The organism is Phenylobacterium sp. VNQ135, assembly GCF_049445735.1.
Lineage (GTDB): Bacteria > Pseudomonadota > Alphaproteobacteria > Caulobacterales > Caulobacteraceae > Phenylobacterium.
Genome location: NZ_JBMSDS010000005.1, coordinates 165,394 through 219,167, shown reverse-complemented (window position 1 = coordinate 219,167; position 53,774 = coordinate 165,394). Strand labels below are relative to the sequence as shown.

General features: G+C 68.4%; 61 protein-coding genes (2 of these 61 only partly in view). 32 read left to right on the top strand and 29 right to left on the bottom strand.

Features of this window, described 5'->3' with window-relative positions; all coding sequences use genetic code 11:
• From ACO2Q0_RS18780 to ACO2Q0_RS18770, 3 genes are all read left to right on the top strand, one after another.
• Positions 1-212: the final stretch of a cation transporter gene (locus ACO2Q0_RS18780; RefSeq protein ID WP_423353045.1), read on the top strand. The gene continues 661 nt to the left of window position 1, outside the view; only the last 212 of its 873 coding nucleotides appear in the window; its start codon lies off the left edge, out of view; its stop codon occupies positions 210-212.
• A 64-nt stretch (positions 213-276) separates the two neighbouring features.
• A complete protein-coding gene (locus ACO2Q0_RS18775) occupies positions 277-2,493 on the top strand; it encodes a tetratricopeptide repeat protein (RefSeq protein WP_423353044.1) in 2,217 nt (738 codons plus the stop codon).
• Complete coding sequence (locus ACO2Q0_RS18770) at positions 2,490-3,053, top strand: MAPEG family protein (protein ID WP_423353043.1); 564 nt, start codon at positions 2,490-2,492, stop codon at positions 3,051-3,053. Before ACO2Q0_RS18775 ends, ACO2Q0_RS18770 begins: the two co-directional genes overlap by 4 nt.
• 114 nt (positions 3,054-3,167) lie before the next feature.
• Here the strand turns inward: ACO2Q0_RS18770 and ACO2Q0_RS18765 are convergent, their stop codons facing one another.
• The 10 genes from ACO2Q0_RS18765 to ACO2Q0_RS18720 form a co-directional block, all read right to left on the bottom strand.
• Positions 3,168-3,563, bottom strand: coding sequence for a copper-binding protein (locus ACO2Q0_RS18765; protein WP_423353042.1), 396 nt, complete (start codon positions 3,561-3,563; stop codon positions 3,168-3,170).
• The gene (locus ACO2Q0_RS18760) at positions 3,560-6,712 is read right to left on the bottom strand and encodes an efflux RND transporter permease subunit (RefSeq protein WP_423353041.1); all 3,153 of its coding nucleotides are present in this window, start codon (positions 6,710-6,712) and stop codon (positions 3,560-3,562) included. The genes ACO2Q0_RS18765 and ACO2Q0_RS18760 overlap by 4 nt, the downstream gene beginning before the upstream one ends.
• Positions 6,709-8,181 (bottom strand): efflux RND transporter periplasmic adaptor subunit, encoded by a 1,473-nt coding sequence (locus tag ACO2Q0_RS18755; protein WP_423353040.1) that lies wholly within the window; start codon positions 8,179-8,181, stop codon positions 6,709-6,711. Before ACO2Q0_RS18755 ends, ACO2Q0_RS18760 begins: the two co-directional genes overlap by 4 nt.
• Positions 8,178-9,428, bottom strand: a complete 1,251-nt coding sequence (locus ACO2Q0_RS18750; protein ID WP_423353039.1) for a TolC family protein — start codon at positions 9,426-9,428, stop codon at positions 8,178-8,180. Before ACO2Q0_RS18750 ends, ACO2Q0_RS18755 begins: the two co-directional genes overlap by 4 nt.
• A gap of 98 nt (positions 9,429-9,526) precedes the next feature.
• Complete coding sequence (locus ACO2Q0_RS18745; RefSeq protein ID WP_374470376.1) at positions 9,527-9,811, bottom strand: hypothetical protein; 285 nt, start codon at positions 9,809-9,811, stop codon at positions 9,527-9,529.
• Between the two features lie 128 nt (positions 9,812-9,939).
• Positions 9,940-10,320 carry a hypothetical protein gene (locus ACO2Q0_RS18740; RefSeq protein WP_374470375.1) on the bottom strand — a complete coding sequence of 127 codons (381 nt, stop codon included), beginning with the start codon at positions 10,318-10,320 and terminating at the stop codon, positions 9,940-9,942.
• Positions 10,321-10,592: 272 nt separating this feature from the next.
• Positions 10,593-11,006, bottom strand: a complete 414-nt coding sequence (gene arsC, locus ACO2Q0_RS18735; protein WP_423353038.1) for an arsenate reductase (glutaredoxin) — start codon at positions 11,004-11,006, stop codon at positions 10,593-10,595.
• Between the two features lie 5 nt (positions 11,007-11,011).
• Positions 11,012-12,082 carry an ACR3 family arsenite efflux transporter gene (arsB, locus tag ACO2Q0_RS18730; protein ID WP_374470373.1) on the bottom strand — a complete coding sequence of 357 codons (1,071 nt, stop codon included), beginning with the start codon at positions 12,080-12,082 and terminating at the stop codon, positions 11,012-11,014.
• A gap of 41 nt (positions 12,083-12,123) precedes the next feature.
• Complete coding sequence (locus ACO2Q0_RS18725; protein ID WP_374470372.1) at positions 12,124-12,642, bottom strand: arsenate reductase ArsC; 519 nt, start codon at positions 12,640-12,642, stop codon at positions 12,124-12,126.
• A 10-nt stretch (positions 12,643-12,652) separates the two neighbouring features.
• Complete coding sequence (locus ACO2Q0_RS18720; protein WP_257817660.1) at positions 12,653-13,006, bottom strand: ArsR/SmtB family transcription factor; 354 nt, start codon at positions 13,004-13,006, stop codon at positions 12,653-12,655.
• A 62-nt stretch (positions 13,007-13,068) separates the two neighbouring features.
• On the opposite strand from ACO2Q0_RS18720, the gene arsH reads away from it, so the two are divergent.
• Both arsH and ACO2Q0_RS18710 read left to right on the top strand, forming a co-directional pair.
• Positions 13,069-13,800 (top strand): arsenical resistance protein ArsH, encoded by a 732-nt coding sequence (gene arsH, locus ACO2Q0_RS18715; protein ID WP_374470371.1) that lies wholly within the window; start codon positions 13,069-13,071, stop codon positions 13,798-13,800.
• A 49-nt stretch (positions 13,801-13,849) separates the two neighbouring features.
• On the top strand, positions 13,850-14,422 hold the full coding sequence (locus tag ACO2Q0_RS18710; RefSeq protein WP_374470370.1) for an SOS response-associated peptidase: 573 nt from the start codon (positions 13,850-13,852) through the stop codon (positions 14,420-14,422).
• A gap of 240 nt (positions 14,423-14,662) precedes the next feature.
• On the opposite strand, the gene ACO2Q0_RS18705 is transcribed toward ACO2Q0_RS18710, so the two are convergent.
• The 3 genes from ACO2Q0_RS18705 to ACO2Q0_RS18695 form a co-directional block, all read right to left on the bottom strand.
• A complete protein-coding gene (locus ACO2Q0_RS18705) occupies positions 14,663-16,165 on the bottom strand; it encodes a calcium-binding protein (RefSeq protein ID WP_423353037.1) in 1,503 nt (500 codons plus the stop codon).
• A 115-nt stretch (positions 16,166-16,280) separates the two neighbouring features.
• Positions 16,281-16,715 carry a Cu(I)-responsive transcriptional regulator gene (gene cueR, locus ACO2Q0_RS18700; protein WP_423353036.1) on the bottom strand — a complete coding sequence of 145 codons (435 nt, stop codon included), beginning with the start codon at positions 16,713-16,715 and terminating at the stop codon, positions 16,281-16,283.
• On the bottom strand, positions 16,712-19,195 hold the full coding sequence (locus ACO2Q0_RS18695) for a heavy metal translocating P-type ATPase (RefSeq protein WP_423353035.1): 2,484 nt from the start codon (positions 19,193-19,195) through the stop codon (positions 16,712-16,714). Before ACO2Q0_RS18695 ends, cueR begins: the two co-directional genes overlap by 4 nt.
• 289 nt (positions 19,196-19,484) lie before the next feature.
• Here ACO2Q0_RS18695 and ACO2Q0_RS18690 point away from each other — a divergent pair, with 289 nt between their 5' ends.
• From ACO2Q0_RS18690 to ACO2Q0_RS18645, 10 genes are all read left to right on the top strand, one after another.
• Entirely contained in the window at positions 19,485-19,886 is a 402-nt protein-coding gene (locus ACO2Q0_RS18690; RefSeq protein WP_423353034.1) for a four-helix bundle copper-binding protein, read from the top strand.
• A 20-nt stretch (positions 19,887-19,906) separates the two neighbouring features.
• Positions 19,907-20,281 carry a DUF305 domain-containing protein gene (locus tag ACO2Q0_RS18685; protein WP_423353033.1) on the top strand — a complete coding sequence of 125 codons (375 nt, stop codon included), beginning with the start codon at positions 19,907-19,909 and terminating at the stop codon, positions 20,279-20,281.
• A gap of 246 nt (positions 20,282-20,527) precedes the next feature.
• On the top strand, positions 20,528-20,749 hold the full coding sequence (locus ACO2Q0_RS18680; protein ID WP_423353032.1) for a DUF2933 domain-containing protein: 222 nt from the start codon (positions 20,528-20,530) through the stop codon (positions 20,747-20,749).
• Entirely contained in the window at positions 20,706-21,287 is a 582-nt protein-coding gene (locus tag ACO2Q0_RS18675; protein WP_423353031.1) for a hypothetical protein, read from the top strand. Before ACO2Q0_RS18680 ends, ACO2Q0_RS18675 begins: the two co-directional genes overlap by 44 nt.
• Entirely contained in the window at positions 21,277-22,551 is a 1,275-nt protein-coding gene (locus ACO2Q0_RS18670; protein WP_423353030.1) for a hypothetical protein, read from the top strand. Before ACO2Q0_RS18675 ends, ACO2Q0_RS18670 begins: the two co-directional genes overlap by 11 nt.
• A gap of 82 nt (positions 22,552-22,633) precedes the next feature.
• Positions 22,634-24,001 carry an MBL fold metallo-hydrolase RNA specificity domain-containing protein gene (locus tag ACO2Q0_RS18665; protein ID WP_423353029.1) on the top strand — a complete coding sequence of 456 codons (1,368 nt, stop codon included), beginning with the start codon at positions 22,634-22,636 and terminating at the stop codon, positions 23,999-24,001.
• The gene (locus ACO2Q0_RS18660) at positions 23,953-25,521 is read left to right on the top strand and encodes a thymidine phosphorylase family protein (RefSeq protein ID WP_423353028.1); all 1,569 of its coding nucleotides are present in this window, start codon (positions 23,953-23,955) and stop codon (positions 25,519-25,521) included. Before ACO2Q0_RS18665 ends, ACO2Q0_RS18660 begins: the two co-directional genes overlap by 49 nt.
• Before the next feature lie 2 nt (positions 25,522-25,523).
• Positions 25,524-26,411 carry a ribose-phosphate diphosphokinase gene (locus tag ACO2Q0_RS18655; RefSeq protein WP_423353027.1) on the top strand — a complete coding sequence of 296 codons (888 nt, stop codon included), beginning with the start codon at positions 25,524-25,526 and terminating at the stop codon, positions 26,409-26,411.
• Positions 26,404-26,856 (top strand): MgtC/SapB family protein, encoded by a 453-nt coding sequence (locus ACO2Q0_RS18650; RefSeq protein ID WP_423353026.1) that lies wholly within the window; start codon positions 26,404-26,406, stop codon positions 26,854-26,856. Before ACO2Q0_RS18655 ends, ACO2Q0_RS18650 begins: the two co-directional genes overlap by 8 nt.
• A 62-nt stretch (positions 26,857-26,918) precedes the next feature.
• The gene (locus ACO2Q0_RS18645) at positions 26,919-27,488 is read left to right on the top strand and encodes an SRPBCC family protein (protein WP_423353025.1); all 570 of its coding nucleotides are present in this window, start codon (positions 26,919-26,921) and stop codon (positions 27,486-27,488) included.
• A 270-nt stretch (positions 27,489-27,758) separates the two neighbouring features.
• Here the strand turns inward: ACO2Q0_RS18645 and ACO2Q0_RS18640 are convergent, their stop codons facing one another.
• The gene (locus ACO2Q0_RS18640) at positions 27,759-30,110 is read right to left on the bottom strand and encodes a heavy metal translocating P-type ATPase (RefSeq protein WP_423353024.1); all 2,352 of its coding nucleotides are present in this window, start codon (positions 30,108-30,110) and stop codon (positions 27,759-27,761) included.
• A 91-nt stretch (positions 30,111-30,201) separates the two neighbouring features.
• Between ACO2Q0_RS18640 and ACO2Q0_RS18635 the strand changes: the two genes are divergently transcribed.
• The 3 genes from ACO2Q0_RS18635 (at position 30,202) to ACO2Q0_RS18625 (ending at position 31,386) form a co-directional block, all read left to right on the top strand.
• On the top strand, positions 30,202-30,477 hold the full coding sequence (locus tag ACO2Q0_RS18635; RefSeq protein WP_423353023.1) for a metal-sensitive transcriptional regulator: 276 nt from the start codon (positions 30,202-30,204) through the stop codon (positions 30,475-30,477).
• Between the two features lie 134 nt (positions 30,478-30,611).
• A complete protein-coding gene (locus ACO2Q0_RS18630; RefSeq protein ID WP_423353022.1) occupies positions 30,612-30,917 on the top strand; it encodes a hypothetical protein in 306 nt (101 codons plus the stop codon).
• A 94-nt stretch (positions 30,918-31,011) separates the two neighbouring features.
• Positions 31,012-31,386 carry a hypothetical protein gene (locus ACO2Q0_RS18625; RefSeq protein ID WP_423353021.1) on the top strand — a complete coding sequence of 125 codons (375 nt, stop codon included), beginning with the start codon at positions 31,012-31,014 and terminating at the stop codon, positions 31,384-31,386.
• A gap of 379 nt (positions 31,387-31,765) precedes the next feature.
• Here ACO2Q0_RS18625 and ACO2Q0_RS18620 read toward each other — a convergent pair whose 3' ends face one another.
• The 5 genes from ACO2Q0_RS18620 to ACO2Q0_RS18600 form a co-directional block, all read right to left on the bottom strand.
• The gene (locus ACO2Q0_RS18620) at positions 31,766-32,473 is read right to left on the bottom strand and encodes a cytochrome c3 family protein (RefSeq protein WP_423353020.1); all 708 of its coding nucleotides are present in this window, start codon (positions 32,471-32,473) and stop codon (positions 31,766-31,768) included.
• Positions 32,470-33,198 carry a hypothetical protein gene (locus tag ACO2Q0_RS18615; protein WP_423353019.1) on the bottom strand — a complete coding sequence of 243 codons (729 nt, stop codon included), beginning with the start codon at positions 33,196-33,198 and terminating at the stop codon, positions 32,470-32,472. The genes ACO2Q0_RS18620 and ACO2Q0_RS18615 overlap by 4 nt, the downstream gene beginning before the upstream one ends.
• Positions 33,185-34,921, bottom strand: a complete 1,737-nt coding sequence (locus ACO2Q0_RS18610; protein WP_423353018.1) for a 2Fe-2S iron-sulfur cluster-binding protein — start codon at positions 34,919-34,921, stop codon at positions 33,185-33,187. The genes ACO2Q0_RS18615 and ACO2Q0_RS18610 overlap by 14 nt, the downstream gene beginning before the upstream one ends.
• A 284-nt stretch (positions 34,922-35,205) precedes the next feature.
• Positions 35,206-35,535 carry a four-helix bundle copper-binding protein gene (locus tag ACO2Q0_RS18605; protein ID WP_423353017.1) on the bottom strand — a complete coding sequence of 110 codons (330 nt, stop codon included), beginning with the start codon at positions 35,533-35,535 and terminating at the stop codon, positions 35,206-35,208.
• 331 nt (positions 35,536-35,866) lie between these two features.
• Positions 35,867-36,094: a hydroxylase gene (locus tag ACO2Q0_RS18600; RefSeq protein WP_423353016.1), complete on the bottom strand. Its 228-nt coding sequence runs from the start codon at positions 36,092-36,094 to the stop codon at positions 35,867-35,869.
• A 650-nt stretch (positions 36,095-36,744) separates the two neighbouring features.
• On the opposite strand from ACO2Q0_RS18600, the gene ACO2Q0_RS18595 reads away from it, so the two are divergent.
• The 8 genes from ACO2Q0_RS18595 to ACO2Q0_RS18560 all read left to right on the top strand — a co-directional run bounded on the left by ACO2Q0_RS18595 (position 36,745) and on the right by ACO2Q0_RS18560 (position 42,554).
• Positions 36,745-37,188, top strand: coding sequence for a periplasmic heavy metal sensor (locus ACO2Q0_RS18595; RefSeq protein ID WP_423353015.1), 444 nt, complete (start codon positions 36,745-36,747; stop codon positions 37,186-37,188).
• Entirely contained in the window at positions 37,185-37,754 is a 570-nt protein-coding gene (locus ACO2Q0_RS18590) for an RNA polymerase sigma factor (protein ID WP_423353014.1), read from the top strand. The genes ACO2Q0_RS18595 and ACO2Q0_RS18590 overlap by 4 nt, the downstream gene beginning before the upstream one ends.
• Before the next feature lie 122 nt (positions 37,755-37,876).
• Positions 37,877-39,739: a copper resistance system multicopper oxidase gene (locus ACO2Q0_RS18585; RefSeq protein ID WP_423353013.1), complete on the top strand. Its 1,863-nt coding sequence runs from the start codon at positions 37,877-37,879 to the stop codon at positions 39,737-39,739.
• Entirely contained in the window at positions 39,736-40,872 is a 1,137-nt protein-coding gene (locus ACO2Q0_RS18580) for a copper resistance protein B (RefSeq protein ID WP_423353012.1), read from the top strand. The genes ACO2Q0_RS18585 and ACO2Q0_RS18580 overlap by 4 nt, the downstream gene beginning before the upstream one ends.
• An 82-nt stretch (positions 40,873-40,954) precedes the next feature.
• Positions 40,955-41,422 carry a DUF305 domain-containing protein gene (locus tag ACO2Q0_RS18575; protein ID WP_293463539.1) on the top strand — a complete coding sequence of 156 codons (468 nt, stop codon included), beginning with the start codon at positions 40,955-40,957 and terminating at the stop codon, positions 41,420-41,422.
• Positions 41,423-41,496: 74 nt separating this feature from the next.
• Positions 41,497-41,745, top strand: coding sequence for a heavy-metal-associated domain-containing protein (locus tag ACO2Q0_RS18570; RefSeq protein ID WP_423353011.1), 249 nt, complete (start codon positions 41,497-41,499; stop codon positions 41,743-41,745).
• Between the two features lie 120 nt (positions 41,746-41,865).
• Positions 41,866-42,054: a hypothetical protein gene (locus tag ACO2Q0_RS18565; protein ID WP_293463535.1), complete on the top strand. Its 189-nt coding sequence runs from the start codon at positions 41,866-41,868 to the stop codon at positions 42,052-42,054.
• A gap of 53 nt (positions 42,055-42,107) precedes the next feature.
• Positions 42,108-42,554: a DUF411 domain-containing protein gene (locus ACO2Q0_RS18560; protein WP_293463534.1), complete on the top strand. Its 447-nt coding sequence runs from the start codon at positions 42,108-42,110 to the stop codon at positions 42,552-42,554.
• A 4-nt stretch (positions 42,555-42,558) separates the two neighbouring features.
• On the opposite strand, the gene copD is transcribed toward ACO2Q0_RS18560, so the two are convergent.
• From copD to ACO2Q0_RS18530, 6 genes are all read right to left on the bottom strand, one after another.
• Positions 42,559-43,488, bottom strand: a complete 930-nt coding sequence (copD, locus tag ACO2Q0_RS18555) for a copper homeostasis membrane protein CopD (protein WP_423353010.1) — start codon at positions 43,486-43,488, stop codon at positions 42,559-42,561.
• Positions 43,489-43,490: 2 nt separating this feature from the next.
• Positions 43,491-43,853, bottom strand: coding sequence for a copper homeostasis periplasmic binding protein CopC (gene copC, locus ACO2Q0_RS18550; RefSeq protein ID WP_293421750.1), 363 nt, complete (start codon positions 43,851-43,853; stop codon positions 43,491-43,493).
• A 105-nt stretch (positions 43,854-43,958) separates the two neighbouring features.
• Positions 43,959-44,594, bottom strand: a complete 636-nt coding sequence (locus ACO2Q0_RS18545) for a DUF305 domain-containing protein (RefSeq protein ID WP_423353009.1) — start codon at positions 44,592-44,594, stop codon at positions 43,959-43,961.
• A 385-nt stretch (positions 44,595-44,979) separates the two neighbouring features.
• Positions 44,980-45,192 (bottom strand): hypothetical protein, encoded by a 213-nt coding sequence (locus ACO2Q0_RS18540; RefSeq protein ID WP_374470354.1) that lies wholly within the window; start codon positions 45,190-45,192, stop codon positions 44,980-44,982.
• A gap of 16 nt (positions 45,193-45,208) precedes the next feature.
• Positions 45,209-45,682 (bottom strand): helicase, encoded by a 474-nt coding sequence (locus ACO2Q0_RS18535; RefSeq protein WP_409631020.1) that lies wholly within the window; start codon positions 45,680-45,682, stop codon positions 45,209-45,211.
• A gap of 41 nt (positions 45,683-45,723) precedes the next feature.
• On the bottom strand, positions 45,724-46,248 hold the full coding sequence (locus ACO2Q0_RS18530; RefSeq protein WP_423353008.1) for a helicase: 525 nt from the start codon (positions 46,246-46,248) through the stop codon (positions 45,724-45,726).
• Between the two features lie 96 nt (positions 46,249-46,344).
• Between ACO2Q0_RS18530 and ACO2Q0_RS18525 the strand changes: the two genes are divergently transcribed.
• Both ACO2Q0_RS18525 and ACO2Q0_RS18520 read left to right on the top strand, forming a co-directional pair.
• Positions 46,345-46,584: a helix-turn-helix domain-containing protein gene (locus ACO2Q0_RS18525; RefSeq protein WP_367133058.1), complete on the top strand. Its 240-nt coding sequence runs from the start codon at positions 46,345-46,347 to the stop codon at positions 46,582-46,584.
• Positions 46,585-46,767: 183 nt separating this feature from the next.
• On the top strand, positions 46,768-47,040 hold the full coding sequence (locus ACO2Q0_RS18520; protein WP_423353007.1) for a helix-turn-helix transcriptional regulator: 273 nt from the start codon (positions 46,768-46,770) through the stop codon (positions 47,038-47,040).
• A gap of 200 nt (positions 47,041-47,240) precedes the next feature.
• Here ACO2Q0_RS18520 and ACO2Q0_RS18515 read toward each other — a convergent pair whose 3' ends face one another.
• Positions 47,241-47,489: a GDCCVxC domain-containing (seleno)protein gene (locus tag ACO2Q0_RS18515; RefSeq protein WP_293383824.1), complete on the bottom strand. Its 249-nt coding sequence runs from the start codon at positions 47,487-47,489 to the stop codon at positions 47,241-47,243.
• A complete protein-coding gene (locus tag ACO2Q0_RS18510; RefSeq protein ID WP_257835825.1) occupies positions 47,486-47,803 on the bottom strand; it encodes an MFS transporter permease in 318 nt (105 codons plus the stop codon). Before ACO2Q0_RS18510 ends, ACO2Q0_RS18515 begins: the two co-directional genes overlap by 4 nt.
• A gap of 144 nt (positions 47,804-47,947) precedes the next feature.
• Between ACO2Q0_RS18510 and ACO2Q0_RS18505 the strand changes: the two genes are divergently transcribed.
• Positions 47,948-48,373 carry a MerR family transcriptional regulator gene (locus ACO2Q0_RS18505; protein WP_423353006.1) on the top strand — a complete coding sequence of 142 codons (426 nt, stop codon included), beginning with the start codon at positions 47,948-47,950 and terminating at the stop codon, positions 48,371-48,373.
• A gap of 235 nt (positions 48,374-48,608) precedes the next feature.
• Complete coding sequence (locus ACO2Q0_RS18500; RefSeq protein ID WP_423353005.1) at positions 48,609-50,501, top strand: ParB/RepB/Spo0J family partition protein; 1,893 nt, start codon at positions 48,609-48,611, stop codon at positions 50,499-50,501.
• Positions 50,502-50,637: 136 nt separating this feature from the next.
• Here the strand turns inward: ACO2Q0_RS18500 and ACO2Q0_RS18495 are convergent, their stop codons facing one another.
• A complete protein-coding gene (locus ACO2Q0_RS18495) occupies positions 50,638-51,243 on the bottom strand; it encodes an RES family NAD+ phosphorylase (protein WP_423353004.1) in 606 nt (201 codons plus the stop codon).
• The gene (locus ACO2Q0_RS18490) at positions 51,244-52,248 is read right to left on the bottom strand and encodes a DnaB-like helicase N-terminal domain-containing protein (RefSeq protein WP_423353003.1); all 1,005 of its coding nucleotides are present in this window, start codon (positions 52,246-52,248) and stop codon (positions 51,244-51,246) included.
• A gap of 423 nt (positions 52,249-52,671) precedes the next feature.
• Between ACO2Q0_RS18490 and ACO2Q0_RS18485 the strand changes: the two genes are divergently transcribed.
• Complete coding sequence (locus ACO2Q0_RS18485; RefSeq protein ID WP_257835818.1) at positions 52,672-52,983, top strand: DUF736 domain-containing protein; 312 nt, start codon at positions 52,672-52,674, stop codon at positions 52,981-52,983.
• Positions 52,984-53,054: 71 nt separating this feature from the next.
• On the top strand, positions 53,055-53,774 hold the 5' portion of the coding sequence (locus tag ACO2Q0_RS18480) for an ArdC family protein (protein ID WP_423353002.1). It continues 192 nt past the right edge of the window; only the first 720 of its 912 coding nucleotides appear in the window; its start codon is at positions 53,055-53,057; its stop codon lies off the right edge, out of view.

Sequence of the window (53,774 nt, the reverse complement as noted above, 5' to 3'; positions counted from 1 at the left end):
ATGTCCGCGCCGTCTGGCTCTTCTCTCGTAACGACGCCCTGGGGAACCTCGCCGTGGTGATCGCCGCAGGCCTGGTGTTCTGGACCAAGACCGCTTGGCCTGATCTCGTCGTGGCCGTGATCATCTCGGGGCTCTTCCTCCAATCTGCGTGGTCGATCATTCGCGATGCCAGGGCCGATTTGAGGGAGGCGCGGTCGCTGAGCGCGGCTTGATCACCGCATGAGACGGTTTCCGCCTCCGCCGCCGCGCCTCACGCCTGCGGGGCCACCTCAGGCGATGGCCGACCTGCAGCAGGCGGTGGCGCACGTGAACGCAGGCCGATGGCCTGAGGCAGAGAAGCACGCCCGAAAGGTTCTCGCGGCAAGGCCCTCGGATCCCTCAGCGCTAAACGTCCTGGGCACGATCGCCTTGAACAGCGGGCGGTCAGACGACGCCATCGCATGGTTTGAAAAGGCGGCCAGTGGGCAGCCGAAGAACCCGTTCATTCAGTTCAATCTCGGTGAAGCCCATCGACGGCTGCAGGCTTACGAGATCGCGGCGACGTTCTTCCAACGGGCCGCAGCTCTCAAGCCAGACTTCGCAGAGGCGTTTGCTGCGGCCGGCGACGCTTATCGTCTGATCGGACGACGGTCCGACGCGGAGCGTTGCTACCGCTCTGCACTGAAACGAGCGCCCGCACTGCCGACCGCCCTCAATGGGCTAGGTCTCTTGTGCCTGCAGAGCGGCGACGCCGCGGGAGCTGCGGAAGGCTTCGATAGGGGTAGAAAGGCGACGCCGGCGGGGCACCCCCTGCGTGCGATTTTGCTGGCGAACCTCGGCCTCGCGCGCCTGCAACTCGGTCACGGCATGGAAGGGCTGGCGTTGCTCGCCCAGGCCGTGGAGGCCGCGCCCGGCGACGCCGAGGCCTGGCGGCGCCTTGCTGGCGCACTCCGCCACACTCGGTTAGCGCCCCCGACGCCGGCATTCAGAGAGATCTTGCTGCAGCTGTTCGACCGGCCGGACGTCAACCCCCGCAATCTGGCGACTGCCGCCATAGCAGTGTTGCGGCAGCAGCCAGAGATTGATCGTCTCCTCGAAAGTATCGCCGGGGCGCCCGGTCAGCTCGCAGAGACATTGGAGCGCGAGGCGACGACAGCCTCCCAGCTGATCCAGGATCACCTATTCCAAACCTTGCTGGCCACCGCCCCCGTGCCCGACGTGGCCATCGAACTCGTGCTCGTCCAACTGCGCGCCGATCTCCTGAGGCTCACGGAGGGGGCGGCCGAACGCCTTGAGGAAGAGCTCAGCATTGCGATCGGTCTCGCCCGGCAGGCGTTCCTCAACGAGTACGTCCTATTCGCCGCGCCGGCCGAGCAGACTCGCGTGGCCAGCCTGATCACGGACCTCGACCGCGAGGACCTCGGACAGCGGGCGGGCGATCTCACCAAGATCGCGATCGTCGCCGCCTATCGTCCGCTCGCCGCAACCCCGCTCGCTGCGCGGCTCCGGGGCGCCGCCCTGCCGGTTCTCGCCGACCTCCTTCGCGAGCAGCTCAGTGAGCCGGATGAGGAAGCCGAGCTGCGCGCCCGAATGCCCGTCCTCAAGCCTCCCACAGACGCCGTCTCGCGGGCCGTCCAGCAACAGTACGAGCAGAACCCTTACCCGCGCTGGACGCGCTGCAGCCTCGGCGAGCCGCTGCCCTTCCGAAGGGCTGTCCAGAACGCCCTGCCTGACCTGCCGGCTGGCGACATCCCCGATCTCGCCCGCCCAAGGGTGTTGATCGCCGGCTGCGGCACCGGGCTGGAGACCATGCGGGTCGCGACGACCTATCGCGGGGCCTCCATCCTGGCGATTGACCTCAGCGCCGCCAGTCTCGGCTACGCCATGCGCAAGGCTCGGGAGTACAGGCTCACGGATGTGGAACACCTGCAGGCGGACATCCTGGACCTAGCCGCCTTGGAGGAACGTTTTGACCTCATCGACAGCTTCGGCGTGCTCCATCACATGGAGGATCCGGCGCAGGGGCTGCGTAATCTTGCCGGGCTGCTGAGCTCATCTGGGCTCCTCTTCGTCGGCCTCTACAGCGAAATCGGTCGACGTGCGGTCGTCGAAGCGCGCGCCCACATTGCGCGCGCCGGATATCGCGACGACGCGGATGGCATCCGGGCGCTCCGCCGTTCCCTGATGCTCGATGGTGCGCCACCCGCGCTGCAGGCCGTAATGAGCCCCGCGTCCGACTTCTGGACCCTTTCGGACTGTCGTGACCTCCTGTTCCACGTGAACGAGCAGCGTTTCACCCTGCCTCAGATCGGGGCGATGTTCGAGGTGGCGGGTCTCGAATTCCTCGGCGTCCAGTTCGGCCATACCGCCGACCGGACGCGATATTTGGCGCAGAACCGCCGCTCGGGCGCCTTGCGTGATCTTCGCGCCTTGCATCGCCATGAGCTCGACCACCCCGAGATCTTCGGGGACACCTATCGGCTTTGGGCCCGCGCGAAGAGGTCACCGCAATGACCAAGCCGCCCACGCCGCCAAGGGTTGATCTCCCGAAGGAACAGCGCACCGTTAAACTTGGAGCGCTCCTGGCCGTCGCCGTCTGCGGATCAACCCTGGCGCTCGCCTGCCTGGCGCTCCCCCGACTCCTCGCTTTTCCGCAGGACCTCGCCGAGCGCCTCGCGTTTGCGCTGAGAGCCGACCTGCTGATCGCGCTGTGGGTCGTTCTGGCCGTGCGGATGGTGGCGAAGGTGCGGTTCACCTCCGCCGAGGACAACGCCGGTTCCGCGTACAGCCGGCCGAGCGTCCGCCTCGCCGTCCCAGCAGCCTTTCTGCAGAACACCCTAGAGCAGGCCTTCATTGCGGTGGTTGGCCATCTGGCGCTCGCCACAACCTCCGGCGAGGCGCCGCTCGCCTATATTGCGTGTGCCGTAGCGCTCTTCTGCCTCGGCCGCCTGACCTTCTTGCGCGGCTACCCGCAAGGCGCCGGTGGACGCGCCTTTGGCGTCGCCACGACTGCAATTCCGAGCGTGGGGGCCTATGCCTGGACCCTGATCGAGATTGCCCGAGACCTGTTGTGACGGCGCAATCCGCGAACCAAGGCAGACCCTGGGCCATCGCAGCCGCAGATCGGGATGGCTCACGCCCAGGTGCGCTGAGCGCGAGCCCTCCCCCGTGGTCCGACAGCGCGGCGCCTACTGCTTCTGGATCGCGGTGACTTCGCCGCCGCCGTTCTCGAGCTTCAAGTCGAAGGCGACCTTGTCGCCGGCCTTGAGCCCTTGAGTGAGGGCGGGGGCGGCCTTGAAGGCCATGGTCATGGCCGGCCAGTTGGCCTCCGGGATCGGCCCGTGGTCGATGGTGATAGCGCCGCCCGCCGCATCCACGGCAGTGACAGTGCCGGTCGCCTTGGCGGTCTTGGCCGGCTCGGCCGAAGCCATGTTCATGCCGGACATGCTGTCGGTGGCGGCGGGCGCCGCGGCAGGTTCGGCGGGGGCCGTCGGGGCCTCCGCCTGCGTCTCGGTCTTCTGACCGCAGGCGGCCAGAGCGAGGAGGGCGCTGACGACGCCGGCGGTGAGATAGGCGCGCTTCATGGGTAGTCTCCTTTAGGGGTTAAAGCTGAGGGATCCGTGCGCCGTCGCCGCAGCAGGAGGTACCCTGCCGGGATGACGAGCATAGAAAGTAAGGGGGCGGTGAGCATGCCGCCGATCATGGGCGCGGCGATCCGGCTCATGACCTCCGAACCGGCGCCATGGCCGATCAGGATGGGGAAGAGGCCCGCCAGGATGACGGCTACGGTCATCGCTTTCGGTCGCACCCGAAGCAGCGCGCCTTCGCGCACCGCCTCGGCGACTTGGCTGGGCCTGGGATCGGGACCGCGTTCCTGAAGGGCGTGTTTCAGGTAGATCAGCATCACCACCCCGAACTCGGCGGAGACGCCGGCCAGGGCGATGAAGCCCACCCCCGTCGCCACCGACTGGTGATAGCCGAGCAGATAAAGCGCCCAGATCCCGCCGGTCAGCGCGAACGGCAGGGTGGCCATGATCAGCGCCGCTTCGTCCAAGCGGCCGAAGGTCACGTAGAGCAGCAGGAAGATGATCGCCAATGTCGCCGGCACGACGATCTTCAGCCGATCGGCCGCCCGCTGCAGGTACTCGAACTGGCCCGAGTAGGCGACGCTGACCCCCGGCGTGAGCTTCACGTCACGGGCGACCGCCCTCTGCAGGTCGCCGACCACCGAGGCGAGGTCGCGTCCACGCACGTCCACATAGACCCAGGTTGAGGGGCGGCCGTTCTCCGTCTTCAGCATCGGCGGGCCGTCGGCGATCTGCACACGGGCGACGGTTCCGAGCGTGATCTGCTGCCCGGCCGGCGTGACGATCGGCAGCGAACGTAGGCCTTCCAGGCTGTCACGCAGCTCGCGCGGGTAGCGCACGCTGATCGGATAGCGGGCGAGGCCTTCCACCGTCTCGCCGACGGTCTCGCCGCCGATCGCGCCAGACACGATGGCCTGCACGTCGCTGATGTTGAGCCCGAAGCGCGCGGCGGCGGCGCGGTCGATGTCGACATCGACGTAGCGTCCGCCGGTCAAGCGCTCGGCGAGGGCGGAGCTCACCCCCGGCACGGTCTTGGCGACCGCTTCGATGCGCCCAGCGATGCGGTCGAGTTCGGCGAGGTTTGGCCCGGAGACCTTCACCCCGATCGGGCTCTTCACCCCGGTCGCCAGCATGTCGATGCGGTTGCGGATCGGCGGCACCCAGACATTGGCGAGGCCGGGGACTCTCACGGTCTGGTCGAGTTCCTCCACCAGCTTCTCAGGCGTCATGCCCGGCCGCCATTGGTTGCGCGGCTTGAACTGGATGGTGGTCTCGAACATCTCCAACGGAGCGGGATCGGTCGCGGTCTCCGCCCGTCCGGCCTTGCCGAACACGGTCTTCACCTCAGGGACCGTGAGGATCAGCCGGTCCGTCTGTTGCAGCAGCTCGGCGGCCTTGGCGGCGGAAATGCCGGGGAGAGCTGATGGCATGTAGAGCAGGTCGCCCTCGTCCATCGACGGCAGAAACTCGCCGCCCAGGCGGCTGAGCGGCCAGGCCGTCGTGGTGAAGGCCAAGGCCGCCAGCAACAGCGTGGTCTTGGGTCGCCCCAGGACCCAGTCGAGCGCTGGCCGGTATGCCCGGGTCAGCGCCCGGTTGAGCGGATTGTCCTGCTCGGCGGGAATGCGACCGCGGATCAGGTAGCCCATCAGCACCGGCACGAGGGTCACCGACAGGATCGCGGCGGCCGCCATGGCGTAGGTCTTCGTGAAAGCCAGCGGCGCGAACAGCCGGCCCTCCTGCGCCTGAAGTGTGAACACCGGCACGAAGGACAGGGTGATGATCACCAGGCTGAAGAACAGGGCCGGCCCGACCTCTGCGGCTGCCTCGGTCACCACCTCCCAACGGTCCTTGCCGCGGAGCGTCTGGCCGGGATGGTCATGCGTCCACCGCTCGAGGTGCTTGTGCGCGTTCTCGATCATCACCACGGCGGCGTCGACCATGGCGCCGATAGCGATGGCGATGCCGCCCAGCGACATGATGTTGGCGTTCACGCCCTGGCCGCGCATCACCAGGAACGCCGCCAGCACGCCGAGCGGCAGGGTGAGGATCGCCACCAGCGCCGAGCGCGCGTGCCAGAGGAAGAGGCCGCAGACGATCGCGACGACGATGAACTCCTCGACCAGCTTCTGCGTCAGGTTGGCGATGGCGCGGTCGATCAGCTGCGACCGGTCGTAGGTCGTCACGACCTCGACGCCGGCCGGAAGGCTGCCCTTCAGCTCGGCCAGCTTCGACTTCACCGCCCCGATGGTCTCGCGGGCGTTCTTTCCAGAGCGCAGGATCACCACGCCGCCGGCCACCTCGCCTTGGCCATCCAACTCGGCGATGCCGCGCCGCATCTCCGGTCCAACCTGCACGGTGGCGACGTCCCCGAGGCGCACCGGTACGCCGCCCGGCGCTGCGCGCAGAGGCACTGCGCGGAAGTCGTCGAGGCTCGCCAGGTAGCCGCCTGAGCGGACCATGTATTCGGCCTCGCCGAGTTCGAGGACCGAACCACCGGCTTCTTGGTTGGCGTTACGCAGCGCATCGACCACCTCAGCGTGGGTGACGCCATAGGCGGCGAGCTTGGTCGGGTCGACGACCACCTGATACTGGCGGACCATCCCGCCGACGCTGGCCACTTCGGCGACGCCCGGGAGGCTCTTCAGCTCATAGCGCAGGAACCAGTCCTGCAGGCTGCGAAGCTGGGCGAGGTCGTGTCGCCCGCTGCGATCGACCAGGGCATATTCGTAGATCCAGCCGACGCCCGTGGCGTCGGGTCCAAGCGCCGGCTTGGCGGACGCGGGGAGCCGCCCCTGCACCTGGTTGAGATATTCCAGCACCCGCGACCGCGCCCAGTAGAGGTCGGTCCCGTCTTCGAACAGCACATAGACGAAGCTGTCGCCGAAGAAGGAATAGCCCCGCACCGTCTTGGCTCCAGGGACCGAGAGCATGGTAGTGGCGAGCGGATAGGTGACCTGGTTCTCGACGAGCTGAGGCGCCTGTCCCGGGTAGCTGGTGCGGATCACCACCTGGACGTCGGAGAGGTCAGGCAGCGCGTCCACCGCCGTGGAACGGACCGCCCAGAGCCCGGCCAGCAACAGGCCGGCGGCCGCGATCAGCACGTAGAACCGCCCCCGGACCGAGGCGCGGATAAGGGCGGCGATCATCGGGGCGTATCCAGCTTGGCGATCCGCCGCACGGTGGGCACGCCGCCAGCCTGGTCGAAGGCGAAGCGCACCTGATCGCCGGTCTTCAGACCCTCGGCCAACTTCGGGTCGGCGAGGGTGAAGCTCATGGTCATCGCCGGCCACTGCAAGGCTGGGACGGGCTGGTGGCTGAGCGTGATCGACCGGCCGTGCAACCGCTCGAGCCGTCCGGTCGTCTCGTAGGCGGTCGGTGGGGCCGCCGCGGGCGGCCTCGGCTGGATCGGCCGCGCCTGCACGCCGGCAAGGCTGGCCTCTGAGTCGAGCAGGAACTGGCCGGAGGCGACCACCTGTTCGCCCGCCTGGAGACCTGCCAGGATCTCGGTCCGGTCTCCCGCCTCGCGGCCGACCTGCACCTCGGCAGGCCGGAATCGTCCCCCAGGCTGGGCCAGCATGACGAGTGCGCGGCGACCAGTCCGGATCACCGCTTCGGAGGGGACAAGCAGCGCGGGCGAGGCGGCGCCCGCGAACTGCGCCTGTCCGTACATGCCCGGCCGCAGGCGCCCGCCGCGGTTCGGCAGTTCCACCCGCGCGGTGAGGGTGCGGCTCTCGGCGGCCGCTTCCGGCAGGATGGCTGAGACACGCCCGACAAACTGCTCGCCCGGAAAGGCCGTGAGCGTGACCGTCACGGCCTGTCCGGGGCGGACTTGGCCGGCCGTGGCTTCCGGCACCGAAACGTTGAGCCAGACGCTGCCCAGCCCGCTGATCTCAGCGAGCGTCTGGCCCTGGCTCACCGTCATGCCATTGCGCACGCTCAGCGTTCGGATCACGCCGCCACCCGGGGCAGTTATGCGGACGACCGTCTGCGGCCGACCACTGCGTGCGACCGAGGCGATCAGGCTGGGCGACATGCCGAGCAACGCCAGGCGCTGGCGCGCTGCCGCGATCAGGGCTGCATCCCCGGTGCGGCGGACCGCCAGGAACTCCGTCTGGGCGCCGCCCCACTCCGGCACGAGCACGTCCGCGAGCGGCGCGCCCGCGGCGATGATGTCGCCGGGCGCACGCGCATAGACACGCTGCACGAAGCCGCCGGCGCGCGCCTGGACGACCACGAGGTCGCGCCCGTTGAAGTCGATGACCCCCGGGGCGGTGATCTCGCTAGGCAGGCGCCCCGGTTCGGCTGTCGTCAGACGCACGCCGAGGCTCTGGACCCTCGCTGGATCGATCTGCACGCCGGCGTCCGCCCCCGCCTCGTCGGCGTATTTCGGCACCAGCTGCATGTCCATGAACGGGGACTTGCCTGGCTTGTCGAACCGTTGGCTGGGGACCATCGGGTCGTACCAATAGAGCACCTGGCGGCCGGCGCTGGTTGGGGCGGGCGCCGGCTTGTCGGATGAGCTCAGCCTCGAGAGGCCGTAGCCGCCGGCGCCGCCCAGCAGGAGCAGGATCATGCCCCCGGCCGCCAGCTGCGCGCGCGTGATGGGGATGCTCATGGCGCGTCGGCTCCATAGGTGAGGGTGATGCGCACCGCGTCGCGGGCCACTGCCGCCTCGCGTTCGAGCAAGGTGAGCCGGGCTTCGGCCAATTCGGTGAAGGCCTGCAGGACGTCGCCGAGCCCCGCGCGCCCGGCGCCGTAGCTGGCGGTCTCCAGATCAGCTTGCCGCTGCGCCGCGGGCAGAACGACATCCTTGGACCGCATCCACTGTTCATGGTGCATCAGGTGGTCGGCGAGATCTCCGTCGAGCCCGGCGCGCAGGGTGCGGCGCGCGACTTCCGCCTCCGCATCCACCCGAGCCGCATCGGCGCGCCGCGCGGCGATCAGCGGATCCTGCCGCTGACCCGCGAAGAGGGGCAGCCGCACCGTCACACCGGCCGAAACCATGTCGCCGAACATCCGGTCCCGGCGCCCGTAGCTGGCCTCCAGCGCAAAGTCCGGGCGCTTTGCCGCCCGCGCGGCGTCCACATCCGCTTGCGCCCTCGATCGCGCCGAGTCGTAGGCCCGCAGGGTGGAATGCGCCTCAAGGCCGGCCCGCAGACTCGCCGGCTCGATGTCGAGCGAGGGCGGCGGTCCGGCGACGGCTGGGTCCAGGTCGCCGGTCCAGCGTGACAGCTCGGCCTTCGCCCGCTCGGCGGCGGCCGCGAGCTCATCGCGCTGGTCCTGCAAGGCGGCTCGCGCGCGGATCGGAGCGAGCGCCATCGCCGGACGGTCCGCGCCCGACGCCACGCCCGCCGGGGCCGAGCGCCAGATCGGCTCGATCTGCCGCAAGATCGCATCCAAGGCCGCGAGGCGGCTCTGGGCGTAGTGCAGATCGACCCAAGCCAGCGCCGCGCCGAGCTGGACCTCACGTGTTGTGACCGCCCGTTGGGCTTCCGCCATGGCGACATCGGCGCGGGCGCCCGCCGCCTCCGCGCGCCGCCGCCCGGCGTTCGGGAACTCCTGCATGACGCCGACTGTCGCCATGGTCATCTCGTCGGCGCCGAAACGGCCCGCCATGGGACCGGAGATCGGGTAATTTTCGACGCCGAACCTCAGCTGAGGATCCGGCAGACGTCCCGCCGCGACCGCGCTGCTCCGAGCCGCCCGCGCCTTGAGGTCGGCGGCGGCAACCGCAGGAGCGGTCTGGCGCGCTCGCGCGAGCGCCTCTTCGTAGGTCAGGGGGCTGCTCTTGGCCTGCGCCGTGCTGAGCAGGCTAGCAGCCGCCGAAGCAACGCACAGCTGGGCAAGTCGAATTGGACGCATGTGGGAACCCATGTTGGGGAAGGCGCCGGCGGCAAGCTATGCCGCCGGCGCCCCTCCGTCTCCCGCAGAGGGGATACTCGAAAGCGATCGGGAGCCGGTCAGCCGTTGGGGGTCGGCGCGACGGCGCGATGGTCGCCCATCATGCGGTGGCACATCGCCCTCATGGCGGCGTCGTCCTTCATCATGGGGCAGTCCGAAGCCTTGGCGACGGCCTGCGTCTTCGGGACTTTTACGATGCGCACGAAAGGGTCCTTGCCGTTGGGCGATCGGACGGTGCGGATGACGTAGCCGTCGTCACCTGCTGCCGCTGCGGACGCAGCGGTCGAAAGACCAGTGATCGTCAGGGCGGCCAGGGCCGCCGAAATCAGCTTGAAGCGTTGCATGTTGCATTCACCTGAAAGGAATTGAGCGAGGCTGCGCGGTCGCGCAGCAGTCGGCCCGGTCCTCGCGAGGCGGCTTGATCGCCGGCTCGTCGCGAACAGGGCATCCCTAGCCGCGGGCGCGGCTGGCTTCAGGCGTGGTGCTTGGGGGGTCGCTTCAGGCCCGGGGGACCGTGGGCGTGCAAGGGCACCGGCGCCGCCGGCTCGAAGCGGGCGTGCACCACGGTGAGTGCGAGCTCCGCCGGCGCTTCGGGCAGGGCGACGTTCACCCCACAGACGACCGCGCAGGCCTGGGCGCAGGCCTGGCTGTCGTGCGGCTTGGCTTTACCGGCATCGTCGTCGCAGCAGGGCATGCCGCCGGCTTTGCCGGCGTCCTGCGGACCCGCCATGCCCATCATCGCGGCCATCTGCGCCGCGTCGTGATGATGCAGGCACGCCGGCGCCGCGGCGGAGGCCGCGATCGGGCTGATCAGCAGGCCGACGAGGGCCAGGAGGGCGAGCAGGACCCGCATGTCGGAGATATGACGTCCCCGTCTGTGACTGTCACATGAAATATTGTTATCGACGTCAGATAGCCCGCGCCCACCAATCCTCCCCCGCCCGTGCTTAGACGGTACGCTCACGAAGTGTCTTCGTTGGGGGCAGACGCGTCCGGTTAGCCGAAGACGATCTGATCTCCGCGGGCACGCTCGAAGGCTGGCTCGGTAGATCATTGTTAAGCCGCCGCGCGCAGCTCGGTGACGGGTACGTCGACGGTGCCCCGCGGGCCGCAGCCGCGGTTGGTTCAGCGCGTGACCTCCACCACCTCGCCGTCCTCCTTGGTGAAGCTCTGCGGTTTGCGATCGAGCAGGTCCAAGACCGCTTCCGAAGGCCGGCTGAGCTTTGCCCCCTTCGGCGTGACAACGATCGGGCGGTTCACCAGGATCGGGTGCTCGACCATGGCGTCGAGGACCGCATCGTCGCTGACGTGCGGGTCAAGCAGGCCGAGCTCGCCGGCCGGCGTGCCCTTCTCGCGCAGGATTTCGCGCGGCTTGGCGCCCCTGGCGGCGAGCAGCTCCCGCAGCTGCGGCTTCGTCCAGCCAACCTGCAGGTACTCGACGATCTCCGGCTCGTAGCCGGCGGCTTTGACCATTGCGACGGTATTGCGGGAGGTGCCGCAGGCCGGGTTGTGGAAGATGGTGATCGGGAAGTCGGACATGCAGCTCACCTCGTGATCGGCGGGGCGCAGCGCGCCGCCACCCGTTGAACGGCCGCGCCCCGCTCGTACCAGCCCTTGGACCGGTTCACGATGGCGACGATGGTCAGCATCACCGGCACCTCGATCAGCACGCCCACGACTGTGGCGAGCGCCGCGCCGGAGGAGAAGCCGAACAGGCTGATCGCGGCGGCGACCGCGAGTTCGAAGAAGTTGCTGGCGCCGATCAGGGCGGATGGGCCGGCGACGCAGTGGGCTTCGCCGGTGAGGCGGTTGAGCAGGTAGGCGATCGCCGAGTTGGCGTAGACCTGGATCAGGATCGGCACGGCCAGCATGGCGATGATCGCCGGCTGGGTGAGGATCTGTTCGCCCTGGAAGCCGAACAGCAGGACCAGGGTGGCCAGCAAGGCGGTGAGCGAGACGGGACCCACACGGCCGAGCACGCGCTGCAGCTCGGCTTCGCCGCCGCGCTTGAGGAGCGCGCTCCGCAGGAGCTGCGCCAGGACGACGGGGACGATGATGTAGAGCCCGACCGAGAGCAGCAGCGTCTCCCAGGGGACGGTGATGGCGGATAGGCCGAGCAGCAGTCCGACGATGGGCGCGAAGGCGACAACCATGATCGCGTCGTTCAGCGCCACCTGGCTGAGCGTGAAGTGCGGCTCGCCGCGCGTCAGGTTGCTCCAGACGAACACCATCGCCGTGCAGGGCGCCGCCGCCAGCAGGATCAGGCCGGCGATGTAGCTGTTGATCTCGCCCGCCGGCAGATAGGGGCGGAACAGGTAGCCGATGAAGACGGCCCCCAGCGCCGCCATCGAGAACGGCTTCACCGCCCAGTTGACGAACAGGGTCACGCCGATGCCGCGCCAGTGCTGGCCGACCTGGCGCATGGCGCCGAAATCGACCTTCATCAGCATAGGGATGATCATCAGCCAGATCAGCACCGCCACCGGCAGATTGACCTTGGCCACTTCGGCCGAGCCGATGGCCTGGAACACCGACGGGAAGAGGTGTCCGAGGCCGACGCCGATCACGATGCAGAGCGCGACCCAAAGGGTCAGGAAGCGCTCGAAGCGGGACATGGCCTTGGGCCCCTTGGATGGGGCGGGGGGCTCGATAGTGGTCATTGGGCGGACTGGGGATCGTCGACGGTTCGGCCGATCTCGGCCAGCTTCGTCTGCAACGACATGCGGTCGATCGAAGCGAGCGGCAGGCTGAGGAAGATGCGGATGCGGTTGCCCAGCATCCGCGCCGTCTCGGAGAAGGCGGCGGCGATCTCGGCCTCGGAGCCCTGGACCGCAGCCGGATCGGGCACGCCCCAATGGGCGGTCATCGGCTGGCCCGGCCACACAGGGCAGACCTCGCCCGCGGCGTTGTCACAGACGGTGATGATGAAGTCGAGCGGCGGGGCGCCGGGCTTCGCAAACTCGTCCCAGGACTTGGAGCGGAACGCCGTGTCCTCGAAGCCAAGGGCTCGGGTGATCGACAGGGCGTGCGGATTGACCCGTCCGGTGGGCATCGAGCCCGCCGAGTAGGCGTTGAAGCGGCCGCGGCCCTCCTTGTTCATCAGCGCCTCGGCGATGACCGATCGGGCCGAGTTGCCGGTGCACAGGAAGAGGATGTTGTAGGTCTTGTCGCTCACGGTGGGCTCCTCAGGCTCGGGCGCCTTCGGCCACGCAGCACTGGCTGGCGATGGCGGCGAGCGGCGCGCAGATCTCCGGCGAACCGCCGCAGCAGTCCTCCATCAGGAAGGCCAACAACTCGCGCATGGCGTCGTAGTTGGCGGTGTAGATGATCGAGCGTCCGTCACGGCGCGAGGCGATCAGGCCGGCGTGGCTGAGCACATTGAGGCTGGCCGACAGGGTGTTCGGCAGCACGCCCAGACGGCGGGCCACTTCGCCGGCTGGCAGGCCGTCAGGTCCCGCCTGCACCAGGAGGCGGAAGGTGGACAGGCGAACCTCGTGCGCGAGGGCGGACAGGCTTGCAACGGCAGGCTTGGTTTCCATATTTCGACAATATAGGAAATCTACGACAGTTTGAAGTCGGTTCCACCGCGTTCGAGGTCCAGATGACTGAGTTCCCCGCCCTGCAGCCGCAGTTCCTCGACACGCCAAGCCTGGAGAAGCTGAACGCGCCGACGGCGGCGACTCACCCGCCGCGCATCCTGCTGCTCTACGGCTCGCTGCGGGAACGGTCCTACAGCCGGCTGCTGACGGAGGAGGCCGCCCGCATCCTGCAGCGGTTTGGCGCCGAGACGCGCATCTTCGATCCGCGGGACCTGCCGCTGCCCGACGCCGTGTCGCCGGACCATCCGAAGGTGCAGGAGCTGCGGGCGCTCTCACAATGGTCCGAGGGCCAGGTGTGGTGCAGCCCGGAACGCCATGGGGCGATCTCCGGGATCATGAAGGCGCAGATCGACTGGATCCCGCTGGAGATCGGCAGCGTGCGGCCGACCCAGGGGCGCACCTTGGCTGTGATGCAGGTGTCCGGCGGCTCGCAATCCTTCAACGCCGTGAACACCCTGCGCCTGCTCGGCCGCTGGATGCGCATGATCACCATCCCCAACCAGTCCTCGGTGGCCAAGGCCTACCAGGAGTTTGATGAGGCGGGCCGGATGAAGCCGTCCGCCTATTACGACCGCGTCGTCGACGTGATGGAGGAGCTCTACAAGTTCACCCTCCTGACCCGCGATCGCGCGGACTATCTGGTCGATCGCTACAGCGAGCGCAAAGCCGCCGGTCGCGTCACCGAGGGCGATCAGCTGGCCGCCGCGGCCATGGCGCATGAGGCGGCGACCTGACAAGAGCGCCGGTCGGGGACCGCTGCTGCGCCCGGGGCGTTAGTCGAGGATGTGCAACGACTACCGCTACACGAAGTCGCCTGACACCCTCCGGGAGGAGTTCAGTCAGCTGAAGATCCCGCTGCGGTTCGCGGGCGACGCCACCCCGAACTACCCGCCCTACGACGACATTCGGCCGAACCAGACGGCGCCGATCATCCGCGGCGGTTCGGAGGGGGTGGAGCTTTCCGTCACGCCTTGGGCCTGGAAGTCGTCCAGCGGCAAGCCCGTGTTCAACTTCCGGTCGGAAGGACGCAGCTTCGCCAAGAGCGACCGCTGCCTGATCCCGTCGGACGGCTTTTACGAGTTCACCAAGTCCGACGATCCTAAGCAGCGGCTGAAGGACAAGCACCTCTTCACCCTCGTCGGCGAGCCCTGGTTCTGGATCGCAGGCCTGGTGAAGGAGGGCGCCTTCGCCATGCTGACCACATCGCCGGGACCGGACATCGCGCCGTACCATGACCGGCAGGTGGTGGTGTTGCCGCGCGCGAAAGGCCTCGACTGGCTCAACCTGCGGAGGCCGGAGGCGGAGATTCTCCGCCCGCTGCCCAGCGGCAACCTCATCCACGAACAGGTGCGGTAAGCGCCTGGTGTGCCGGGCGGAATGACTGGCGACGGGGGAGGCTGCGGACGGTTCGCTGTTGTGGGCGGCGCGGCTGCCCACCTCGGCCCGGCCGCCCGGATCGAGATGGCGGAGGGCCGCGGCCAGAACGCGCGCCATTGGATCGCGAAGGGCTTGAGGCTGCCTTCGCGCGTCGCCCATGCATCGCCTCGCCGCCCTTGGGACGACGAGGCGACGATCTGAGAGGTGAACCCTGGCAGCTTACGCCGGGAAAATCCAATCCGAACCGGCGGTGCTGATCCCCGGGACGAAGCCGGGCTCATCGATGAACATGAAGTCGCTCTGCCGGAGATCCGCCTTGAAGACGCCCAGCAGCAAGACGCCGCCTTCCGGATCGGCGTCGCGGTCGGTGTTCCAGGAGACGAACGCCCCTTCCGCGCGATCCACGACGGACACCTGATCCGGCCGGATGTCGCGCAGCGCGAGGTGGTCGAACGCGCCCTGCGCCTCACCGCGGACTTCCATATCGGTGACGACGTCGAAGCCGCTGTGCGGATCGACGATGAAGGCGTCGGCCCCCGTGCCGCCGGTGATGGTATCGTTGCCCATGCCGCCTTCGATCATGTCGTGGCCGGCGCCGGCGTCGATCGAGTCCGCGCCCTCCATGCCCATGATGTCGTCGACCATGGCGCCGCCGGTCAGTGTGTCCGCGCCCATGCCGCCGTCGAGGCGATCCATGCCGTCGCCGCCTTCCAGTCGGTCGTCGCCCGCATCACCTTGCAGTACATCGTCACCGCCAGCGCCCAGCAGAGTGTCGGCGCCATCCCGACCGAAGATGTTGTCGACGCTCTCCCCGCCGGTCAGCTGATCGGCTTCCCGCTCGCCGACGAGCACCTGGTAGGTTTCGTCGCCCGTAAAGGTGAGCGCGACATCACCATCCCGCATCGCCGCGTCGGCGGCTTGGTCGAAACGCTCGCCTGGCAGGTCGCCGTGCCGAGGGTCCGGACCCTCGACGCTGGGTGTGGGCCGCTCGGGGGTCGGCGCCGTCGCCGGGCGCGAGGCGGGCGGAAGATCCGGCGCGTTCGCGAACATGAAGTCGTCCTGCGCGAGATCCGCCTGACGCACGCCCTCCAGCAGCACGGAGCCGCCCTGCCAGCTGACACGCACACCCGCCGGGGAATCTTCGAAGCTTAGGTCTTCCCACCGGAGGTCCCGCAGCGCGAGGTGGTCGAACATGCCGGGACCCGCAGTGAAGTCGCGGATCACATCGTTGCCGCTGGTGGGGTCGACCGCGAAGGCGTCGGGTCCGAGGCCGCCGACCAGCGTGTCGTCGCCCATCCCGCCCTCGAGATCGCCGTGGCCGGCGCCCTCGTCGAGGTAGTCGTTGCCCGTGCCGCCCATCAGGGCGTCAGCGTCTCTGCCGCCAAAGAGCCGGTCTCCGTCCATGCCGCCCGTGAGCCGGTCGGCGCCGTCGCCCCCGCTGAGGGTGTCGGCGCCGGAGTCGCCATAGAGCACGTCGTTTTCGCGGTCTCCGCTCAGCAGGTCGTTGCCGCCGAGTCCCCAGAAGTGGTCGCGGTCGCCGCGCCCGACGAGGGCGTCGTTGCCCTCATCCCCGATCGAGACCTGATAGTCGTAGCGTTCGCGACCGGCATCGAAATCGAATGTTAGACCCTCTCCGGAGAGATACTGACCCGCCAGTTCCTGGATGGGCACATCCCTCCAGCCGTGGGATAGTTTGTGTGACATTTGGCCGTTCCTGCGCAAGATTACAGCGATGGGAATGTTTCAACCCGCAACAACGGGTGAGCGATCCGTCAACTCTGTATTGCGCTCGCAGTTCCGAGTATTGCCAGTAAGCCTGTCTTTGCCTCAGCTAAGCTTACCGCGCTCTTGCCTTGACTCGTTCCGGCGGCGTCGTCGGCTCGGCTCCGGCCGTCAGGTCGGCAAGGATGGGGCACTCCGGACGATCGTCGCCGGCGCAGCAGTGCGACAGGTGCCGCAGGGTGTCGGCCATGGCCTGCATTTCGGCGATCCGGGCGTCGAGATCGGCCACATGCCGGTCAGCGATCGCCTTGACCTCGCGGCTCGGCCGCTCGCGATCCCGCCACAGCGACAGCAGTTGCGTGATCTCGTCCATCGAGAAGCCGAGACTACGCGCGCGCTTGATGAAGCGAAGCTCGTTGATCTGGCGGGCGTCGTACTCGCGATAGTTGGAGTCGGTCCGGCTCGCGGGGCGCACCAGGCCGATCTCGTCGTAGTAGCGGATCATCTTGGTGGTGACGCCCGAGGCCTTCGAGGCCTGACCGATGTTCATGGCCGTGCTCCTTGGAAGGCGGCGTCGCGGAAGGCTCGCAGGCGAAGCGCGTTTGTCAGGACGCTGACGCTGGAGAGCGCCATGGCGCCAGCGGCCACCATCGGAGACAGCAGCAGGCCGAAGGCGGGGTAAAGGGCGCCGGCGGCGACGGGGATCAGCACCACATTGTACCCGAACGCCCAGACGAGGTTCTGGCGGATGTTCCGCAGCACGGCCCGGCTGAGCGCGAGCGCGCTGGCAACGCCCCGCAGGTCGCTGCGCATCAGCACCACGTCGGCGCTTTCGATGGCGATGTCCGTGCCAGCGCCCATGGCGATCCCGACGTCGGCTGCGGCGAGCGCCGGGGCGTCATTGACCCCGTCGCCCACGAAGGCCAGGCGGCCGAAACGGGCCTGCAGATCACGAACCGCCACGACCTTGCCGTCCGGCAGCACCTCGGCCACGACGTCGTCGAGTCCGAGCTGCTCAGCGACGGCGTTGGCCGTCCGAGCGTTGTCCCCGGTGATCATCACCACCTTCAAGCCCTGCGCGTGCAAGGCCTGCAACGCCGCAGCCGTCGTCGCCTTGACCGGGTCGGCGACGGCGATGATCGCCGCCAGTTCCCCGTCGATCGCCGCGTAGAGCGGGGTCTTGGCCTGGCGCGCCAAGCGCTCAGCCTCCGCGGACACGGCGGCGACCGAGATGCCAAGCCGGGTCATGTACCGGTCGGCGCCCACTTCGACGGTGCGGCCCTCCACCTGCGCCGCCACGCCGAAGCCGGGGATGCTCTGGAAATCCTCCGCGGGCGGGATGCTGAGTTCGCGGGACTTGGCTGCGTCGACGATCGCCTGCGCAACAGGATGCTCCGACGAGGCCTCAACGGCGGCGACCAGGCGCAGGACCTCGGCTTCGTTACGTCCGACCGTGACCTGAAGATCGGTCAGGGCAGGGCGGCCCAGCGTCAGGGTGCCGGTCTTGTCGAAGGCCACCACCTGGACGTCGCGCAGGCTCTGCAGGGCTTCGCCGCGCCGGAACAGGATCCCGAGCTCAGCCGCCTTACCCGTGCCGACCATGATCGAGGTGGGCGTGGCCAAGCCCATGGCGCAGGGGCAGGCGATGATCAGGACGGCGACGGCGTTGACGAGCGCGAAGCTCAAAGCGGGCGAGGCGCCGAACAGCAGCCAAACCGCGAAGGTGAGCATCGCGATGCCTATGACGGCCGGCACGAACCAGGACGTGACCTGATCGACCAGCGCCTGGATGGGCAGCTTGGCGCCCTGCGCGGCCTCCACCATGCGGACGATCTGGGACAGCATGGTCGCGGCGCCGACCTTGGTGGCGCGGAAGCGGATAGCGCCGGTCTTGTTGACGGTGCCGCCGACGACCGCAGCGCCGGCGGCCTTCTCCACCGGGATCGGCTCACCCGTGATCATCGACTCATCCACGAAGGAGCCGCCGCCCACCACCTCTCCATCGACGGGGATCCGCTCGCCGGGACGGACGAGGACGAGGTCGCCGACGCGGACCTCGCCGATCAGCACCTCGAGCGCCACGCCCTCCCGCTCAACACGCGCCGTCTTGGCCTGCAGGGTCATCAGCCGCTTGATGGCCTCGCTGGTGCGCCCCTTGGCCTGGGCCTCGAACAGCCGGCCCACCAGGATCAATGTCACGATGACGGCGGCGGCCTCGTAGTAGATGTGGTCCGCGCCGGCTGGCAGCAGGCCGGGCGCGAAGGTCGCCACCACTGAATAGAGCAAGGCGGCGCTCGCCCCCAGCACCACCAGGGAGTTCATGTCGGGGGTGCGGCGAACCAGGTTCGGCACCCCCTTGCGGTAGAAGCGCAGGCCCGGGCCGAACAGCACGAACGCGGCGAGGGCGAAGCTCGCCAACCGCCAGGGCTGCTCTCCGATGGCGCCCGCCAGCCAGTGGTGGACGCCGGGGACGAAGTGACGGCCCATCTCGACAAGGAACAGCGGCGCCGTTGCGGTGGCGGCGATGATGACGTTGCGCTTGAGCCCTTCGATCTCGGCTTCGCGCGCCTCGCGCTCACGATCGGCGAGCTCTGGCGTGGCCTCCGCCGTGGGTCTCGCGTCGTACCCGGCCTTGGCGACAGCGGCGGTGAGCGCGCCGAGGTCGGTCCCTTCCAGCACCTGCACCTGAGCCCGTTCAGTCGCGAGGTTCACCTGGGCGGAGATCACGCCGGGCGCGGCGCGCAGCGCCCGTTCCACCCGGCCGACGCAGCTGGCGCAGGTCATGCCGGCGACCTTGAGCTCGATGCTGCGTTCGAGCGGCTCGTAGCCGACCTTGCGGATGGCTTCGATCACGGCCGGGGTCCGGCCGGGGTCCGCCAGTTCCACGTGCGCGCGCTCCGCCGCCAGGTTCACCGCCGCGCTGGCGACGCCCGGCACGGCCTTGATGGCCTTCTCGACGCGCCCCACGCAGCTGGCGCAGGTCATGCCGAGAACCGGAATGTCGATCGGTTCGAGGGTTGTCTCGGGCATATCCTGATCTCCTGAACGTCTATGCCCAAGTGAAGTGGGCCTTCCCATCATGGGAAGGTCAAGCGCCTCGGTTTTCCACCACCCAACGGCCGAGATCGGTTCCAGAAGTCCAATCTCCCTGGGCAGCCTCGCTGGCGGAGCAACAAAGGGACGTTCGGCGCCCTCAAGTACGCGCGCAGACAGCGTCCCCCTCAACCTTGCGGAAGAAGGCCGCTTTTATTTTCCAGCAAGGAACCGCCGCTGGATCGCGCGGTTTGACCGGCCATCCACCTGCATACGGAAGCCGTCGATGCATGCCCATCAGATGATCAGTACGCACCCGCACGTGCGCGGCAACACCAATGACAGCTTGATCCGCTGCATTGAAGAGTGCTTCGACTGCGCTCAGATCTGCACCTCGTGCGCCGACGCCTGCCTCGGCGAGGAGATGGTCGCCCAACTCACCCAATGCATCCGCCTGAACCTCGACTGCGCCGACCTCTGTTCGGCCGCTGGACATATCGCGTCGCGCCGCACGGGCTCCAACGAGCCAATCATTCAGAGCGTGCTCCGCGCCTGCGAAGAGGCCTGCCGCCTCTGCGCCGAGGAGTGCGAGCGCCATGCCAGCATGCATGAGCACTGCCGGATCTGCGCCGAATCCTGCCGGCGCTGCGAGCAGGCGTGCCAAGCCGCCCTTCAGACCTTCCACTGATCCTTGAGGAGACCCACCGAATGAACCGGATCGCGATCTTAGCCGCCGCCGCCTCGCTGCTCGCCGCCGCGCCTGCGCTCGCGCAGCAAGCCGGCCAGCACCAGGGTCATGGCGGAGAGCACGGCGCCATGGCCAAGCAGGACTACATGAAGTCGATGCAGGGCATGCATCAGAAGATGATGGCCGCAGAGGACGCCGACCCGGATCGCGCCTTCGCTCTCAAGATGATCCAGCATCACCAGGGCGGTATCGACATGGCGCGCGTCGTCCAGCAGCACGGCGACGACGCCGAGATCAAGAAGATGGCGCAGAAGACCGCGGACATGCAGCGCAAGGAGATCGCGGAGCTGCAGTCCTGGCTGGATCGCCACGGCGGCCGCACGCCTAAGCGCTAAGCGGGAAGCCCGGCGGGCTCGGGCAGCGCCTGGCGTGGATCGGCTTTTTTGCTCTATCCTGCCCCCCGCAGTGCGCGAGCAGGTTTGACGATGGTCAAGGCTCCTGGCGTGACGCCGGTGGATCATGTGATTCAGAGGTTGCCTCCATCACGGCCCGACCGCGTGCGACTAGCGCGCTCGATCGGGCCGCGGGGCGGCGGCGCTGATCGCCCACCCGAGCCGAGCTCGACGCATTGAGAATTCGCCATGACCTTCGACTTGAAGGGCTTCTTGTTGATGACACTGGTCGCCATCGCCTCGGCCGCCGGCTTCTGGCTGCTGCGCGCGCACTGGGGTCACGCGCTTGGCATCGCGCCGTATCTGCTCTTTCTCGCCTGTCCGCTGATGCACCTGTTCATGCACAAGGGCCACGGAGGACATGGCATTGACCACACTCAAGGCCGCGCCACCCCACCGTCTGGCGGCTGAGGCGCTCTGCCACGGGTCGCGGCCGCCCGGCCCGCCCGTGTCGGAACCTGGAGCACGCATCGGGGATGTGCGCGGGCGGTCCCGCCGCGCCGCGGTCATCGCGATCGGCGCCTGCGGGGCGTACCAGCTGGGGCTCGGCGCATACTTCGTGGGGTTCCGGCCGCCGCTCCTGCCGGAAGATCTTCGCTTTCTCGGCGCAGCGGCCGGGGAGCTCGGGGCTTTAATCCCGCGATTTGAGCGGTGGCTGGACCTCGTCTTCCTCGTGTTGGGCGGGCAGATGGCCGCGTTGGGCCTGCTCCTGATCGGCCTGGCCCTTCGTCTGGCCCACGGGAGGGTGGTGCACATTCGCGACGTTCTTCTGCTCGGCGCGGCTGGGCTCCTGTCCGTGGCGGTGATGAGCGCCGCAAACTTCGCCCTCGGGTCGGATTTCCGGTGGCTGTTGGTTTTGCCGGTGCTCGTCTGGTTGGTCGCGGTGACGTCGGCCGTCCTCGCTGAGGTTGCGCGCGCGCCCGCCGGGGAGGCTTCGCATGACTCCTGATGAGGCCGGCGCCGAGAACCGCGACGCCGTGCTCAACCGCGAGTGCTTCTGCGTCACCCTGGATCGCGCCGGCCTTTCCGCGGCGATCCAGACGGAAGCACGGGAGGCCGACCTCGCTGCAGTTCTGCTAGAGGCCCGGCCGCATCTATTCGCCGAAATGCCGGTGTTCCTCGCGCGCGCCGACCTGGACGCCATGCTTGCGGTCGTCGACGCGATCGAGGCGGCCGCCAGCGACCCCACCTACCAGGCGGCGGTGATTGCCTGGGCGCCCGAGATCGCGCGGCAAGACTTCGGGCCTCGCGGCGTCTTCATGGGGTACGACTTCCATCTCGGCGCGAGCGGGCCGAAGCTGATCGAAGTTAACACCAACGCCGGCGGGGCCTTTCTGAACGCCTTCCTCGCCCGGGCCCAGCGCGCGTGCTGCCGCGAGGCCAGAGACGCGATCGAACTGACGCCAGCCGCGGATTTCGAAGCCGCCGTGTGGCAGATGTTCGAGCAGGAGTGGCGGTCTCAGGGCCGCGCCGGTCAACCGCGCACCATCGCCATCGTCGACGAGCGCCCCGCGGAGCAGTACCTCTACCCTGAGTTCCTTCTCGCCCAGCGCGCGTTCGAACGGCGCGGCGTCAACGCCATGATCGTCGATCCTGCAGAGCTGTCCTTCGCCGAGGGCCAGCTACGGCGCGGCGGTGAAGCGATCGATCTGGTCTACAACCGGCTGGTCGATTTTGCGCTGCATGGCGAGCGCCATCAGGCGCTGCGTGACGCCTACACAGCGGGTGCGGTCGTTCTTACGCCCAATCCACGCAACCACGCCCTCCTCGCGGACAAGCGCAATCTGACGGTGCTGTCCGATCCCGCCGCGCCCGCGCGCTGGCGGCTGTCGCCCGTCCAGCGGCGCAGTCTTTCGGCGGTGCCTAGAACGATCCTGGTGAGCGCTGAGACCGCGCAGGAGCTGTGGTCGGCTCGCAAACGCTACTTCTTCAAACCGTCGGGCGGCCACGGCGGCAAGGCAGTCTATCGCGGGGACAAGATGACCCGCGGGGTGTGGGAGGAGGTGCAGCGCGGCGGCTATATCGCCCAGGAACTGGCCGCGCCGACCGAGCGCCGCATCAAGATCAACGGCCAGGTTCAGGCGCTGAAGCTTGATGTGCGTCTCTACACCTACGCCGGCTCGCCGCTCATGACGGCGGCGCGGGTCTATCAGGGGCAGACAACGAACTTCCGCACGCCGGGCGGCGGTTTCGCGCCCGTCTTTGTCACCTGAAGGGCCGAGCGGGCGCGGCTTTGATCTGGGACAAGGGCGCCGCTGACAGAGCGCGTATCCTTTAGCAAGGATCGGAGGGCGCATGGCCAAATTGACGCTGACGTCGCTAGGCGGCGCGGGAACGGTGACGGGCTCGAAGCACCTGCTTGAGCTTGGGGGGCGAAGCCTGCTCGTGGACTGCGGGCTGTTCCAGGGTCTGAAGGCCCTGCGCCTCAAGAACTGGGAGCCGCTGTCCCGCGAGGCGGCCTCCATCGACGCCGTGGTGTTGACCCATGCGCACCTCGATCACTCCGGCTATCTGCCACGGCTGGTGCGAGAGGGCTTCCGAGGCCCAATCTACTGCTCGGCGGCAACGGCAGATCTCGCGGAACTCCTGCTGCTGGACAGCGCCAAGATCCAGGAAAGCGACGCCGAGTTCGCGAACCGACATGGCTTTTCCAAGCACAAGCCGGCGCTCCCGCTGTACGGCAAGCATGACGCCGAACGCGCCATTGGCCAGCTCCGGCCGGTCGCGTTCGGCAAAGCGGTGGACCTTGGACATGGCGCCACGGCCACGTTCCGCTACGCGGGCCACATCCTCGGCGCCGCAACCGTTGAGGTTAGGTGGGGCGGGAAGACTGTCGTCTTCTCGGGGGACCTCGGCCGCTATGACGATCCCATCACGCCCGATCCCGAGCCCGTACCGCACGCCGACTACCTGATCGTGGAGTCCACCTATGGCGACCGGCATCACGATCCGGTGGCGCCGGCGCAAGCGCTGCTGAAGGTGATCGAGCGCACGACCGCCCGGGGCGGCACTGTCGTGATTCCGGCCTTCGCGGTCGGACGCGCCCAGGAGCTGCTCTACCTGCTGTCGAAACTCAAGCAGGATGGGGCGCTGCCTTTGACGCCGATCTATCTCGACAGTCCCATGGCGACTGATGCCACCGAACTTCTGTGTCGCCATGGGGCCGATCACAAGCTGGCCGAGGATGTCTGCCGGGCGTCTTGCGAGGTCGCCACCTATACGCGCGACGTCGAGGAGTCGAAGGCTCTAAGCCACAACAGCATGCCCAAGGTGATCATATCGGCCAGCGGCATGGCGACCGGCGGGCGCGTGCTGCACCATCTGAAGGCGTACGGCCCCGACGCCCGCAACACCGTGCTCTTCTCAGGCTATCAAGCGGCCGGAACCCGCGGGCAGGCGCTGCTCGGGGGCGCCCGCGAAGTGAAGATCCACGGGCAGTGGATCCCCATTCGAGCCGAGGTGGCGAACCTCCCAATGCTCTCGGCCCACGCAGACGTGGACGAGATCATGCGGTGGCTGGCCGGCTTCACGCGCCCGCCGGCCCGGACGTTCATAGTCCACGGGGAGGATGACGGCCCAGTTGGACTGAAGGCGCGCATTGAGGCGGACCTGGGGTGGGATTGCACGATCTCCTCTCAGGACGAAGCCTACGGCCTGTCGTGACTGCGGAGGCGCAACCCCGTTCTCCCACACCGACCCTGAAGGCTCGGCGGCTGGGATTGTTCACCCAGGACGACGCCGTCGTGCTCATGCGTTCGGACTGCCACGTCTGCCGCTCCGAGGGTCTCGGCCCGCGCTCGCAGGTGTTGCTAATGGCGAATGGGCGCGAGGTGCTCGCGCTTCTGTACCAGGTGTCCGACAGCCTTCTTGGCCATGGGGAAGCGGGCCTATCGGAAGCCGCCTGGGCGCGGCTGGGCATCGCTGAGGGGGCGGAGCTCGCCGTGCGCCATCCGCCGCCCCTTGGCTCCCTCTCGGCGGTCCGGCGTCGGATCTACGGACAGCGGCTCGATCTGGCGGCGCTCCAGTCGATCGTCAGGGACGTCGCCGCCGCACGCTACACGGACGTTCACCTTTCCGCCTTCCTCACCGCCTGCTCGGCGTTCCCCCTGGACCTCGAGGAGACGGTCGGCCTCACGCGCGCGATGATCCAGGTCGGCGAGCGGCTGACCTGGCCGTCGCCGATCGTCATCGACAAGCACTCGGTCGGCGGGCTTCCGGGCAATCGCACCACCCCGATCGTCGTGGCCATCGTCGCGTCGCACGGTCTGCTGATGCCGAAGACATCGTCGCGCGCGATCACCAGTCCAGCCGGAACGGCCGACACCATGGAGACCCTCGCGCCCGTCGACCTAAACGTCGCGGCCATGCGGCAGGTGGTGGAACGGGAGGGCGCCTGCCTCGTATGGGGCGGCTCCGTCCGCCTGAGCCCCGCCGACGACATCCTGATCCGGGTGGAGCGGGTGCTGGACATCGACACGCGAGGCCAACTGATTGCCTCGGTACTGTCGAAGAAGATCGCCGCCGGGTCGAGCCATATCGTGATCGACATCCCGGTCGGTGCGACCGCCAAGGTCAGGACGGACGAGGCGGCGGCTGAGCTCGCCGCGGAGTTGACGGAGGTCGGGCGCGTCTTCGGGGTCGAGCTGCGATGTGTCATGACCGACGGCGTGCAGCCGGTGGGGCGCGGGATCGGTCCCGCGCTGGAGGCGCACGACCTGGTGGCCGTGCTGAAGAACGACGCCCAGGCTCCGCAGGACCTACGGCGGCGCGCGTGCATGCTGGCCGGTGCCGCGCTCGAACTCGCGGGCCGAACCGCCGCCGGGGCAGGCTTCGCGCTTGCCGAGACCACGCTCGCGGACGGACGGGCGTGGGCCAAGTTTCAGGCCATCTGCGACGCCCAGGGTGGGTTGCGGCGGCCGCCAAAGGCGACCCTCACGCACCCTGTTCTGGCAAGCCGCACGGGGCGGGTGACCAGCATCAACAACCGCACCTTGGCCAAGCTTGCGAAGCTTGCCGGCGCCCCGGACGCAAAGGCCGCAGGGGTGATGCTGCACGCGCGACTGGGCGATGAGCTGACACGGGGACAACCGCTTATGACGGTGCACGCCGAGGCCCAAGGCGAGCTGGCCTACGCGCTCGAATTCGCCGCGGCCAACCCCGACATCGTGCAACTGGAGGCCTGACCTTGCGTCTCATCCTGGCTCTGCCTGGCCATGAAGCCTTCGCCGCCAAGCTCGCTGAGGCCGCCGGCGCCGAGGTCGGGCGCCTCGAGACGCGGCAGTTCCCCGACGGCGAGCACTACGTTCGCATTTTAGACGACCCGGCTGGCCGCCAGGTCGACGTCGTCTGCAGCCTGGCGCGCATCGACAGCCTCATCCTAACGCTCCTGTTCGTCGCTGCGGCCGCGCGTGAGCAGGGGGCCAAGCGGGTGACGCTGGTCGCGCCCTACCTCGGCTATATGCGGCAAGACAAGGCGTTCAAGGCGGGGGAGGCGGTGACCTCACGTGCGTTCGCGCGCCTGATTTCGGGCGCGTTCGACCGGCTGATCACCGTCGATCCTCATCTTCATCGCTTCAAGACGCTCAGCGAGCTCTACACCATCCCCTGTGTGACCCTTCATGCGGCGGACCTGCTTGGCGCTTGGATCCGGTCTGAAGCCCCAAACGCGCTGGTGATCGGGCCCGACAGCGAGAGTGAGCAATGGGCGTCGGAAGTGGCCGCGGCCGCTGACGCTCCGGTGGTCGTCTTGCGCAAGGAGCGCCTTGGCGATCGCGACGTGAGGATCACCTTTCCCGACCTCAGCGGCTACGGAGGCCGCCAGCCGGTGCTGATCGATGACATTGCGTCTTCGGGGCGCACCTTGACGGCGGCGGCCCGCGAGCTGGGCATCCGGGGCTTCCCCCCTCCGATCTGCGCCATTGTGCACGCGATCTTCGGGGGCGACGCCCTGTCCGAAGTCGCTGGCGCTTCCGCCCGCGTCGTCTCCACCGATGCCGTGCCGCACGCCACGAACGCAATCCCGCTGGCGCCGCTGATCGCGACCGTCCTGCGCGAGGAGGGCGCTGATGTCTGATTTGGACGTGGTCCTTCGGGTCGTCGCTGCGGCGGCCGTGGGCTTTCTGATCGGGCTCGAGCGATCCCGACGAATCCGCTTCGTTGGCGCGCGCACCTTCGCGCTGATCGCCACAGCCGGGGCCATGGCCGGCGTCATCGCCATGCGGCTCCACAGCGACGACGCGCGGGTGATCAGCACCGTGCTCCAGGGGGTGCTGATGGGGGTCGGGTTCGTCGGCGCCGGGGTGATCATGCACCCGGCATGCGGGCGCTCGATCCACGGCGTGACCACCGCCGCAGCCGTCTGGGTCTCGGCGCTCGCAGGCTTCGCCGCGGGTCTCGGAGAGTGGCTGCTCATGGCGCTCGGCGCCGGACTGACCTTTGTTCTCCTGATGGCGCCGGAGCCGTTCGCCGCCAAGGCCCCTGTGGCGGACGAGAGGAAGGACGGAGCCCCGCGCTGCTGACCGAGTATGCGCGGCCCCTGCGCCTATCCGTCACGACACCATACGATCGCTTGGAGGTCACCATGCCGGACGCCAAGTCCGTTAGAACATCGCCGAGCGACGCGGGCGGGGACGCCGCGCCGCAGGTCGGTGTGCTCCGCCATCGCCGCGAAGCAGAGGCCTGGGCGCCTGCGGCGCCGGGGGCCGTGTTCGACCGCCTGGACGACCAGACCCGGTTGGCGGAACACATGAGCCGCCCGTCGCTGATGATGGGCGGCGGTCGCATGACCTACGAGTTTGACGCCGGGCGTGGCCAAGCGGTGGGCTCGCACATCCGGATGGGTGGCGCGGCGTTTGGCTTGTCGCTCTTCGTCGATGAGGTGGTCACCCTCCGCGATCCGCCGCACCTTAAAGTCTGGCGCACCACGGGCGAGCCGAGGCTCCTGGTCATCGGCGGGTACGAGATGGGCTTCACGATCACCGAAGAGGGAGCCGGTTCGCGCGTGTCGGTCTGGATCGACTATGCCCTGCCGAACCGGGGCTGGGCGAGGTGGGTTCCCGCCCTTGCGGAGCTGTACGCGCGCTGGTGCGTGCGCCGGATGGTGACCGACGCCGTCCAGCATTTTTCATCGATCGAGCGACAGTCGGCGTAGCGGGGGACTTAGGATGGGATGGCTGGCCAGCGCGCAGGCGTATGTCAGGTCGACGAAAGGGATCGGCGCGGCCGCACTTGTGGCGCTGATGAGCTGCTCCGGCGAGCCAGGCGGCCCCCGGTCCGGCGAGGTCGCGCCAGCGGCCGTCGCGGACGAGATGGGGGAACCCCATGACCAATCCGCCTTCGGGAAGGACCCGTCGCAAACCGACATCATGTCGCCTGACGAACCCGACCTGCATCCGCCGCCGGCGGAAGGAGACAGTCCCCGCTAGAGCCGCACGCCCCGTAGCCGCAAGGCGTTGGTGACCACGCTGACGCTGGAGAGCGCCATGGCCGCCGCCGCGATCGCCGGCGAGAGCAGCCAGCCAAACACCGGGTAGAGGACGCCGGCCGCCACCGGCACGCCGGCCGCGTTGTAGACGAAGGCGAAGAAGAGGTTCTGGCGGATATTACGCATCACGGCCCGGGACAGCCGCCGCGCCTTGACGATCCCCTGCAGGTCGCCCTTCAGCAGGGTCACGCCCGCACTCTCGATGGCCACGTCGGACCCCGCGCCCATGGCGATCCCGACTTCGGCCGCCGCCAGCGCCGGCGCATCGTTCACGCCATCTCCCGCCATCGCCACCTTGCGGCCCTCGGCCCGGAACTTCTCGACCACGGCCGCCTTGTCCTGCGGGAGAACCTCGGCCTCGACTTCGTCAATCCCGAGCTTGCGGGCCACGGCGAGCGCGGTGGTGCGGTTATCGCCGGTCATCATCACCAGGCGAACGCCCTCCGCCTTCAGGAGGCGGACGGCTTCGGGCGTCGTGGCCTTGATCGGATCGGCGATGGCGAACACCGCCGCCGCCTGGCCATCGACGCTCATGAAGATCGCCGTCGCTCCGTCAGCGCGAAGCGCTTCGGCCTGCCCATCCAGTGCGCCGGTGTCGATGCCCTGTTCTTTTAGAAACTTGCCAGACCCGAGAGCGAGACGCCGACCTTCGATGGCCCCCACAACGCCCTTGCCCACCGGCGAGTCGAAGTCGGACGGCTCCGATAGCGTCAAGCCGCGGTCCTTGGCGGCCCGCAGGATGGCGTCGGCGAGCGGATGCTCGCTCCCCCGCTCAAGGCTGGCCGCCAGGCGAAGCGCCTCGGTCTCGTCCCAGCCCGCGGCAGGGACGATCGAGGTGACCGCGGGGCGGCCTTCGGTGAGGGTGCCGGTCTTGTCGACGACCAGCGTGTCGATCTTTTCGAACCGCTCCAGGGCTTCGGCATTCTTGATGAGTACGCCGGCGCCGGCGCCGCGGCCCACCCCCACCATGATCGAGATCGGTGTCGCCAGGCCGAGGGCGCAGGGACACGCGATGATCAGGACCGAAACGGCCGCTACGAGGCCGAAGGCGAATCGCGGCTCGGGGCCAAAGATGGCCCATCCGAGGAAGGCCAGCACCGCCACCACGATGACAATCGGGACGAACCAGCCCGACACTTGATCCGCCATCCGCTGGATCGGGGCGCGCGAGCGCTGCGCCTGAGCGACCATGTGGACAATCTGCGACAGCAGGGTGTCGGCCCCGACCTTCTCCGCGCGCATGAGGAAGGAGCCGGTCTTGTTGATCGAGCCGCCGACAACCTTGTCGCCGGCTTCCTTGGTGACGGGCATGGACTCGCCGGTGACCATCGACTCGTCGATCGACACGCGGCCGTCCACGACGACACCGTCGACCGGCACCTTCTCGCCGGGACGAACGCGGAGTTGGTCGCCGGTCAGGATCTGGTCGAGCGTGACTTCTTCGTCCGCGCCGTCAGACCGGACGCGCCGCGCCGTCTTGGGGGCCAGATCGAGCAGCGCCTTGATCGCGCCGGAGGTCTGTTCGCGGGCCCTCAGTTCCAGCACCTGGCCGAGCAGAACCAGGACCGTGATCACCGCGGCCGCTTCGAAATAGATGGCGACGCTTCCGTCCGCCCGTCGGAACGCCGCAGGGAAGATGTGCGGCGCCAGCGTGGCCACAACGCTGTAGGCCCACGCCACCCCGATCCCCATGGCGATCAGGGTGAACATGTTGAGGTTGCGCGTCCGCAGCGACGCCCAGCCGCGTTCGAAGAAGGGCCAGCCGGCCCACAGAACCACGGGTGTCGCCAATCCGAGCTGCACCCAATTCGACGTCGTGGGCGAAATCCAGCGGTGCAGATCGAAGACATGCGCGCCCATCTCGAGCGCCAGAACAGGCAGGGCGAGAACGAGACCCACCCAGAACCGGCGGGTCATGTCGATGAGCTCGGGGTTGGGGCCGCTCTCGGCCGTCGCGGTCTCCGGCTCGAGCGCCATGCCGCAGATGGGACAGTTGCCCGGCCCCTCCTTACGGATCTGCGGGTGCATCGGGCAGGTGTATATCGTCCCTGCCGGCGCCGCCGCGGACGGGCGCTCGTCCCGGGTCAGGTATTTCGCCGGATCGGCGACGAACTTGGTGCGGCAACCGGCTGAGCAGAAGTGGAAGGCCTGACCCCGATGCTCGGCATGGTGGGGCGTGGTCGCCGGATCGATGGTCATGCCGCACACCGGGTCGGTGGCCGCCGCGTCAGCTGCCTGGCGGTCCTTGGGGTCAGCATGATGATGGTGCGTATGGCCTTGATCGCTCATGGAACCTCCTGACCCGGACTTGATACCCCCTTGGGGCATACGTGAAATGGCCTCGCTCTGTATATTGCCGCATCGCGCCGCGGAGACTTTGATGGAACGCATAAACAAGCCACGTCTGATCCACCGGCTGAACCGGGTCGAGGGGCAGGTGCGTGGGATCTCCCGAATGGTGGCGCAGGATCGCTACTGCGTCGACATCCTGACGCAACTGCACGCCGCGCGCGCTGCGCTGCGCAGGGTGGAGCGCGAACTGCTCAAGGACCACCTCGAGCACTGCGTCGCTGGGACCATGGCCGGCGGCAATGGGGTGGAGCGAGATCAGAAGACTGCCGAACTGATCGGATTGATCGACAAGCTCGCAAGTTGATGGAGGCGGCTTCGCGCCCAAAGGGGGCGCTTGATCGATATCAAGGTTCTGTTCTGAGGGGCAGCTAGGATCTAGCCGTACTCCAATCGAGGGCACGGCGCGCCGGTGTCCGCGGACCAGCAAAGGACACTTCCATGCGTACCCTCTTCGTCGCCATCGCCGCCCTCGGTCTGGCCACCGCCGGCCAAAGCTTCGCGCAGCCGGCCCACAGCGAACACAAAGCCGCGGCCGACGCCACCGTGTCGGTGAAGGATCCCGCCAACCCGACCCACGAAGAGTGCAAGAGCGTGATGGGCCGAAGGATGGACGGCCGCGTCATGCATGATCACGCCTCGATGAAAGGGACTCCCGGCGTGACGACGAAAAAGCCGCTCAGCAAGGCCGAGATGGACAAGATGCACGGCAAGTGCGCGGCCAAGATGGCTGAAGCCAAGAAGTAGCCGAGCACCGACCGGGGCGGCGTCCTGCACGCTGCACCCGGTCGGCTTCGCCTTGCCTGCCACTCCGTCGCCCCCACCCAAAGGACACCATCCGATGACCCAGTTCTCGCCACCTCGTCTTCTCAAGGTCCTAGCTGGCTCCGTCGCTGTGGCGGCGATCGGCTTGGCGGGATGCGAGCAGAAGGCAGAGGCCCCGGCGCCCGTCGCCGCGGCGCCCGTGACCGCGTCTGCAGCCACCCCGACGCCCGGGGCCATGGGTGACGCCGAGCATCACGCGGGTTCCGACCAAACCCTGGAAGCGGCTCGCGCTGCCGGCCACCGCGAAGGGATGGAGATGGAACGCGACGCGCATGAGCGCGGCATGGAGATGGGCGCCAAGGCCCACGCGGACGGTATGGCCGCCAAGAAAGACGAGCCCATGCCCATGAAGAAGGCCGACCCCGCGATGAAAATGGACGGTCACATGTAGCTCGACCGGCGGGTTTCGCTGAACTCCGCTCGATCCGCCAATTGAGCTTGGTCGTGCGTCTCACTAGAAGCCCAGCGAGCAGCCCGGATGCGCCTGGAATCGCGCCCTCGCACGGATGCGGGGTTCCAGCAAAAGACCAAGGCGGTGCGTCGCGCTTCTTCTCAGACGCCGCCCGGTCGATGCTCGTAAAACCCTGGGCAGGGAAGCGGGCCGGTGGGCCGATATGCAGCGCCCAGGCCGTCGACGCGGGCGCCCCGAGCGGGCGCCGCTGGCGAATTGCACGCCTCCCGGAAGGCGCAGAGCGGTACCCTGTCAGCCGAAACGTCACATCGATAGATCCGCGCTGATCGGCGACCCTCGCGGAGCTCGCCGGCCGGGGTCAGTGATGATCGTAGCGCCCCACACTGCGGATCGTGTTCCAGTCATCCGTGACGTGGCAGGCGAAGCACTGATCCACGCGCGCCTTCTTCCCGGCCACTCGCTGCGACACCATGCTGAAGTGCATCATGGTATGGCTGGGCGGCGGCCGATGACATTCCGAGCACTGGGTCGACGCCGCTGGCGGGTGTTGGAACGTCGAGATCCGCCAGCTTTCCGTCCCATGACATTGCACGCAGCCCGATCCCATCAGTCCCTGGTGCGCATCCTTGCTGGCGTGGCAGGAGGCGCAATCCAGAGCTGCCAAGCTGGCCCCGGCGTGGGGCTTCTGCGCCTGCAGCCAGGCCCCGGCCTCAAGTAAGGCGGCGTGGTTCATCTGCGTTGGCTGGGAGCGCCCAAGGTGCTCGACGTGACACGTGGCGCAGGCGGTCGCCTGAGCATGGAATCGGGTTGAGGGTTTGTCTGCGAAGCTGGTGGCCGTGTGGCAGGTGAGGCAACGTTTCGCCTCCACACCTTCATGGGGTACGTGGCACGCCTCGCACTCACCCGCCAGAAAGCGATGGGCTTCTGACAGGGCGCCCGGATTGACCAGGCCTTGCCAGCCCGGCGCGCCGGCGCTGCCGCGGCTGTGCACCAGCCAAGGGATCAACAGTCCGGCCACCACGGCGGCGGCGCCAACGGAGCCGTAGAGGATCGCCGTCCATCTCATAGCCAGCGCAGCCCATAGTAGAGGCCGGACCAGATGTGCAGGGCCAGCAAGGCGTAGAGCGCCATGGCGATGACGATGTGCAGCTTCAGCCAGCGCTCGAACAACACCTTCACCAGGGCCTCTGCGCGTACGGCGAACTCAAGGTCGGCAATCGTCTCCGCCAGCCGAATGGGGCTTGGCGTCGCCGCCTTGTCGTCATGCCGCAAGACGGCGAGTCCAAGTCGCCACCAGCTTGGGTCCGGCCGCGGCGGCTCAAGCAGGGCCTGCCGGTCAAGCGCCGCGCGCAGGGAGGCCAACTCGGCCTGGCGGCCCCGGATCGCACGGCCGAGCTGATTGAGCAGATAGCGTCCCACATAGCCGCTCACCACGACGATCAGCATCAGCCCGGTGAGGGAGACGCCGAGCGGACTCTCGAACTTATGGGCGGCATGCACCAGGCCGAGCAGGGGGCCCAGGATCCCGGCGTAGATGTGGATCGTCAGCAGCGTGCGCATGGACACGCGCCGAGTCACGCGAGACTTCAGCCCCGGCAAGCGCTTGATCCCGAGGTAGGCGAACGGGACCAACATCAGGACGGCGCCGGCGATGCCGATGAGACTGCCCGCCAGGCTGCCCGGGAAGCGGGCGCTGACATGGACCAGGAACCCCAAGGGGAAGCCCACGAGCAATAGCACAAGCCCTCCGACGACGAGGCTCTCGCGCTCTTGGCGCTCAGGCTTCGACAACGAGGTCGCCTCCGGCAGCCTTCGCTTGGCACGCCAGGACATAGCCGGCCGCCTTGTCCCCGGGGTCGAGGCCGTCTTCCACGGCCATGGTTACCGAACCCTGCTTGAGCTTCACCACACAGACGCCGCAGACCCCGACGCGGCAGGAGTAGGGGATCTCCACCCCGGCCCCCTCCGCCGCCTCCAGCACCGTCTCATCGCCAGGCAGAGGGGCGGAGACCCCGGCGATGGAGAAGGTGATGGTCTGGGGGGCGATCTGCGGCGATTTCGGCGCGACCCGCTGCGGCGGCTGCGCTGCGGCGTTCTGGGGCAGAGGATCTTGCGCAGGGAGGGAAGCGGGGCCGAACGCCTCCGTTCGCAGCTGCTCAGGGGGGACGCCGAGCTCCTCCAGCAGCTGCTTCATCGCCGCCATCATCGCAGGCGGCCCGCAAAGATGGACCCGACGTCGACCCAAGTCTGGCACGGCGGACTGCAAGAGGTCGCGTGTGAGACGCCCCTCCGGCCCCAGCCAGCTCGTTCCCGGTGTGCGCGTCTCGGCCGTGCAGAGCACGCTCACGTTGGGGTGGCGGCGCTCGAGTTGCTCGAGCTCCTCGCGAAACAGCATCTCGTCCGTGGAGCGGGCGCTGTAGATGAAGAAGATCTCGCCCGGCCAGACGAGGTCGGTGAGGTAGCGCAGCACGGACATCATGGGGGTCACGCCCACGCCGCCTGCAATCAGCACGATGCTCTCGGCGTCCGTGCCTGAGAAGGTGAACTGACCGTAGGGTCCTGCCACCTTGAGGCGATCGCCGGGCGATACCTTGTCGTGAAGGTGAGCAGAGACGACACCCTGCGCCTCGCGCTTGATGGTCAACTCCACATAGCCGGTGCGCGTCGGCGGCGAGGCGATGGTGTACGAGCGCTTAGCCGACGATCCCGGCGTCGGCTCGACCTCGACCTGAAGAAACTGCCCCGGCAGGAAGTCGAAGGGCAGCCGCCCACCGGCGCTGTCGACGAGACGGAAGGTCGAGACGCTCGGCGTCTCGCGCACGATCTGCGCCACCCGCAGCTCGCCTTTCCACGGTTTGCCCGCGGCGGCTGGCCGCTCCGGTGCGGCCGCCGCGACGTGTGGGATCGGCGTGGGGGCGGGGACGCCAGGGGGGCTGGCGACCGGCGCTGGGGGCGGCGGTGCGTGTTCGGCGAGCGCGGCCGCCAGCAAGCCGCGCGCGCGTCGGCGGCGCAGCACCTGGAGCGTGGCCAAGCCGAAGGCGACGAGCGCCAGCGCCGTCATGAGCAGCAGATGCCCGGCGTTGGCGCCGTACCACAGCGATGCACGAGGCTGCGGCGCCTGCAGGTTCATCTCGTCGCGGAACCAGTCGAGGGCGACATCGGACCCCGTCGCTCCACGCGCCAAGGCCGCGTGCGCGGCCGCCCCGCTCTGAAGCAGCGCCTGACCCTCACGCGTCATCTCGCCGACTCGCAGGAGCGCCTGCTCGTCGTGCATGGAGGCCGCCCATTGCGCCTCCTTCGCGGCCCGCGCCAGCAACGCGCCGCCGGCGTCCATCCGCCGTCGCCCCTCGTCGGCGATGGCATGCCGCTCCGCCTCCGAGACATGCGGCAAGGCCAGGAGGCGGGCGTACAGCGGCGCCGCGCCCGCGGACATGCAGCCGCCGCCCATGCAGCCCTCCATCATCCCCGCCATGCCGGCCATGCCGGCCATGCCGCCCGTCACGTCAGCCGCCATGGGGGCTGGCGGCGCTTTCGCTGGGATCGAAGTCGTCGCTGCGGAGGACGATGGGCTCATGCCCGGTTTTGCAACCGTCGGCGCCGGCGCGGGCGCCTCGACCCCCGCTGGATGATGCGCTGCGTGCTCATCGGCGCTCACGGTTTGGGCGACGGCGCTCTGTCCGGCAGGGACGATCAGGAGGGCGCAGATCAGGAGCGAGCGCCGGGCACGAGACATGGCGTCTCTCCGGCGGTTTCCGCGCGGCGCGCTCCGGGGTCCGCGTCCTGGCGGGTGCGACGACACTAGTGCATCAATCCCGCCATGTGCCGGCAGGACATGGCGCAGTCGCGACAGAGCTTCGCGCAGTGATTCAGAGTTGCGGCCCGGGTCGCCTTCGCGCAGGCCTCGGCGCAATTTTCGCAGACCTGGGCGCACGCCGCGCAGAAGATGGCGTGCAGCGCCGAGCCGCGCGCCAGGGCGTTCGCGGTCGTCTGACAGATGTCGGCGCAATCGAGCAGCGCCAAGACGACTGATGGTTCGCCCGGCTGCGGCGCCCCAAGCAAGCCGGTGGCTGTCTGCAGGCAGATGGTGTGGCACTTCTGGCAGGCTACGATGCATTCGGCGAGCGACATGCCGCCGGAACCTGCTTCGGACCTGCCGGCCTGGGCGGACGCCGCGTCCGCCGCGCCGAGGGCGGACGCCGTCCCAAGCGCAAGAGTGATCAGTTCGCGCCGATCTCGCATGGTCGTTTCCACCCGTCTGAACGGCCGGGACGGGGCGGGAGCGGAAATTCGGATCCGCGCGCTCCTGCCAAGCCCCGGCTGATTCTGGCTCCTTGGCGATCCGCCGCCTTGATCCGCGTCAACCCCTGCGGCTCAGGGACGAAGATGCACGGAGCGGCGAGGGGATGGACGCCGCTCCGTGCGCGGCCGGCTCCGCGCGACACGTGCCGCGCGGCAGTGGCTACTTACTCAGCATGGCTCGGCATTGGGCGTGGGTGAGGCCCATGGTGTTCACCGCGCCCGATTTGTCGGCCGTGTGGCTGTGGGTCGCGCCTTCCCCCATCTCGCTCATCATTTTTTCGCAGGCGGCGCGCTGCTCGGGCGTTGGTGACTTCGGGGTCATGCTCGCGCATCCGGATAAGGCGAGGGCGCCGGTCACGGACGCGGCAGTGCACAGGATTTTCAGCATATGGTCGATCCTCCATGGTCAACCGGTCGAGGCTGGCGAGAAAGATTTGAAGAATCCAAGATGAACCAATGTAGGCGTCCGCGTCTAGGTGGACCTGTTCATTTCATTTGCAGACTTCAATAATCACGTCCTATTCAGACGCCACTCACGCGCGGAGTGAAGTCCTGCCCATTATCATGCATACGCATGCCAGGGGCGAAGCCCTCAAACAATCTGTGCCGAGCGCCGTTGACGTAGGCCCTGGTGACGCGCGCTGGGCTCTCGAGCGCCGGAGTGTCGGGCCGCATCGGTCAGAGGCTCTATCCAGCGCCAATGCGGGAACGGTTCAGCGAGCGCGTATAGTCCCACGAGGGCTCCACGAGGAATCTCACGTCGATGCAGGACCTTGACCGATTGTTAGCGGATTTGGCGGCTGAGCCGCCGACCGCGCCGAGCGCGGAGTTCGAGCGCCAGGTCTTTCGTCGCCTGGCCTCGGTGCGGCGCGGTCAGGTCGCCGCCATGCGCCAGCTTCCGATCAGCGCCGCGATTGTAGCGGGGGCTCTGGGTCTGGGGCTCGCCCTCGGCGGGGCGGCGAGCGATCGCTCCCTCGGAGAGGAAGGGGTCTTGTCCCTCACAGGACAGCTCGCCCCCTCCACGCTGCTGGTTGGCAGATGACCGCCGTCATCACGCGAGGACTGCTCATCACCCTGGTGCTCGCCATGATCGCAGCCTGCCTCGGCAGCTGGATCGGTGTGCATTACGGGGACCGCCCGAGCCATCGCCCGACCCTGCATGACTTCGTCCATGACGAGCTGAAACTTTCCGAGGCTCAGGACCGTCAGCTCGACGCAATCGAAGCGCGGTTCGCCGTCCGGCGCGCCGCCCTCGATGCAGAGATCCGCAGCGCCAACGCGGCGCTGGCTGCCGCGATGCAGGCGGATGGGGCCTATTCCCCCGAGGTGGCGGCCGCGAGTGCGCGCTCCGAGCGGGCGCTCGGCAAGCTGCAGACCGAAACGATCCGGCACGTGCTGGACATGCGTAGCGTGCTCACGCCGGACCAGGCGGTAAGATTCGACGCGCGGATCGCCAAGGCGCTCACAGAACAGACCCCGTGAACGGCCTTCAGGAGGACCTCACCGACGCCGAGCTCGTCCGCCGCACCCTAGCCGGCGACGACCACGCCTTCGCGTTGTTGATGCGGCGCCACGGCGGACCGCTCTTCCTCTTTGTGCGTCGTTACGTGGGCGCGCGAGACGTCGCTCAGGACATCCTGCAGGAAAGTTTCGTGGCGGCCTGGTCCGCGCTGGAACGCTATGACCCCGCCCGCCCGCTTGGGACCTGGCTACGGACGATTGCTCTCAATAAGTGCCGCGATCGTAGCCGCCGGCTCGCCCTGCGGCGGGTCATCTTGGGGGACCCGGAAACCGAAGAAGCGCTCCGCCAGCCGGATCCGGCGCCACGGAGCGATGAAGTGCTATCGGAACGTGAGCGCCTCGCCGCCCTCGAGGCCGCCATCGCGCGTCTGCCGGAGAAGCTCAAGATTCCCTTGATCCTGACGTGCCTCGAGGGGCTCAGTCAGGCTCAGGCGGCGGACCAGCTGGGCGTCAGCGTCAAGACGGTGGAGACGCGTGTCTACCGAGCGCGGCGGCGGCTCGCCGAGCACTTCGCAGACGAAGACTGATCTTTGACCTGCGACAAGGGATCGCGCCGCTGGTGGCGTATTAGAGGAGCAGGCGCTCCCTTGACCTTCCCACTGTGGGAAGCCCTACCCACCTCGCCATGTCACCCATCGTAGGATGTACTATGCCCAGGCCCGGACCTGACCTCGACCGCCGATCGCTGATTAGAGGCGCGGCCATTCTGGGAGGCGGGGCGGCGATCAGCTCGCTCTTGCCCGCCTGGGCGCAGAGCGCGACGCCGGGCATGTCCACCCTCCCGACCCTCTCCGGCGAGGACATCAAGCTCACCATCGGGCACACGCCCGTGACCATCGACGGCAAGACCAGCCACGCGGTCACCATCAACGGGACGGTGCCAGGCCCGATCCTGCGGCTGAAGGAAGGCCAGCGGGTCCGGATCGCCGTCACCAACACCCTGGACGAGGATACCTCGATCCACTGGCACGGACTGCTGGTGCCGTTTGAAATGGACGGGGTTCCGGGTGTCAGCTTCCCTGGCATCCCCCCAGGCGAGACGTTCGTCTACGAGTTCCCGGTCATTCAGTCGGGCACCTATTGGTACCACAGCCACTCGGGGCTGCAGGAGGCGGAGGGCCACTACGCCCCCATCGTTATCGAGCCGGCCAAGCCCGATCCCGTCGCCTACGACCGCGAGCACGTTGTCGTGCTCTCCGATCACAGCGAGATGCACCCGCACCTGGTGTTCAAGCGGCTGAAGCAGCAGGGGGGGGTCTTCAACTACCAGCGCCAGACCATCGCTGGCCTGCTCGCCGGCAAGGATCAAACGCTGGCGGAGCGGATGGAGTGGGCCAAGATGCTCATGGACCCGACCGACATCTCCGATGTGACCGGCGCGGTCCAGACCTTCCTGGTGAACGGCCACGGCCCCCGCGACAACTGGACGGCGCTCTTCGCACCCGGGGAGCGGGTGCGCCTTCGCTTCATTAACGCCGCCGCTCAGATGATCTTCAACGTCCGGATCCCGGGACTGAAGCTCACCGTCGTAGCCGCTGACGGCCAGAACGTTCGGCCGGTGGAGGTCGACGAATTCCAGATCGGCAACGCTGAAACCTACGACGTCATCGTCCAGCCGACCGAAGACCGCGCCTACACCCTCGTTTCCGAAGCCATTGACCGCTCTGGCATGGGCCGCGCGACGCTCGCCCCGCGAGCGGGCCTCAGCGCGCCTGTGCCGCCGCTGCGCGAGCGCCCGATTCTGACCATGAAGGACATGGGCATGGATATGTCGGCGCACGCGGGCCATGGGGCTGCGGCCGGCGCTCCCGCCTCCAGCATGGCCGGCATGGATCACGCAAGCATGCCGGGGATGGACCATAGCGCCATCGCGGGCATGGGCGCCTCCCCACCGCCTGGCATGGCGCCGCCGCGGCAGCGGGGCTCGGATGTGATGGGCGACATGGCCGGCATGGACATGAACATGCTCGACTGGTCGAAGGCCCCGCAGATCAAGAAGGGTCCGGGCGTGCAGATGATCGCACCCATGCCAATGGACCGGACGGGGGAGGCGGGCCTTGGCCTAGAAAGCGTCGGCCACCGGGTGCTCGTTTACAAGGACCTGGTCGCGCTCGACCCCAACCCGGATGCCAGACCGCCGGAACGTGCCGTAGAGATCCGCCTGACCGGCAACATGGAGCGGTTCATGTGGGGCTTTGATGGCTGGAAGTACAGCGAAGGTCCGGCGCCATACTCGTTCCGGACGGGCGAGCGCGTGCGCATCACGCTGGTGAACGACTCGATGATGACGCACCCGATCCATCTGCACGGGCACTTCTTCGAACTCGTCCACGGACCGGTGGGGCACATGCCCCGCAAGCATACGGTCAACGTGGCGCCGGGCGGCAAGGTGAGCTTCGACATCACCGCCGAGGCGGGCGACTGGGCCTTTCACTGCCACATGCTCTACCACATGCACGCCGGCATGTTCCAAGTCTTCAAGGTGCGCCCGATGCAAGGAGCGGCGGCATGATGCGTTCCACCCTACTCGCCGTCTTCCCGGCGCTGCTTGCGACGCCGGTCTGGGCTCAGGATCCGCATGCCGGTCATCAGACGCCCGCAGCTCCCGCGGCGGCCCAGGCTCCTTCTGACCCACACGCCGGCCATGCTTCGTCCTCCAGCGTGCCGAAACCGGCCACGGCCGCCGACCCGCACGCTGGCCACCAGTCTCCGGCGGTCGCGGATTCGCATGCTGGGCACGGCGCCTCGCAGGAGGCCTCGGACCCGCACGCCGGCCATCAGTCGCCTGTGGTGGCAGATCCGCATGCCGGGCACGGCGCCTCACCTTCTGCGGCGGCCGCAGACCCGCACGCGGGCCATGCGCGGGCCCCGGCCAGCAGCGCCGGCACTGCAGCGGACCTTCCGGTCGGCAACGCAATCCCACCGCCGACGATCATCGATCATGCCGCCGATGGCGTGTTCGGCGCCCGCTCGATGCAGCGGGCCAGGACAATCCTGGAAGGCGAACACGGCACTACGCGGATCGCCAAGGTGATGCTGAATATCGCCGAGTATCAGTCCCAGCCTCCGGGCGGGGGGTACCGCTGGGATGCGGAGGCATGGTACGGCGGCGACCTCAATCGCTTCGTCTTCAAGACCGAGGGGGAAGGGTCCGGCGGCGAGGGCGTGGAGGCCGCGGAGGTCCAGGCCCTCTATTCCCGCGCGGTCGGGCGCTATACGGACGTGCAGGTCGGCGTGCGTCACGACCCGAAGCCCGGACCGTCGCGGACCTATGCCACGGTCGGCTTCGAGAGCCTCTTCCCCTACTGGTTCGAGCTCGAGGGCGCGGCATTCCTCTCCGACAAAGGCGACCTGATCGGTCGGCTGGAAGGCACTTACGACCTGCGGCTGACCCAGCGCCTGATCCTGCAGCCGCAGGCGGAACTGCGCGTTTCGGCGCAGGACATTCCTGAGCAAGACGTCGCGTCCGGGATCACGCACGCGGAAGTGGGCCTGCGACTGCGCTACGAGATCCGACGGGAGTTTGCGCCGTACGTCGGCGTGGCGTGGGAGCGAGCGCTGGGCCAGACGGCGGACTTCATCCGCGCTGCGGGAGAGGATGTCGAAAGCACAACTTTCGTCGCCGGCATCCGAGCCTGGTTCTAAGGTCGCATTCGCGTCCCCAGGTGATCGCGCAACCAGAGAGAGGCACATTACGATGGATGAGTCTCACGGCCATGGGGCGCCCATGAGCCAGAAAACAATGAAGCATCACTATGTGATGCTCGCCGTGAACCTCGGGCTGAGCCTGCTGGTCATGTACCTGGCGATGTTCGCAATGATTTTCACCTGGGGTGAGTTCATCCAGAACATCAACTTCTTCTACATGGCCCTCGTCATGTGGGCGCCGATGGCCGTCATCATGCTGCTGACGATGCGGTCCATGTACATGAACCGGAAGCTCAACCTGGTCCTGCACGCCGCCTTCGTTGCGATCTTCATCCTCGCGTTCATCGGCATCCGGTCGCAGGGTTTGGTGGGGGATCGGCAGTTCGTGCAGTCCATGATCCCGCACCATTCCGGCGCCATCTTGATGTGCAAGGAAGCGTCGCTGAAAGACGCGGAGCTCCGTGAGCTCTGCTACGCCCCGGACGGCATCATGGCCGCCCAGAAGCGGGAGATCGCGCAGATGAAGGCGATCCTGAAGCGCCTTTAGGCAAGGCGCCCCTTGACCCTCCCACCGTGGGAAGCTCCATCTGACATGGCGAGGCGTTGAAGAAGGAGGTTCCGATGCTTCGCTACCAAGTCAGCGACATGAGCTGCGGTCACTGCGTGCAGTCCATCACCACCGCCATCCGAGATGCGGAGCCGGACGCCCAGGTGCAGGTCGATCTCGCCGGGAAGACCGTGCAGGTGGACGGGGCTCGCGCTCCGGCTGCGGTTGAGGCCGCCATCCGCGAGGCAGGCTACACGCCGCAGGCGACCGCTCCAGCCAGGCAAGACAACCCCGTCGGTGGCGGGTGCTGCGGCCACTGCTGACCATCAAGCGGCGGGCGCCGCCCGCCGCGCCCGTCTGAGGGACGAGCCCGCCCCGGCGCGTATAACCTGTGCGGGACGCGCAGCCCCGCCGTCCGACAGCTGCGCCAGCCGGGGACTCCCATGAAGACCGTCGTCAAATCCGCCATCGCCGCCGTCGCGCTCAGTGTTCTCTCGACCAGCGCGGCCCTGGCGGCCCAAGACTGCTGCTGCAAGGACAAGGACGGCAAGATGGCCTGCTGCAACAAGAAGGCTCCGGCGCCTGCAGCCCCGCAGACACCGAACGCGCCTGAGGCGCCGCATCAGCACTGACCCTGCTCGGCGCGGCCCGCCGCGGCCGCGCCCGTACTTTGAGGCCTGTTCCAATGCTCTCCCGCCGCCTTCTGCTCGCCGCCGCCGCCGGTCTCGCCGCCACAGCGTCAGCTGTTGCCGCGCCGACGCCGCTCACCGTCTACAAGACGGCGTCCTGCGGTTGCTGCAAAGGCTGGATCACCACCATGAGCCGGGCGGGATATGCGCCGAAGACCGTGGTGGTCGAGGATGTCAGCCCGATCGGCCGCAAGCACGGCGTTCCGTTCGAGCTGTCTTCCTGCCACCTGGCCACGATCGGTGGCTATGTCGTGGTCGGCCATGTTCCACCGGCCGACGTCGCCCGGCTGTTGAAGGAACGCCCAAAGGCGCTGGGCATCACCGTTCCCGGGATGCCGATCGGCTCACCGGGCATGGAGACCCGGGACGGTCGCAAGGAAGCCTTCGACACGCTCCTGCTGCTTCCCGGGGGTAAAACCCGCCTGTTTGCGCGTCACGCTTAGGCGTTCACATGGCCGCCGGCGGCGCGAGTGTGCCGAACCATGCGACCAGCGCCAGCACACCGAAGCCCAGCGCAGTTTCGAGGATGACGCTTCGACGCAAGTGGTCGAGGGCCGCACCCTCGCTGTCTTGAGCGCCGAGCCCGAGGCCGAGCGCCGGCGTAAGTTGGAAGCGGTTCGCCGCCGCAAGCCCGAGCATCGCGACAAACAGGACCAGCTTAAGCGATAGGAGCCGGCCGTAGGGCGTCGTCCAGAGGCCGCTGAGATGGTCGGGACCGACCAGGAACCAGCCGTTGATGACGCCGGTCGCGAGGAGCACCGCGACGAGACCCGTGCCGACCCCGGAGAAGCCGTGGAGGGCGCGGTGAAGCGCGACGGTCGCCGCGGGCGTTGGTGTCGGCGTTCGAAGCAAGAGAAGGAAGGCGACCAACGCGCCGATCCAGACCGCCGCTGCCCAGGCGTGCAGGATGTCAGAGATGAGATGGACGGACGAGCCGCCGCCTTCCGTGGCGGCTCCGTGGCCCATCCAGGCCAAGCTCCCTGTCGCCAGGGCGCCGAGCGCCGCAACGGCCATCCAGGTGGTGCGGGAGGGCTTGAGCGATAAGACCAGGATGACGGCAAGCGCCGCCGCGACGGCCCGCGCTATGGCGGCCTTGCCGAGATCCATGCCGGTGACGACGGCGGTTAGGGTCTCCGGCTTCAGCCCCTCGGTGAGAGAGCCGCTGAGAACGCTGGCTTGGCCGATCACGGCAAACAGAGCCGTCACGGCGAGCAGCGCCCCGGCGGCCGCTAGAAGCCGACGTGTCCATGGCGCCTCGGCCGCGGATCCATCTCCTCGCCCCGGCAGTGCGTAGACAAAAAAGAGCGATGATCCCATCAGGACCATCGCTCCCAGATATTGCGCCAGCCTGAGGACGATGACCGCAGGCTCAAGCACGATCAGCCAACCTTGAAGGCGACTTCGCCGGACATCTTGTGGCCATCCGCCGTCGCTGCCGTCCAGACAACCTTGTAGGCGCCGGCGCTCAGCGCCGCCGTGGGCGCGCCCGTGAGGCTCTTGCCGTCTTTGGAGACGGTGGTCTTCACAGCGACCTTCATCCCACCGTGCTCGGGCATGACCACCTCGAACTTGGAGAAGGCCGGCACCAGCTTCTCGCTGAACGTCAGGGTGATGGTCTTCGGCGCGGCGACCGTGGCGTTGGCGGCCGGGTTCGACGACACGAGTTTCGCATGGGCGGCGGCTTGCGAGGCCACGAGAAGGGTCGCCGCAGCGACCGCGACACCGAGGTGATGACGGATCATGGTGGATATCCCGACTGAAGTGTTCAAAGGGATATACGCACCCGGCACATGAACCCCTCATGATCGAGCCTGCCGCCGGCGGTGGCTTGCCGGCGGCAGGTGGGATCAGCCGCCGAGCTTCGACTGCAGTTCGGCGATCTCTTTCGTCTGCATGTCGATGGTCTTCTGCGCCATCCGCCGGATCTCAGGGTCCTTGGCGTCCTGCAGGACCCGTTTCGACATGTCGATGCTGCCCTGGTGGTGTTCGATCATCTTACGCGCCCAGGTCTGGTCCGCATCGGCGCCGGTCGCCGCCATCATCTTCTGGCTCATGGTCGCTTCCATCTCGGCGAACGGATTGGCTTGGCCGCCCTGCTCGCCGGCGTGCGCCTGAACCCATTTGTCGAGCTCGGCCCGGTCCTTGGTCTGCATGTCCATGGTCTTCTGGGCCATGTCGTGCATCGGCCCGTTGGGAGACTGGTTGAGCAGCGCCCGCGACATGTCGATACCGCCCTGGTGGTGAGCCATCATCTTCATCGCCCAGGTGCTTTCGACGGTGGAGCCGACCGCTGCAGCCATCTTCTGCTTCATGTCCGTCTCGATCGGCATGAAGGCCGCCGCGGGCCCGCTGGCCGGGATCGCCGCATTGGCGCTCGCGGGTGAGGCCGCCGACTCTGCCGCAGTCGCGGCCGGCGCCTCGGTGCTCTCGTTGCTCTTGTTGCACCCGGCGAGACCCAGGATGGCGATTGCTGCGCCCGTCATGAGCCAGGTTGATGCAAGTCCATTGTTCGTCAGCATGGGCGTTCCCTCTGTTCCCCTCGCGGCAACGCCTACAGCGCAGCCAGCGTTCCGGATTTGCAAGAGCAGGAACCAAGTACGGCGGCAGACTCTCCCGTCATGGGATAGTTATGCGAAGGTGTTCGGGGCTTCCGGGGTCCTTTCGATCTTTGGCGAAGGCTTTACCAACGAGGTCGACAATGTAGGGCCAAAGCTGAAAGCAGCGGCCGAGCAGCTCCATGAAGACGGCCTAGTCTCCAACACGTCTCAGTGCGGGACGATGGACGCAGCGAAGCCTACGCCACGCTCTTATTGCTTTCAGGCGGCAAGACCTGGGTCTTCGCTCAGCATGGTTGATCGTTGGCGCAGGTCAGTGCCGCACGAACTCGCCGGGCGGTCCGAAGCGTTCGGCGAGCTCTAGGCGGATGGCCTCGATCTCCGCCTCCAGCTGCGGCAGCTCGGCGGCGTCCGCGCTCTCCGCGCGCGCCAGCAGCGCAAGGCAACGGTCGACCAGCACCATGGCCTCGGGGTTTCCCCGGCAGCGCAGCCGCAGGTCCAGCAGATAGGCGAGCGCGTCCTCCAAGCGGGTCTCCATCGGACTAGCGTGCCGGCGGGCGACGCTCGCCCAAGAGTGCGGTGAGGTCCCGGCGCGAGCCAGCGATCATCGCCTGGGCCTGCAGGTGGTCGTCGGTCCAGATCAGCTGCTCGGCGACCGCGAGCCGGGCGATCACCTCCTCCAGGCTTGTCGCGCCCTGCTTGGGCAGGGCCTCCAGCAGCACGGCGCGCTGCTCCAGGAGGAGCTCCAGCATGCCGTCGATGTCACGGAGCTCCTGCGCGCCTGCCAGCATTCTTCCCGGCTGGGAGGGCTGGTCTTCGATATAGGCTTCGAGCCGCGCCCACCGGCGCCGTAGCCGGGAGATCCTGGCGTCGAGGTGGAGCAAGGCCCGGTAGGGCTTCGTGGGGTCCGGAGACGAGGAGCCCGCCGGCAGTTGCAGAGGCGCGGCGCCGACGGGGCGCGCGGCGGCTGCGGCGGAGGCGCCGGCGAGCAGGGTCCGGCGGGAGACCGCTGCCAAGCGCGCCGGGTGTGCGACGGGAGGACGTCCTGAACCCATGATCAAGGGCCCTCACGGGACGGGGCCATGAGCGTCGTGAGATCGCGTCGGGAGCCCAGGATCATGTCGTACGCTTCGGGATGGTCGTCGCGGTAGAGCAGCCGCTCGACCACAGCCAGCCGCGCGGCGACGGCTTCGAGCATGTCGGCGCCGGACCTGGGAAGCTTGTCGAGCAAGCCGTCCCGCTCCGCGCACAGCCGCTTCAGCTGCGCGTCCACGTCTCGCAGCGCCTGCCCCGCCGGCAAGGCCGCCTGCTCCGCTTCGCTCAGCCGGTGCCAGTCGTGCGTCTCGAACAGCCAACCCTCGATGTCGCCCCAGCGCAGGAGCAGGCGCTCGATCTGACGGTCCAAATGGACCCACCGCCGGTAGAGGCCCGTGGCGGTCCCGGACGCTGTGACGGACGGGAGCGGATGGGCCTCGCCAGCCTGAGGCGCGGTGGCCGCCGCCGAGGTCCCGACCAGGACGGCTCGTCGGGAGAGCGCAGGCAGCCGGGCGCGCTCGCCCGCCGCCGATTGACGTGAGCCCATGATTAAGCTTCTCCGGTGTATTAGACTTTTAGTGCCACAGATGACGCTTCCAGATCAATCTAAAAGCACCATGAAAGTATCAAAAAGTACCTTGTCGTGGTGACCGCCGCGCAAATTCGAGCGGCGCGGTCCCTTCTTGGGTGGAGTGGATCCCAACTTGCCGCGGCCGCAGGTGTCTCCCTGCAGACCATCCGACGCATGGAAGGTGAGGTTGGGCCTGGGCGGAGCACAGCTGCGAACGTTCACGCCGTGCAGCAGGCGCTTGAAGGAGCGGGGGTGGTGTTCATCGCCGCTGATCAAGCTGGCGGGCCAGGTGTCCGCCTGAAGCGAGCGTAGCCTAAAGTTCAGAGGGGAAAGCCTTCCCCTGCGGTCGAGCCCTGACGGTCTCGTCCGACCCCTTCCAGCGGGGGAGCGCCCCCGCAACGCCCCCGCTCACCAGCCCTGTGGGCCCGCTCCTCCCTCAGGTCGACTCGCAAGAAGGTGACTTTGTCAGTCCTTCGAAACTTGCGGAGCACGCTCATGCCCAACCCTGTCGTCACCCGCTGCATCCGACGTGCGGAGCTGCGGAGGCTCGTGCCGCTGAGCGACACGACGATCTATGAGATGGAGCGCCGCGGCGAGTTCCCCCGTCGCTTCAACCTGACGCCCCGTTGCGTCGCCTGGAGCTTCGACGAGGTCCAAGCCTGGCTGGCGGCGCGCCGGGACCCGGCTCCGGACCAGGTGCTCGAACGCGCACCCTCGCCCGACGTGCATCAGCGCCGCACGAGGCCCGTCCGCACCCTGGGAAGCTGACGCTCTCGCAGCGTTAGGGAGAGCGCCGGGCGGTCGCTCGCGGTCCCGCCGCGCCGGGCGCGGCTCCTGCGGGAGCGACCCTTCGGGCGCGTCGCGCCGCCCGCCGCTCGCGGCAGCGTCCCGCCATGCAGCGCCGGCTCCGCCGCGCGCAGGCTCCTTGCGGCCGCATCCTTGCTAAGCGGTCGCCGGCGCGTAACGTTTCAGCCGCTGGCGGCGCTGCAGCACGACGGTGCTCCGCCGTTCGCGCGAGCTTCTTGGACCGGCGGGCACGGAACGTCGGCGTACGAGCAATAGACGCAACAATCGCCGGCGTTCGGCTTCAGAACTGCGCTGCAACACGGGCAGTCATAGAAATACTGGCAGGCGTCCGTCGGCATGGTCTCCGTTGTCCGCCCACCGCACTCGGGGCAGGTCAGCGTGGAGCGTAGCTCAAAGGTCATCGCGTTCATGCGCGTAAGGTCCTCAGGATCATCAGGGCCTTTGGCTCTACGAACGGCTGCCAAAGGATCGCCAGCACCAGCAGCGCTGTCGCGAGTGAAAGCAGGATCACGGACAGCTGAGAAGGCGGCGCACAGCCCCCAGCGATCTTGCACGCCCGCGCCCGGCGTCCGATGCGCCACCAGCCAGCGCCCAGGACCAGGGCTGCGCCGATGGTCAGCCACAGGCGTTGGCCGGCGACGAAGGCTGCCCCGGTTAGGCCCAGGCCTGCGGCCGCGAGCGCCATTGGCAGCACACAGCACGCGGCCCAGGCGAATACCGCCAAGCACGCGGCGCAAACAGCTGACCAACTAAGAGCCGCGTCTTTGCGCGCGGATGATGCTGTCGCCTGGATTGTCACGCTCGCGCTTCCCTCTAACCGTTGCTACCTCTCCCACCCGTAGCGACTACAGGGTCAAGGCTTAATCACATGCGCGCTTCCCGAGGCCTCACGATCGGGGGGTTGGCGACCGCCAGCGGCGTCAATCTCGAGACCGTCCGTTACTATGAGCGAATCGGCCTGATGCCGGCGCCGGACCGCACCGCGGCGGGCCACCGCGTGTACGAGGATCACCATCTGCGACGCCTCGTCTTTGTCCGGCGGGGCCGACAGCTTGGGTTTTCCCTGGATGAGATTCGTGCGCTGCTGGACCTGGCCCAGCCTGGGCGACGCGCGTGCGGTGACGTCAAGAAGCTCGCCGCGATGCACCTGGACGAGGTCCGCGCAAAGATCGCTGATCTTCGCCGGCTGGAGACCATTCTCAGTGACACCATCCGCAAGTGCGACGGACAAGCCGATGCGCCCGCATGTCCGGTTCTCGACCTGCTGGAAGCGGATGCTGTCGCCTCGTCATAGTTCCCATCGCCGCGCCTTTGGCCCGGCGCCCGCTTAGGGCTCCGCCCTCGGCGCGCTTCGGAGCGGCTTCCGCCCAGCTTCGGTCCCCTCCGCCGGGCGCCACAGGCTGACGGGCCTCCAGGACCCTGCAGCCGGTTCCCCGCGAAGCCGCCCCTCCGCTTGCACACCCGGTCTCGCCGACGGGCAGGGCTGCAGGCGCGGCGTGCGCCTGCAACCCAGGCCCAAGGAGGACCTTATGACCGTCCAGACCGTGATCGAGTCCGGCGCTGTGATCGAAGTGCCCCTCAACAAGCTCAAGAAGTCGCCGAAGAACGCCCGCAAGACCCCGCACGGCGAAGCGGCCATCGCGGCCCTGGCCGCGTCCATTGCCGCCAAGGGCATGCTGCAGGCGCCGGTGGTGGAGCCCGAAGTGGGTGAGGACGGCGCGCCCACCGGCTTCTGGCTGGTGACCATCGGCGAGGGCCGCCGCCTCGCCATGCTGCTCCGCCTCAAGCGCAAGGAGGTCCGCAAGAGCGAGCCCGTCCGCTGTGTGGTCGACACGACCAACGACGCCCACGAGATCAGCCTGGACGAGAACGTCACCCGCACCGAGATGCACCCGGCGGACCAGTTCGAAGCTTTCCGGCGGCTGGCGGCAGAACGCGGTCTTGGCGCCGAGGACATCGGGGCGCGCTTCGGCGTCTCGGCCCAGGTGGTGCGCCAGCGTCTGCGGCTCGGCGCGGTCTCGCCCAAGCTGATGGCGATCTACCGCGAGGGCGGGCTGGCGCTCGATCAGCTGATGGCCTTCGCGGTCAGCGAGGATCATGGGCGGCAGGAGCAGGTCTATGACCAGCTCACCTTCAATCGCTCGCCGGGGGTGATCCGCCGCGCCATGACCGAAGCCAAGGTCCCGGCCAGCGACCGGCGGGCGATCTTCGTGGGGGCCGAGGCTTACGGCGAGGCCGGGGGGACCATCCTGCGCGACCTCTTCACCGAGGACGGCGGCGGCTGGTTCGAGGACGTGCCGCTGCTCGACCGGCTGGTGACTGAGAAGCTGGACGCCATCGCCTCGGAGGTCCAGGCGCAGGAGGGCTGGACGTGGGCGGCGGCCTCGCTCGACTACCCGCACGGCCACGGGATGCGGCGGGTCTACCCGCACCCGGTGGAGCGCTCGGAGCCGGACAAGGCGCAGATCGACGCTCTCTCCGAGGAATACGACGCCCTGGTCAGCCAGTGGGACGCGGTGGAGGAGCTGCCGCCCGAAGTGGAGTCCCGCCTTAAGCAGATCGATGCCGCGCTGGACGCCTTCGGCGACGGGACGGCTTACGATGCCGACGAGGTGACGCGCGGCGGCGTGTTCGTTATCCTCGGCCATGACGGGCAGGCCCGCATCGAGCGAGGGCTGATCCGGCCCGAGGACGAACTGCCGGTGGCGGAGGCCGAAGCCGAAGACAATGCCCAAGGCGAGACGGAACCGGATGGTGACAGCGATGGAACCGCGCCGAAGGAGGCCGAGCCCGAGGAGGATGCGGGCGCGCCCTTGTCGGAACGGCTGGTGCTGGACCTGACCGCCTACCGGACCGTCGGCCTGCGCGACGCCGTGGCGACCGACCCCACCCTGGCGCTCACCGCCCTGGTGCACGCCCTGGCGCTCAAGGCCTTCTATTCCCCTTGTGAGCAGGCATCGTGCGTGGAGGTGAAGCTGGTCAGCGCCTACCTCGACGGCCATGCGCCGGGCGTCAGCGACAGCCCGACTGGACGACGGATCGCCGAACGGCACGCGGCCTGGGCGGCGCGCCTGCCGCGCGAGCCCTCAGAGGCGTGGGACGCCGTGTCGGGCTTTGGGGCGGGCGAGCTGATGGACCTTCTGGCCCATTGCGTGAGCCTCGGGATCAGCGCCGTGCGCAATCCGCTCGACCGCAAGCCGGCGGCCTGGGACCACGCCGACCGGCTGGCGCGCGCGGCGGGGCTCGACATGACCATCACGTGGGCGCCGACCGCCGAGCGTTACCTTGGCCGCGTGACCAAGGCGCGCATCCTGGAGGCGGTCGCCGAGGCGCGAGGGGCGGAGGTCGCAGAGCGGATCAGCGACCAGAAGAAGACCGAGATGGTGGAGACGGCCGAAGTCCTGCTTTCGGGGACCGGCTAGCTGCCGCCGCTGCTGCGGACGGCAAAGGCGGAGGCCCCGGAGCCGTCGCAGCAATCGCAGGCGATGGCCGCCGAGTAGACGCTGCTCTTCCGTCCAACCGGCCCGCGCGGGTTCGCCTGCGCGGGCCTCTGCTTGCTTAGATCACCTGAAGGCGGAATCGACGGATCGCGGCCGCCAGCTCTCCTCGCCGGTGCATGAGCGGGCCGACTTGCGTGGCGACCAGCTTCGGGAGGGCTCGCTCGAAAATGGCGAGGTTCGGCTCGCCTGTGAACCGTGACAGATAGATCAGCCCATCGGGCTGCAGGTCGTGCGCGTGGAGCGCCGCCGACCAGGCCTGGGCCAGCCGCCAGTCCGCCGCGTGCGCCACGTCGGAGGGGACGCCCATCCGCAGCGGCCCATCACCGCGCAGGTCCGCCAGCCGCAGCGGCGTCACCACCTCGATCTCCGCGCAAGCCAAGTCGTCGAACTCGGTGAGTTCGATCGGGAGGTCTCCAAGCCGCCCGTCGCCGCGGTCCCGCACCAACGTCTCGGCCACGGTCACGTTCAAGGACGAGCCGAGGTAGACGACGCCATACCGCTCGGCGGCCTCGGGCGGCGGGCTGAACCGACTTTGCGCCGACCGTCCGAACCCCAACGGATCGGGGAAGGTGCGGCGATAGAGCCGCAGCCAGGTCGCGCCCGCCGGCTCGTGGTGCAGGACGAGCGAGCGGCTGCGAAATCCCTCCGGCGGTTCGGTCGCCACTCAGCCGAAATCCCCGCGCGCCTGGCTTTCGGCGAGGTCCAGGACCTCTGCGACCTTGCCCCTCCGGAGCCGGTCCTTCGGCGCCTCGCCTTCCAGAGCCGGCGACGGCTGCGTCAGGAAGCGGAACACCGCCCAGGGGCTGTCGCCCAGCAGCTCGAACACCGTCGGCAGGCCCGGCAGCAGGCCGCCGTCCCGGCTCACCTGCCACGCCGGGTAGCGGACGCCGCGCTTCGCGCCCTGCAGCCCCAGGATCTCCCGGCGCTTGAGCTTCTGGCGCACCGTTTCGCGCGTGGCGCCGATCAGCCCGGCGAAGTCGTCGGCGCCCAGCATGTCAGGCGCGGCCAGGACCTCGGCCGCACGGCTCTCGCCCCGGGCGCGCGCGTCGCGGAGGGCGGCTTCGAGCTCATCGTCCGCGGGGGGGCGTCGACGCCGGGCGAGGCCGCCGATCCGCGCGGCGAACGTCGGCACGTCTGTCGTGGATGGCGCGCGATCCACCAGGTCGGCCAGGTAGCGGACGCCGCCTAGCTCTCTGAACGCCGCGTCGTTCGAGAACTGCTCCGCCATCAGGATCGGCTCGGCGAGCTTCCCGCTGCGCCAGGCGTCTTCCATGGCGGCGAACAGCCGCTGGTGGAACGGCTCGTAGAAGTCCATCGCGGTGAGCGCCGCGCCCAGGTGTTCAAACCCGTCATTGTCGTACAGCAGGGCCCCCAGCAGCGCCTGTTCTGCCTCGATGTCGACGGGGAGCGCGTCCGCCGACAGCGGCTCGACGTCGATGTCCACCTGGGACGAGGGACCTTGCAGCCGGACGGTGAGCTGGGTCGGCCGGCCCGTGCTGTAGGCGGCGCGAACGGCGCGCTCCACCTGCTGCAGCAGAGCGGCGAGCGCTGGGGTGGCCGGGTCCGCCTGTTCGGCGGCGGGCGCAGCACCGCCGAAGCGGCCGGTCGCAGTGCTGCGCTGAGCGACCCCGGCTGGCCTGCCGGTCTTCTTGGTGACGGCGTGGGTCATGGCGGGCTCCCAAGATGCCAAGATGGGCAATCTCGTCAACTTCGTCAACCTGCCGTCCGTTCCGACTTGGACGAGGGGCTGAGGCCCCGTTCCGGGAGGCCGATGCTTGGGGCGCCGGCGACCACACGTCTTCGTCGCGCGTGTCCCGGCCCGACGCGGTCTCTCTCGCTGGCTGATCTGGGCGAAGCCGATCCGGACCTTCAACGCCGACCCGCCGGCTTTCTTCCCCTGAGGCGTTCGCCTCATTCCTCGCGAGGCAAGAAAGCCTCTGGGTCGGGCGCCCTCCGCTGCGCTCCGGCCCTTCGCCACCCCACGCGCGGGCGCGTGAGGACCCGGCAGGGTGAAGGTCCGGCCTGGCTCCGCCCGACCGATCGCCATCGAGACCGCGATGGGCGCGGCTCGCCAGCGAAACGGAGACTTCCCATGGCCACTATCGGCGCCTTCCACAAGCAAGCCGACGGCTCCTACAGCGGGGCCATCAAAACCCTCACCCTCAACGTCAAGCAGGCCCAGTTCCGGGCGGCCGACAAGGACAACGAGAAGGCCCCGGACTTCCGCATCTTCTCCGGCCAGACCGAATTCGGCGCCGCCTGGAAGAAGACCTCTCGGGAGAACCGCGACTACCTCTCGGTCAAGCTCGACGACCCCAGCTTCCCGGCGCCGATCTACGCCAGCCTGGTCGACGCCGAGGACGGCTACAGCCTGATCTGGTCCCGCAGCCGCAGCGCCGACTGACCGCCCCGAGCCGCCGCCCCGCACGGCGGGGCGGCGCCCCATCCCCATCATCCAAGTTCAAGGAGGCCGCCATGTCGCGCGCGCCCGAACACACTCGCCCCGACCTCTACAGCCGCGTCACCCAAGCCATCGTCGAGGACCTGAAGCGTGGCGTCCGCCCCTGGACCAAGCCCTGGTCCGCCGAGCACCTCGCCGGCCGCATCAGCCGCCCGCTCCGCCACTCCGGCGAGCCCTACAGCGGTATCAACGTGGTCCTGCTCTGGGCCGAAGCCGTGGCCCACGGCTACGCCGCGCCGATCTGGATGACCTTCCGCCAGGCGCTGGCGCTCGGCGCCCACGTCCGCAAGGGCGAGCACGGCGCAACCGTCGTCTACGCCAACCGGGTCAAGCGCACCGAAGCCGGCGACGACGGCCAGGATGTCGAACGCGAGATCCCCTTCCTGAAGGCCTACACCGTGTTCAACGTCGAACAGATCGAGGGCCTGCCGGCGCACTTCCATGCCCCGGCCGCACCGCAGCTGGAGCCGCAGCAGCGGGTCGAGCATGCCGAGGCCTTCTTCCGGGCGGTTGGCGCCGACGTCCGCCACGGTGGCGGCCAAGCCTACTACGCCATTGGTCCAGACTACGTGCAGTGCCCGCCGTTCGAGACCTTCGTGGACCCGGAGGCCTACTACGCGACGCTCGCCCACGAGTGCACGCACTGGACCCGCCACCCGAGCCGCCTCGACCGCGACTTCGGCCGCAAGCGCTGGGGCGACGAGGGCTACGCGCGGGAGGAGCTGGTGGCCGAA

What these genes read in the sequence shown, in the direction of transcription:
- ACO2Q0_RS18775 (WP_423353044.1), top strand. Translation starts at nt 277, where the DNA reads ATGGCCGACCTGCAGCAGGCGGTGGCGCACGTGAACGCAGGCCGATGG.
- ACO2Q0_RS18770 (WP_423353043.1), top strand. Translation starts at nt 2,490, where the DNA reads ATGACCAAGCCGCCCACGCCGCCAAGGGTTGATCTCCCGAAGGAACAG.
- ACO2Q0_RS18765 (WP_423353042.1), bottom strand. Translation starts at nt 3,563, where the DNA reads ATGAAGCGCGCCTATCTCACCGCCGGCGTCGTCAGCGCCCTCCTCGCT.
- ACO2Q0_RS18760 (WP_423353041.1), bottom strand. Translation starts at nt 6,712, where the DNA reads ATGATCGCCGCCCTTATCCGCGCCTCGGTCCGGGGGCGGTTCTACGTG.
- ACO2Q0_RS18755 (WP_423353040.1), bottom strand. Translation starts at nt 8,181, where the DNA reads ATGAGCATCCCCATCACGCGCGCGCAGCTGGCGGCCGGGGGCATGATC.
- ACO2Q0_RS18750 (WP_423353039.1), bottom strand. Translation starts at nt 9,428, where the DNA reads ATGCGTCCAATTCGACTTGCCCAGCTGTGCGTTGCTTCGGCGGCTGCT.
- ACO2Q0_RS18745 (WP_374470376.1), bottom strand. Translation starts at nt 9,811, where the DNA reads ATGCAACGCTTCAAGCTGATTTCGGCGGCCCTGGCCGCCCTGACGATC.
- ACO2Q0_RS18740 (WP_374470375.1), bottom strand. Translation starts at nt 10,320, where the DNA reads ATGCGGGTCCTGCTCGCCCTCCTGGCCCTCGTCGGCCTGCTGATCAGC.
- arsC (WP_423353038.1), bottom strand. Translation starts at nt 11,006, where the DNA reads ATGTCCGACTTCCCGATCACCATCTTCCACAACCCGGCCTGCGGCACC.
- arsB (WP_374470373.1), bottom strand. Translation starts at nt 12,082, where the DNA reads ATGTCCCGCTTCGAGCGCTTCCTGACCCTTTGGGTCGCGCTCTGCATC.
- ACO2Q0_RS18720 (WP_257817660.1), bottom strand. Translation starts at nt 13,006, where the DNA reads ATGGAAACCAAGCCTGCCGTTGCAAGCCTGTCCGCCCTCGCGCACGAG.
- arsH (WP_374470371.1), top strand. Translation starts at nt 13,069, where the DNA reads ATGACTGAGTTCCCCGCCCTGCAGCCGCAGTTCCTCGACACGCCAAGC.
- ACO2Q0_RS18710 (WP_374470370.1), top strand. Translation starts at nt 13,850, where the DNA reads ATGTGCAACGACTACCGCTACACGAAGTCGCCTGACACCCTCCGGGAG.
- cueR (WP_423353036.1), bottom strand. Translation starts at nt 16,715, where the DNA reads ATGAACATCGGTCAGGCCTCGAAGGCCTCGGGCGTCACCACCAAGATG.
- ACO2Q0_RS18695 (WP_423353035.1), bottom strand. Translation starts at nt 19,195, where the DNA reads ATGCCCGAGACAACCCTCGAACCGATCGACATTCCGGTTCTCGGCATG.
- ACO2Q0_RS18690 (WP_423353034.1), top strand. Translation starts at nt 19,485, where the DNA reads ATGCATGCCCATCAGATGATCAGTACGCACCCGCACGTGCGCGGCAAC.
- ACO2Q0_RS18685 (WP_423353033.1), top strand. Translation starts at nt 19,907, where the DNA reads ATGAACCGGATCGCGATCTTAGCCGCCGCCGCCTCGCTGCTCGCCGCC.
- ACO2Q0_RS18680 (WP_423353032.1), top strand. Translation starts at nt 20,528, where the DNA reads ATGACCTTCGACTTGAAGGGCTTCTTGTTGATGACACTGGTCGCCATC.
- ACO2Q0_RS18670 (WP_423353030.1), top strand. Translation starts at nt 21,277, where the DNA reads ATGACTCCTGATGAGGCCGGCGCCGAGAACCGCGACGCCGTGCTCAAC.
- ACO2Q0_RS18665 (WP_423353029.1), top strand. Translation starts at nt 22,634, where the DNA reads ATGGCCAAATTGACGCTGACGTCGCTAGGCGGCGCGGGAACGGTGACG.
- ACO2Q0_RS18650 (WP_423353026.1), top strand. Translation starts at nt 26,404, where the DNA reads ATGTCTGATTTGGACGTGGTCCTTCGGGTCGTCGCTGCGGCGGCCGTG.
- ACO2Q0_RS18645 (WP_423353025.1), top strand. Translation starts at nt 26,919, where the DNA reads ATGCCGGACGCCAAGTCCGTTAGAACATCGCCGAGCGACGCGGGCGGG.
- ACO2Q0_RS18640 (WP_423353024.1), bottom strand. Translation starts at nt 30,110, where the DNA reads ATGAGCGATCAAGGCCATACGCACCATCATCATGCTGACCCCAAGGAC.
- ACO2Q0_RS18635 (WP_423353023.1), top strand. Translation starts at nt 30,202, where the DNA reads ATGGAACGCATAAACAAGCCACGTCTGATCCACCGGCTGAACCGGGTC.
- ACO2Q0_RS18630 (WP_423353022.1), top strand. Translation starts at nt 30,612, where the DNA reads ATGCGTACCCTCTTCGTCGCCATCGCCGCCCTCGGTCTGGCCACCGCC.
- ACO2Q0_RS18625 (WP_423353021.1), top strand. Translation starts at nt 31,012, where the DNA reads ATGACCCAGTTCTCGCCACCTCGTCTTCTCAAGGTCCTAGCTGGCTCC.
- ACO2Q0_RS18620 (WP_423353020.1), bottom strand. Translation starts at nt 32,473, where the DNA reads ATGAGATGGACGGCGATCCTCTACGGCTCCGTTGGCGCCGCCGCCGTG.
- ACO2Q0_RS18610 (WP_423353018.1), bottom strand. Translation starts at nt 34,921, where the DNA reads ATGGCGGCTGACGTGACGGGCGGCATGGCCGGCATGGCCGGCATGGCG.
- ACO2Q0_RS18605 (WP_423353017.1), bottom strand. Translation starts at nt 35,535, where the DNA reads ATGTCGCTCGCCGAATGCATCGTAGCCTGCCAGAAGTGCCACACCATC.
- ACO2Q0_RS18600 (WP_423353016.1), bottom strand. Translation starts at nt 36,094, where the DNA reads ATGCTGAAAATCCTGTGCACTGCCGCGTCCGTGACCGGCGCCCTCGCC.
- ACO2Q0_RS18595 (WP_423353015.1), top strand. Translation starts at nt 36,745, where the DNA reads ATGACCGCCGTCATCACGCGAGGACTGCTCATCACCCTGGTGCTCGCC.
- ACO2Q0_RS18585 (WP_423353013.1), top strand. Translation starts at nt 37,877, where the DNA reads ATGCCCAGGCCCGGACCTGACCTCGACCGCCGATCGCTGATTAGAGGC.
- ACO2Q0_RS18580 (WP_423353012.1), top strand. Translation starts at nt 39,736, where the DNA reads ATGATGCGTTCCACCCTACTCGCCGTCTTCCCGGCGCTGCTTGCGACG.
- ACO2Q0_RS18575 (WP_293463539.1), top strand. Translation starts at nt 40,955, where the DNA reads ATGAGCCAGAAAACAATGAAGCATCACTATGTGATGCTCGCCGTGAAC.
- ACO2Q0_RS18570 (WP_423353011.1), top strand. Translation starts at nt 41,497, where the DNA reads ATGCTTCGCTACCAAGTCAGCGACATGAGCTGCGGTCACTGCGTGCAG.
- ACO2Q0_RS18565 (WP_293463535.1), top strand. Translation starts at nt 41,866, where the DNA reads ATGAAGACCGTCGTCAAATCCGCCATCGCCGCCGTCGCGCTCAGTGTT.
- ACO2Q0_RS18560 (WP_293463534.1), top strand. Translation starts at nt 42,108, where the DNA reads ATGCTCTCCCGCCGCCTTCTGCTCGCCGCCGCCGCCGGTCTCGCCGCC.
- copC (WP_293421750.1), bottom strand. Translation starts at nt 43,853, where the DNA reads ATGATCCGTCATCACCTCGGTGTCGCGGTCGCTGCGGCGACCCTTCTC.
- ACO2Q0_RS18545 (WP_423353009.1), bottom strand. Translation starts at nt 44,594, where the DNA reads ATGACGGGCGCAGCAATCGCCATCCTGGGTCTCGCCGGGTGCAACAAG.
- ACO2Q0_RS18530 (WP_423353008.1), bottom strand. Translation starts at nt 46,248, where the DNA reads ATGGGCTCACGTCAATCGGCGGCGGGCGAGCGCGCCCGGCTGCCTGCG.
- ACO2Q0_RS18520 (WP_423353007.1), top strand. Translation starts at nt 46,768, where the DNA reads ATGCCCAACCCTGTCGTCACCCGCTGCATCCGACGTGCGGAGCTGCGG.
- ACO2Q0_RS18515 (WP_293383824.1), bottom strand. Translation starts at nt 47,489, where the DNA reads ATGAACGCGATGACCTTTGAGCTACGCTCCACGCTGACCTGCCCCGAG.
- ACO2Q0_RS18505 (WP_423353006.1), top strand. Translation starts at nt 47,948, where the DNA reads ATGCGCGCTTCCCGAGGCCTCACGATCGGGGGGTTGGCGACCGCCAGC.
- ACO2Q0_RS18500 (WP_423353005.1), top strand. Translation starts at nt 48,609, where the DNA reads ATGACCGTCCAGACCGTGATCGAGTCCGGCGCTGTGATCGAAGTGCCC.
- ACO2Q0_RS18490 (WP_423353003.1), bottom strand. Translation starts at nt 52,248, where the DNA reads ATGACCCACGCCGTCACCAAGAAGACCGGCAGGCCAGCCGGGGTCGCT.
- ACO2Q0_RS18485 (WP_257835818.1), top strand. Translation starts at nt 52,672, where the DNA reads ATGGCCACTATCGGCGCCTTCCACAAGCAAGCCGACGGCTCCTACAGC.